The 55,538-nt window shown below is 72.9% G+C and carries 54 protein-coding genes (2 of these 54 cut by a window edge); 16 read left to right on the top strand and 38 right to left on the bottom strand.

What is annotated here, in order from left to right:
• Positions 1-3,067, top strand: partial view of a pullulanase-type alpha-1,6-glucosidase gene (pulA, locus tag OIE75_RS10430; RefSeq protein ID WP_329470454.1) — the 3' portion only. 2,351 nt of this gene lie to the left of the window's left edge; 3,067 of the gene's 5,418 nt are visible here — the last part of the coding sequence; its start codon lies off the left edge, out of view; the stop codon is at positions 3,065-3,067.
• A gap of 49 nt (positions 3,068-3,116) precedes the next feature.
• Complete coding sequence (locus tag OIE75_RS10425) at positions 3,117-3,470, top strand: 5-carboxymethyl-2-hydroxymuconate Delta-isomerase (RefSeq protein ID WP_307011568.1); 354 nt, start codon at positions 3,117-3,119, stop codon at positions 3,468-3,470.
• Between the two features lie 10 nt (positions 3,471-3,480).
• Here the strand turns inward: OIE75_RS10425 and OIE75_RS10420 are convergent, their stop codons facing one another.
• From OIE75_RS10420 to OIE75_RS10400, 5 genes are all read right to left on the bottom strand, one after another.
• The gene (locus tag OIE75_RS10420) at positions 3,481-4,146 is read right to left on the bottom strand and encodes a TetR/AcrR family transcriptional regulator (protein WP_307017862.1); all 666 of its coding nucleotides are present in this window, start codon (positions 4,144-4,146) and stop codon (positions 3,481-3,483) included.
• Positions 4,147-4,227: 81 nt separating this feature from the next.
• Complete coding sequence (locus tag OIE75_RS10415) at positions 4,228-5,325, bottom strand: PDR/VanB family oxidoreductase (protein ID WP_329470452.1); 1,098 nt, start codon at positions 5,323-5,325, stop codon at positions 4,228-4,230.
• Complete coding sequence (locus OIE75_RS10410; RefSeq protein WP_329470450.1) at positions 5,322-6,203, bottom strand: metal-dependent hydrolase; 882 nt, start codon at positions 6,201-6,203, stop codon at positions 5,322-5,324. Before OIE75_RS10410 ends, OIE75_RS10415 begins: the two co-directional genes overlap by 4 nt.
• 100 nt (positions 6,204-6,303) lie before the next feature.
• Positions 6,304-8,235: a hypothetical protein gene (locus tag OIE75_RS10405; protein WP_329470449.1), complete on the bottom strand. Its 1,932-nt coding sequence runs from the start codon at positions 8,233-8,235 to the stop codon at positions 6,304-6,306.
• 63 nt (positions 8,236-8,298) lie between these two features.
• On the bottom strand, positions 8,299-8,850 hold the full coding sequence (locus OIE75_RS10400; protein ID WP_329470447.1) for a tetratricopeptide repeat protein: 552 nt from the start codon (positions 8,848-8,850) through the stop codon (positions 8,299-8,301).
• Positions 8,851-8,944: 94 nt separating this feature from the next.
• Between OIE75_RS10400 and OIE75_RS10395 the strand changes: the two genes are divergently transcribed.
• Entirely contained in the window at positions 8,945-9,385 is a 441-nt protein-coding gene (locus OIE75_RS10395; protein ID WP_329470445.1) for a hypothetical protein, read from the top strand.
• Positions 9,386-9,464: 79 nt separating this feature from the next.
• Here OIE75_RS10395 and OIE75_RS10390 read toward each other — a convergent pair whose 3' ends face one another.
• From OIE75_RS10390 to OIE75_RS10355, 8 genes are all read right to left on the bottom strand, one after another.
• Positions 9,465-11,027 carry a DUF1996 domain-containing protein gene (locus OIE75_RS10390; protein ID WP_329470444.1) on the bottom strand — a complete coding sequence of 521 codons (1,563 nt, stop codon included), beginning with the start codon at positions 11,025-11,027 and terminating at the stop codon, positions 9,465-9,467.
• Between the two features lie 144 nt (positions 11,028-11,171).
• On the bottom strand, positions 11,172-11,825 hold the full coding sequence (locus tag OIE75_RS10385; protein WP_307011556.1) for a LuxR C-terminal-related transcriptional regulator: 654 nt from the start codon (positions 11,823-11,825) through the stop codon (positions 11,172-11,174).
• A complete protein-coding gene (locus OIE75_RS10380) occupies positions 11,816-13,075 on the bottom strand; it encodes a sensor histidine kinase (RefSeq protein ID WP_329470442.1) in 1,260 nt (419 codons plus the stop codon). The genes OIE75_RS10385 and OIE75_RS10380 overlap by 10 nt, the downstream gene beginning before the upstream one ends.
• Before the next feature lie 52 nt (positions 13,076-13,127).
• Entirely contained in the window at positions 13,128-14,159 is a 1,032-nt protein-coding gene (locus OIE75_RS10375) for an SDR family oxidoreductase (protein ID WP_329470440.1), read from the bottom strand.
• A gap of 59 nt (positions 14,160-14,218) precedes the next feature.
• Positions 14,219-14,818, bottom strand: coding sequence for a winged helix-turn-helix domain-containing protein (locus tag OIE75_RS10370; RefSeq protein WP_307011550.1), 600 nt, complete (start codon positions 14,816-14,818; stop codon positions 14,219-14,221).
• A 332-nt stretch (positions 14,819-15,150) separates the two neighbouring features.
• Positions 15,151-15,300, bottom strand: a complete 150-nt coding sequence (locus OIE75_RS10365) for a hypothetical protein (RefSeq protein ID WP_307011548.1) — start codon at positions 15,298-15,300, stop codon at positions 15,151-15,153.
• A gap of 63 nt (positions 15,301-15,363) precedes the next feature.
• Entirely contained in the window at positions 15,364-16,395 is a 1,032-nt protein-coding gene (glnII, locus tag OIE75_RS10360) for a glutamine synthetase (protein WP_329470438.1), read from the bottom strand.
• Positions 16,396-16,557: 162 nt separating this feature from the next.
• The gene (locus OIE75_RS10355) at positions 16,558-17,016 is read right to left on the bottom strand and encodes a MarR family transcriptional regulator (protein WP_329470436.1); all 459 of its coding nucleotides are present in this window, start codon (positions 17,014-17,016) and stop codon (positions 16,558-16,560) included.
• A 138-nt stretch (positions 17,017-17,154) separates the two neighbouring features.
• On the opposite strand from OIE75_RS10355, the gene OIE75_RS10350 reads away from it, so the two are divergent.
• Positions 17,155-18,027, top strand: coding sequence for an alpha/beta fold hydrolase (locus OIE75_RS10350; RefSeq protein WP_329470435.1), 873 nt, complete (start codon positions 17,155-17,157; stop codon positions 18,025-18,027).
• Positions 18,028-18,030: 3 nt separating this feature from the next.
• On the opposite strand, the gene OIE75_RS10345 is transcribed toward OIE75_RS10350, so the two are convergent.
• Positions 18,031-18,741, bottom strand: a complete 711-nt coding sequence (locus tag OIE75_RS10345) for a hypothetical protein (RefSeq protein ID WP_329470434.1) — start codon at positions 18,739-18,741, stop codon at positions 18,031-18,033.
• A gap of 98 nt (positions 18,742-18,839) precedes the next feature.
• Positions 18,840-19,214, bottom strand: coding sequence for an arsenate reductase family protein (locus OIE75_RS10340; RefSeq protein WP_329470433.1), 375 nt, complete (start codon positions 19,212-19,214; stop codon positions 18,840-18,842).
• A 174-nt stretch (positions 19,215-19,388) separates the two neighbouring features.
• Between OIE75_RS10340 and OIE75_RS10335 the strand changes: the two genes are divergently transcribed.
• Positions 19,389-19,703 carry a hypothetical protein gene (locus OIE75_RS10335; RefSeq protein WP_125492994.1) on the top strand — a complete coding sequence of 105 codons (315 nt, stop codon included), beginning with the start codon at positions 19,389-19,391 and terminating at the stop codon, positions 19,701-19,703.
• Between the two features lie 136 nt (positions 19,704-19,839).
• Here the strand turns inward: OIE75_RS10335 and OIE75_RS10330 are convergent, their stop codons facing one another.
• The 3 genes from OIE75_RS10330 to glnA form a co-directional block, all read right to left on the bottom strand.
• A complete protein-coding gene (locus OIE75_RS10330; RefSeq protein WP_307011537.1) occupies positions 19,840-21,027 on the bottom strand; it encodes a winged helix DNA-binding domain-containing protein in 1,188 nt (395 codons plus the stop codon).
• Between the two features lie 89 nt (positions 21,028-21,116).
• Positions 21,117-21,374, bottom strand: a complete 258-nt coding sequence (locus tag OIE75_RS10325) for an SCO2583/SCO2584 N-terminal domain-containing protein (protein ID WP_307011536.1) — start codon at positions 21,372-21,374, stop codon at positions 21,117-21,119.
• Positions 21,375-21,546: 172 nt separating this feature from the next.
• Positions 21,547-22,956 (bottom strand): type I glutamate--ammonia ligase, encoded by a 1,410-nt coding sequence (gene glnA / locus OIE75_RS10320; protein WP_122620485.1) that lies wholly within the window; start codon positions 22,954-22,956, stop codon positions 21,547-21,549.
• A gap of 220 nt (positions 22,957-23,176) precedes the next feature.
• Here glnA and OIE75_RS10315 point away from each other — a divergent pair, with 220 nt between their 5' ends.
• Complete coding sequence (locus OIE75_RS10315; protein ID WP_122620486.1) at positions 23,177-23,644, top strand: RDD family protein; 468 nt, start codon at positions 23,177-23,179, stop codon at positions 23,642-23,644.
• A 106-nt stretch (positions 23,645-23,750) separates the two neighbouring features.
• Here the strand turns inward: OIE75_RS10315 and OIE75_RS10310 are convergent, their stop codons facing one another.
• The 4 genes from OIE75_RS10310 to lipB all read right to left on the bottom strand — a co-directional run bounded on the left by OIE75_RS10310 (position 23,751) and on the right by lipB (position 26,911).
• Complete coding sequence (locus OIE75_RS10310; protein ID WP_307011533.1) at positions 23,751-24,455, bottom strand: DUF4191 domain-containing protein; 705 nt, start codon at positions 24,453-24,455, stop codon at positions 23,751-23,753.
• Between the two features lie 80 nt (positions 24,456-24,535).
• The gene (locus tag OIE75_RS10305) at positions 24,536-24,751 is read right to left on the bottom strand and encodes an SCO2195 family GlnR-regulated protein (protein ID WP_122620488.1); all 216 of its coding nucleotides are present in this window, start codon (positions 24,749-24,751) and stop codon (positions 24,536-24,538) included.
• A 230-nt stretch (positions 24,752-24,981) separates the two neighbouring features.
• Entirely contained in the window at positions 24,982-25,935 is a 954-nt protein-coding gene (gene lipA / locus OIE75_RS10300) for a lipoyl synthase (RefSeq protein WP_122620489.1), read from the bottom strand.
• A 175-nt stretch (positions 25,936-26,110) separates the two neighbouring features.
• Complete coding sequence (lipB, locus tag OIE75_RS10295) at positions 26,111-26,911, bottom strand: lipoyl(octanoyl) transferase LipB (RefSeq protein WP_329470431.1); 801 nt, start codon at positions 26,909-26,911, stop codon at positions 26,111-26,113.
• Positions 26,912-27,143: 232 nt separating this feature from the next.
• Here lipB and OIE75_RS10290 point away from each other — a divergent pair, with 232 nt between their 5' ends.
• Positions 27,144-28,610 (top strand): regulator, encoded by a 1,467-nt coding sequence (locus tag OIE75_RS10290; RefSeq protein WP_307011528.1) that lies wholly within the window; start codon positions 27,144-27,146, stop codon positions 28,608-28,610.
• Between the two features lie 37 nt (positions 28,611-28,647).
• Here the strand turns inward: OIE75_RS10290 and OIE75_RS10285 are convergent, their stop codons facing one another.
• Together OIE75_RS10285 and OIE75_RS10280 are read right to left on the bottom strand one after the other, a co-directional pair.
• Positions 28,648-30,051, bottom strand: coding sequence for an NAD(P)/FAD-dependent oxidoreductase (locus tag OIE75_RS10285; protein ID WP_307011526.1), 1,404 nt, complete (start codon positions 30,049-30,051; stop codon positions 28,648-28,650).
• Between the two features lie 173 nt (positions 30,052-30,224).
• Positions 30,225-31,127, bottom strand: coding sequence for a TIGR01777 family oxidoreductase (locus tag OIE75_RS10280; RefSeq protein ID WP_307011524.1), 903 nt, complete (start codon positions 31,125-31,127; stop codon positions 30,225-30,227).
• 72 nt (positions 31,128-31,199) lie between these two features.
• Here OIE75_RS10280 and OIE75_RS10275 point away from each other — a divergent pair, with 72 nt between their 5' ends.
• Positions 31,200-31,715, top strand: coding sequence for a GNAT family N-acetyltransferase (locus tag OIE75_RS10275; RefSeq protein ID WP_307011523.1), 516 nt, complete (start codon positions 31,200-31,202; stop codon positions 31,713-31,715).
• On the opposite strand, the gene OIE75_RS10270 is transcribed toward OIE75_RS10275, so the two are convergent.
• Positions 31,705-32,889, bottom strand: a complete 1,185-nt coding sequence (locus tag OIE75_RS10270; protein ID WP_329470429.1) for a MarP family serine protease — start codon at positions 32,887-32,889, stop codon at positions 31,705-31,707. The two genes, OIE75_RS10275 and OIE75_RS10270, sit on opposite strands and share 11 nt — an antisense overlap.
• Before the next feature lie 209 nt (positions 32,890-33,098).
• Between OIE75_RS10270 and OIE75_RS10265 the strand changes: the two genes are divergently transcribed.
• Positions 33,099-33,935 carry a peptidoglycan recognition protein family protein gene (locus OIE75_RS10265; protein ID WP_443078324.1) on the top strand — a complete coding sequence of 279 codons (837 nt, stop codon included), beginning with the start codon at positions 33,099-33,101 and terminating at the stop codon, positions 33,933-33,935.
• A gap of 35 nt (positions 33,936-33,970) precedes the next feature.
• Here OIE75_RS10265 and OIE75_RS10260 read toward each other — a convergent pair whose 3' ends face one another.
• The 7 genes from OIE75_RS10260 to OIE75_RS10230 all read right to left on the bottom strand — a co-directional run bounded on the left by OIE75_RS10260 (position 33,971) and on the right by OIE75_RS10230 (position 44,718).
• A complete protein-coding gene (locus OIE75_RS10260) occupies positions 33,971-34,492 on the bottom strand; it encodes a DUF4240 domain-containing protein (protein ID WP_307017859.1) in 522 nt (173 codons plus the stop codon).
• An 80-nt stretch (positions 34,493-34,572) separates the two neighbouring features.
• Positions 34,573-35,574 (bottom strand): helix-turn-helix transcriptional regulator, encoded by a 1,002-nt coding sequence (locus OIE75_RS10255; protein WP_307011518.1) that lies wholly within the window; start codon positions 35,572-35,574, stop codon positions 34,573-34,575.
• Between the two features lie 59 nt (positions 35,575-35,633).
• On the bottom strand, positions 35,634-38,336 hold the full coding sequence (aceE, locus tag OIE75_RS10250) for a pyruvate dehydrogenase (acetyl-transferring), homodimeric type (RefSeq protein WP_329470426.1): 2,703 nt from the start codon (positions 38,334-38,336) through the stop codon (positions 35,634-35,636).
• Between the two features lie 415 nt (positions 38,337-38,751).
• Positions 38,752-39,375 carry a GntR family transcriptional regulator gene (locus OIE75_RS10245; RefSeq protein WP_307011515.1) on the bottom strand — a complete coding sequence of 208 codons (624 nt, stop codon included), beginning with the start codon at positions 39,373-39,375 and terminating at the stop codon, positions 38,752-38,754.
• A 207-nt stretch (positions 39,376-39,582) separates the two neighbouring features.
• Positions 39,583-41,358 (bottom strand): 2-oxoglutarate dehydrogenase, E2 component, dihydrolipoamide succinyltransferase, encoded by a 1,776-nt coding sequence (sucB, locus tag OIE75_RS10240; RefSeq protein WP_307011514.1) that lies wholly within the window; start codon positions 41,356-41,358, stop codon positions 39,583-39,585.
• Positions 41,359-41,421: 63 nt separating this feature from the next.
• Complete coding sequence (lpdA, locus tag OIE75_RS10235; RefSeq protein ID WP_185832718.1) at positions 41,422-42,810, bottom strand: dihydrolipoyl dehydrogenase; 1,389 nt, start codon at positions 42,808-42,810, stop codon at positions 41,422-41,424.
• A gap of 372 nt (positions 42,811-43,182) precedes the next feature.
• Positions 43,183-44,718: a leucyl aminopeptidase gene (locus OIE75_RS10230; RefSeq protein ID WP_329470425.1), complete on the bottom strand. Its 1,536-nt coding sequence runs from the start codon at positions 44,716-44,718 to the stop codon at positions 43,183-43,185.
• Positions 44,719-44,969: 251 nt separating this feature from the next.
• On the opposite strand from OIE75_RS10230, the gene OIE75_RS10225 reads away from it, so the two are divergent.
• Complete coding sequence (locus OIE75_RS10225; RefSeq protein WP_307011510.1) at positions 44,970-45,770, top strand: endo alpha-1,4 polygalactosaminidase; 801 nt, start codon at positions 44,970-44,972, stop codon at positions 45,768-45,770.
• 31 nt (positions 45,771-45,801) lie between these two features.
• Here OIE75_RS10225 and OIE75_RS10220 read toward each other — a convergent pair whose 3' ends face one another.
• Positions 45,802-46,584 carry an adenosylcobinamide-GDP ribazoletransferase gene (locus OIE75_RS10220; RefSeq protein ID WP_329470423.1) on the bottom strand — a complete coding sequence of 261 codons (783 nt, stop codon included), beginning with the start codon at positions 46,582-46,584 and terminating at the stop codon, positions 45,802-45,804.
• 63 nt (positions 46,585-46,647) lie between these two features.
• Between OIE75_RS10220 and OIE75_RS10215 the strand changes: the two genes are divergently transcribed.
• A complete protein-coding gene (locus tag OIE75_RS10215) occupies positions 46,648-47,391 on the top strand; it encodes a hypothetical protein (protein ID WP_329470421.1) in 744 nt (247 codons plus the stop codon).
• An 87-nt stretch (positions 47,392-47,478) separates the two neighbouring features.
• Here the strand turns inward: OIE75_RS10215 and cobT are convergent, their stop codons facing one another.
• Positions 47,479-48,555 (bottom strand): nicotinate-nucleotide--dimethylbenzimidazole phosphoribosyltransferase, encoded by a 1,077-nt coding sequence (gene cobT, locus OIE75_RS10210; protein ID WP_307011504.1) that lies wholly within the window; start codon positions 48,553-48,555, stop codon positions 47,479-47,481.
• A 143-nt stretch (positions 48,556-48,698) separates the two neighbouring features.
• On the opposite strand from cobT, the gene OIE75_RS10205 reads away from it, so the two are divergent.
• A complete protein-coding gene (locus tag OIE75_RS10205; RefSeq protein ID WP_307011502.1) occupies positions 48,699-49,418 on the top strand; it encodes a class I SAM-dependent methyltransferase in 720 nt (239 codons plus the stop codon).
• Here the strand turns inward: OIE75_RS10205 and OIE75_RS10200 are convergent.
• On the bottom strand, positions 49,407-50,606 hold the full coding sequence (locus OIE75_RS10200; RefSeq protein ID WP_307011500.1) for a bifunctional adenosylcobinamide kinase/adenosylcobinamide-phosphate guanylyltransferase: 1,200 nt from the start codon (positions 50,604-50,606) through the stop codon (positions 49,407-49,409). The two genes, OIE75_RS10205 and OIE75_RS10200, sit on opposite strands and share 12 nt — an antisense overlap.
• A 162-nt stretch (positions 50,607-50,768) precedes the next feature.
• Between OIE75_RS10200 and OIE75_RS10195 the strand changes: the two genes are divergently transcribed.
• Positions 50,769-51,014, top strand: coding sequence for a hypothetical protein (locus tag OIE75_RS10195; RefSeq protein ID WP_234953855.1), 246 nt, complete (start codon positions 50,769-50,771; stop codon positions 51,012-51,014).
• A 34-nt stretch (positions 51,015-51,048) separates the two neighbouring features.
• On the opposite strand, the gene OIE75_RS10190 is transcribed toward OIE75_RS10195, so the two are convergent.
• From OIE75_RS10190 to OIE75_RS10180, 3 genes are all read right to left on the bottom strand, one after another.
• Complete coding sequence (locus tag OIE75_RS10190; RefSeq protein WP_307011496.1) at positions 51,049-52,125, bottom strand: S1C family serine protease; 1,077 nt, start codon at positions 52,123-52,125, stop codon at positions 51,049-51,051.
• Between the two features lie 296 nt (positions 52,126-52,421).
• Positions 52,422-53,123 carry a class I SAM-dependent methyltransferase gene (locus OIE75_RS10185; protein WP_307017857.1) on the bottom strand — a complete coding sequence of 234 codons (702 nt, stop codon included), beginning with the start codon at positions 53,121-53,123 and terminating at the stop codon, positions 52,422-52,424.
• Between the two features lie 83 nt (positions 53,124-53,206).
• Positions 53,207-53,878, bottom strand: a complete 672-nt coding sequence (locus OIE75_RS10180) for a DUF3043 domain-containing protein (protein WP_307017854.1) — start codon at positions 53,876-53,878, stop codon at positions 53,207-53,209.
• Between the two features lie 234 nt (positions 53,879-54,112).
• Here OIE75_RS10180 and OIE75_RS10175 point away from each other — a divergent pair, with 234 nt between their 5' ends.
• From OIE75_RS10175 to OIE75_RS10165, 3 genes are all read left to right on the top strand, one after another.
• Positions 54,113-54,904, top strand: coding sequence for a PspA/IM30 family protein (locus OIE75_RS10175; protein WP_307011495.1), 792 nt, complete (start codon positions 54,113-54,115; stop codon positions 54,902-54,904).
• Between the two features lie 23 nt (positions 54,905-54,927).
• A complete protein-coding gene (pspAA, locus tag OIE75_RS10170; RefSeq protein ID WP_122620510.1) occupies positions 54,928-55,209 on the top strand; it encodes a PspA-associated protein PspAA in 282 nt (93 codons plus the stop codon).
• Between the two features lie 185 nt (positions 55,210-55,394).
• Positions 55,395-55,538, top strand: partial view of a sensor histidine kinase gene (locus OIE75_RS10165; protein ID WP_329470419.1) — the start only. Its footprint extends 1,086 nt past the window's final position; 144 of the gene's 1,230 nt are visible here — the first part of the coding sequence; the start codon lies at positions 55,395-55,397; its stop codon lies off the right edge, out of view.

Genomic DNA, 55,538 nt, shown 5'->3' with positions numbered 1-55,538 from the left:
CAAGCTCAAGCCCGGCGCCGGCGAGGTCGACTTCCTCGTCGTCGACAAGGACGGCAACAAGGACGTCGCCGCCGACCGCACCATCGACGTCACCCGGACGGGCGAGGTCTGGATCGAGCAGGGCAAGGAGCAGGTCGTCACCGAACGGCCCGACCTCCCGGCCCAGGACAAGACCAAGGCCGTCCTCAACTACCACCGCGCCGACGGGGACTACGACGGCTGGGGCCTGCACGTCTGGAGCGGCGCCGCCAACCCCACCGACTGGGCGAAACCGCTCCGGCCGGTGAGGACCGACTCCTACGGCGCGGTCTTCGAGGTACCGCTCACCGAGGGCGCCACCAGCCTCAGCTACATCATCCACAAGGGCGACGAGAAGGACCTGCCCACCGACCAGGCCCTGGACCTCACCGCCCACGGCCACGAGGTGTGGCTGCTGAGCGGCCAGGAGAAGTACCTGCTGCCACAGCCCGCGGGTTCGGCGGCGGCCGTCGACCTCGCCACCTCCAAGGCGGTCTGGATCGACCGGAACACCATCGCCTGGAACGGTGCCGAGGGCGCCGCCTCCTCGCAGCTGCTCGCCTCCCGCACCGGCTCGGTCAAGGCCGCGAACGGCAGACTGACCGGCGACGACGAGGCCACCTGGCTCCGCCTCACGAAGACCGCCCTCACCGACGCCCAGAAGGCGAAGTACCCGCACCTGAAGGAGTACGCCGCCTGGTCGGTCGACCCGCGCGACCGCGACCGGGTCCGCGAGGCCCTGCGCGGCCAGGTCGTCGCCGCCCAGCGCGCCGCCACCGGCGCCGTCCTCGCGGCGACCGGCGTGCAGATCGCCGGCGCGCTGGACGACCTGTACGCGCACGACGCGACCGGGGCCGACCTCGGCGCCACCTTCCGGCACGGCCGCCCCACGCTCTCCCTGTGGGCGCCGACCGCGCAGAGCGTGCGGCTGGAGATCGGCGACCGCACGGTCCGGATGCGGCGCGACGACGACTCCGGCGTCTGGTCCGTCACCGGCCCCCGCTCCTGGAAGGGCGAGGCCTACCGGTACGCCGTGACGGTGTGGGCGCCCGAGGCGGGCGAGGTCGTCACCAACAAGGTCACCGACCCCTACTCGCTCGCCCTGACCACCGACTCCGAGCGCAGCCTCGTCGTCGACCTGGCCGACCGCGACCTCGCCCCGCGCGGCTGGACCGGCTACGACAAGCCCGAGGCCGTGCCGCTCAGGGACGCCCAGATCCAGGAACTGCACGTCCGTGACTTCTCCGTCGCGGACCGGACGGCGGACGCCGACCACCGGGGCACCTACCTCGCCTTCACCGACAAGCGGAGCGACGGCTCGAAGCACCTGCGCGAACTGGCCGAGGCCGGCACCTCGTACGTCCACCTGCTGCCGGCCTTCGACATCGCCACGATCCCCGAGAAGAAGGCCGACCAGGCCACCGTCGACTGCGACCTGGCCGCGCTGCCGGCCGACTCCGACAAGCAGCAGGAGTGCGTGGCCCGGGCCGCCGCCGAGGACGCCTACAACTGGGGCTACGACCCGTACCACTACACGGTGCCCGAGGGCTCCTACGCCACCGACCCGGACGGCACCGCCCGCACGGTCGAGTTCCGCAAGATGGTCAAGGCCCTCAACGACGACGGGCTGCGGGTCGTCATGGACGTCGTCTACAACCACACCGCGGCGAGCGGTCAGGCCAGGACGAGCGTCCTCGACCGGATCGTGCCCGGCTACTACCAGCGGCTCCTCGCCGACGGATCGGTCGCGAACAGCACCTGCTGCGCCAACACCGCCACCGAGAACGCCATGATGGGCAAGCTGGTCGTCGACTCGATCGTCACCTGGGCCAAGGAGTACAAGGTCGACGGCTTCCGCTTCGACCTCATGGGCCACCACCCGAAGGCCAACATCCTCGCCGTCCGCGAGGCCCTCGACGCGCTGACCCTCAAGAAGGACGGCGTCGACGGCAAGAAGATCATCCTGTACGGCGAGGGCTGGAACTTCGGCGAGGTCGCCGACGACGCACGCTTCACCCAGGCCACCCAGAAGAACATGGCCGGCACCGGCGTCGCCACCTTCTCCGACCGCGCCCGCGACGCCGTGCGCGGCGGCGGCCCCTTCGACGAGGACCCCGGCGTCCAGGGCTTCGCCTCGGGTCTGTTCACCGACCCCAACTCCGCGGAGGCCAACGGCACCGAGGCCGAGCAGAAGGCCCGCCTGCTGCACTACCAGGACCTGATCAAGGTCGGCCTCTCCGGGAACCTCGCGGGATACCGCTTCACCGACACCGGCGGCAAGGAGGTCAAGGGCTCCGAGGTCGACTACAACGGCGCCCCCGCCGGATACGCGGCGGCACCCGGCGACGCCCTCGCCTACGCCGACGCGCACGACAACGAGTCCCTGTTCGACGCGCTCGCCTTCAAGCTGCCGAAGGACACGTCCGCCGCCGACCGGGCCCGCATGCAGGTCCTCGCCATGGCGACCGCGGCGCTCTCGCAGGGCCCGGCGCTCTCCCAGGCGGGCACCGACCTGCTGCGCTCCAAGTCGCTGGACCGCAACTCCTACGACAGCGGGGACTGGTTCAACGCCGTCCACTGGAACTGCGCCGACGGCAACGGATTCGGACGCGGGCTGCCGCCGGCCGCCGACAACCAGGACAAGTGGCCGTACGCCAAGCCGCTCCTCGGCTCGGTCGGGGTCGGCTGCCCGCAGATCACGGGCGCCTCGGCCGCGTACCGGGACCTGCTGAAGATCCGCACGGGCGAGCAGGACTTCTCGCTCGCCACGGCGGGCCAGGTGCAGTCCCGGCTCTCCTTCCCGCTCTCCGGGAAGGACGAGACACCCGGCGTGATCACGATGCGCCTCGGTGACCTGGTGGTCGTCTTCAACGCCACCCCGCAGGAGCAGCGGCAGCGGCTGAGCGGCTCGGCCGGGACCGGCTACCGGCTGCACCCGGCCCAGGCGTCCGGAGCGGACCCGGTCGTCCGGGACGCCGCCTACGCGAAGGCGTCGGGGACCTTCACGGTCCCGGCGCGCACGGTGGCGGTCTTCACCCGCGCGGGCTAGCGGAGGGCTGCGGTTAGGGTGCTCCTGTCCGCCGTAGACAGGAGCGCCCATGCCGCAGATCACCATCGACCGTTCCCCGTTTCTCGACGACGTCGACTGGGAGGAGTTCGCGGTCGCCCTGCACCCGGTGATCGTGGAGACGGTGGCCGCGCGGCTGGAGGCGTGCAAGACGCGGGTCCTGCGCAGCGAGGACGAGGTCGTCGGCGGCGAGAGGGAGCGGCACGCCATCGTGGACGTCTCGATCGCGCTGCTCGCCGGACGCTCCGACGAGGCCAAGGCGAAGCTCACCGAGGCCGTGGTGGAGCTGCTCCGCGAGCACGTCCCGCCCAGGGACGGCGTCACCCTGCACCTGTCGGCCGAGGTGCGCGATCTCGACCCGTCCTACCGCAAGGCCGAGGTCTGAGACAGGGGCCTCAGGACGCCGGCGCGATCAGCCGGCCGACCAGGTCCCCGAACGGGCCGTCGGCCGGTTCGGCCTCGATGACGCGGCGCAGCAGGGCGCCCATCTCCTCGTCGTGGGCGGCGCTCACCGCCGTCAGCGCGGCGAAGTCGTGCACGAGCTGCGTCTCCAGTTCGGCGCGCGGGATGCGGCGCCCGTCCAGCCAGATCAGGGCCGTCGACTCGGCGAGCGAGATCCAGGAGCGGACCACCAGTTCCAGCCGCGCGGGCGGATCCGTGACGTCCAGGTGCGAAAGGATCTGGACATACGCGGCCTGCCGTACGGAGTCCACGAGGGCGTTGGTCGTCGAGGAGCCAACCGCCGGACCGCCGCGCATCAAGGCCGAGAAACCGGGCCCGTGCTCCTCGACGAAGTCGAAGTAGCGCCCCATCACCCGCAGCAGCCGGGCCCCCAGCGGACCCTCCGCCGGCTCCACGAACCGGGCCGCCAGATCGTCCGAGGCACGTTGCAACGCGGCCTCGTACAGGCTGAGTTTGCCGGGGAAGTAGTGGTACACCAGCGGGCGTGAGATGCCCGCGGCCGACGCTATCTCGTCGATGGACACCTCGTCCGGCGAGCGGCGGCTGAACAGTTCGAGCGCGACGCCGATCAACTGCTGCCGCCGCTCCTCGACGCCCATTCTGCGGCGTACCCCGGTAGTCATACGAACACCTTACCGATCGAATCCAGCCCCCGAACGGGCCGGACCGGGCATCGGCGTTCACATGTCGAGCACGAGCCGGGTGCCGCGGGCACGGGACACGCAGATGAGCATCGAATCGCCGCGCTCGGAGTCGGTCAGCAGCTCGTCCCGGTGATCGATCTCGCCCTCCAGCACTCTCTGTTGGCAGGTCCCACACCAGCCCTGCTCGCAGGAGTACGGGGTGCCCGGCAGCTCGGCGCGCACGGCGGCCAGCACCGACGAGTCGCCGGGCACGGTCAGCGTGCGCCCGCTGCGGTGCAGTTCGACCTCGAACTCCGCGTCGCCGCCCGCCGCGGTGCGCGGCGCGAACCGCTCCAGGTGCAGGGCGGTGCCCGCCGGGAGGCGTTCCTCGACGGCCGCGATCAGCCCCTCCGGACCGCAGCAGTACACGGCCGTGCCCTCGGGCAGCTCCGCCAGGAAGGCGTCGAGCCCGGGCCGCCCGTCCTCGTCCTCGGCGACGACGGTGACCCTCCCCCGGCCTTCGGCCGGGGGGATCCCCATCCCGCTGCGCTCGCCGTCCCGGTCCAGCTTCTCGATCTCCTCCAGGAACGGCATCGAGGCCCGCGTCCGGCCGCCGTACAGCAACCGCCACTCGGTGCCCTCCGGCAGCGCCCGCAGCATCGGCAGCACCGGCGTGATGCCGATGCCGCCGGCCACGAAGACGTACGCCGGCGCCTCGACCAGCGGGAAGCGGTTGCGCGGCCCCCGCACCTCCAGCTCCGTGCCCTCCTGCACCTGCTCGTGCACCTCACGCGAACCGCCCCGCCCGTCCTCGGCCAGCCGCGTGGCGACGGTGTACGACGAGGTGTCCTCGGGGTCGCCGCACAGCGAGTACTGCCGCACCAGACCGGAGGGCAGCACCAGGTCCAGGTGCGCCCCCGGCTCCCAGCGCGGCAGGTCGTGCCCCTCCAGGCGGATCCGGACCACCCCGTCGGCCACCAGCTCCCGCGAGGTGACCAGCAGCGTCAGCGCGCGCGAGCGCGGCCGCCCCGAGACCGGCGGGTCCAGGGCGGGCATCGGCCACAGCGGAGAGCCCTGGACCCGGCGCCGCAGCGCGCGCCGGGCGACGAGCGCGGCACCGGCCGCGAGCAGCAGAGCCGTCGGTTTGGGCCTCATGCGGACGCCTCCTGGGACCTCTCGGCGGCCACGGCGGCGGGGGAGGCCGCGAGGTAGGCCACGGCCTGCTCGGTGGAGCCGAACCGGGACGGGTGGTAGTCCCGGCTCAGATAGCCGGGTATGGAGCGCAGTACGGCGCCGGTGGCGGGGAGCAGGCCGCTGCGCCCGCGCCGGTGGAAGTCGCCGAAGGTGGCGCGGCCGTCGGTCAGCGTCGGATCGTTCTCCATGAAGAACCGGGCACCGCGCTGCCACAGGAACACCAGGGCCGCGAACGCCGTCGCCCAGGTGCGGGCCCGCCGCGCGTACCCCCCGTCCAGGTGCTCGAAGAGGTCGAAGGCCACCGACCGGTGCTCGACCTCCTCGGCGCCGTGCCAGCGCAGCAGATCCAGCATGGTCGGGTCGGCCCCGTGCCGGTCGAGCGCCTCGGCGTTGAGCACCCAGTCGCCGAGGAACGCCGTGTAGTGCTCGATGGCCGCGATCAGCGCCACCCGCTCCATCAGCCACCAGCGGCGCGGCCGGCCCGGCGGCAGCGTGCGGTCGCCGAGCAGCTTCTCGAAGAGCCAGTCGACCTGCGCGGTGTACGGCGTCGGGTCGAGCCCCTGGTCCCGCAGGTGCGGCAGCACCTCGTCGTGGGCCTGGGAGTGCATCGCCTCCTGCCCGATGAACCCGATGACGTCCTCGCGCAGCCGCTCGTCCCGGATGAGCGGCAGCACCTGCTTGTAGACGTGCACGAACCAGCGTTCCCCGGCGGGCAGCAGCAGGTGCAGCACGTTGATGGTGTGCGTCGTGAACGGGTCCCCCGGCACCCAGTGCAGCGGGGTGGCCTCCCAGGCGAAGGACACCTTGCGGGCCTTGAGCGGGACATGCGTGTTAGACATGGCGTCAATGTACTGACGGGTAAGGGCTCAGGGAACCCTCGTGCGCCCACTTGTTGACGCGAGTGTCAGCAGGCGTGGTGGGTGCGGTGACCGGGGGCCGCTAGCGCAGCCCGCCGATGGTCCGGCCGCCCTCCAGCCTGCCCTTCAGCTCCGCGCGGGCACCCTGCTCGGCCTTCGCCGTCAGCAGGTTTCCGTCCGCCGAGTCGCTGATGCCGCCCGTCGCCCGGATCGACTCGGTGTCGCGGCTTCCGGCGGCGAGCAGGTACCAGTGCCCGCCCGCCGACTTCCACAGCACCCCGGCCAGGACATGCGGGTCGCGCGCGCCGCAGGCCGGCACGGACTGCGCCTTCGCCGCCACCGCCCCCTGCGTGCCGCCCGGCGTGCGGAACTGGGCCAGCACCCGGGCCCCGTCGCCGCGCCAGGTCTCGGCCCGGGTGCACACCCAGGCGCCCGACCCGGTCGAGTCGGGCAGCGGCTGCTTCGCGAACTCCCAGGCGTTCACCGACCGCACCCCCTGCCCGCGCACCGCGCCCAGCGAGCAGGCGTACGGCGCCCAGGACCGCAGCGGTTCCGTGCCCGAGGCGTCCCGCACCGAGCCGGGACGGCCGGTGGTCAGACGGGCCGGGACCAGCTCGCCGAGGTCGGTCACCACGCGGGTGTCCGCGCCGTCGGTCAGCTCCAGCACGTTCCAGGACGTGCACGCGCCCGACCGCTGCTGCACCGGGCTGGCCAGCGGCGCGGTCACACCGTCGGTGAGCACCAGCTCCCGCGCCCCGGCGTCCGGCTTGCCGAGGTCCCGCCCGGCCGCCTTCGTCACCCAGGGCGCCGTCAGATAGCGGACGTTGCCGTCGGCCCGGCCCAGGACCACCGCGGTCGCCCCGGCCCGGTCGGCCCCGTCGGTCCGCGCCAGGTCCAGGGCGGCACCGGCCGTGCCGTCCTTCGGCTCGGCGTACCGGACGACGCGCAGACCGTCGTGCAGGATCACCACGCGCGCGTTGTCGACGTCACCGGCGTACAGCAACTGCGGCGGCCCGGCCGGACCGCCGGTCGCGGTGCCCGGCGTCGCGGAGACCCCCACGCTCTCGCCGGGCCGCGCCCAGACTGCCAGGGCGCGGCGCAGCAGCTCCTCGTCGCCGGTGCGGTCGCCGCGGGCCGGCCACACCGAGAAGTCCGTGCGCGCGGACGTCTCCCACGCGGTGGGGGCCACCTTCGTGAGCCTGCCGGGATCGAGGGCCGCCCGGGCCGCCGCGTTCTGCGCGTACGCCGGGGCGGCGGCACCGTCCGGACCCCAGCCGTCGCCGGGCAGGCCCAGCAGCGCCCCGCACACCACCAGGGCCGCACCGGCGACGAGCGCGGCCTTCGTGTGCCGGCGCCGGCGCATCAGATCGGTCGGCCGGGCCTGGAGGGAGCAGGGGTCGAACTCGGGGGAGCCGAGCAGCGCGTACGCGTCCGGCATCGCGCCGGCCTCCCGCAGGGCGCCGTCCACGTCCTCGGCCCCGGCGGCCCGGAGCACCTGGCGGACACCGTCCTCGGAGAGCCCCTCCAGACCCCGCAGCGCGTACGCCGCCCGGGCCGGCCCGGAGAGCGCGGACAGCCGCTGGTCCAGGGCGAGTTCGTCGGCGCCGCCGGAACGCGGGAACAGCTTGAGACCGCGGACGTGCGGCAGCAGGGGCGGCAGCTGGGCCCGCGTGGGCCAGGCGCGCCGACGCAGCGGACGGCCCGCCTCCAGTGCCGTACGGACGACCCGCAGGCGGACCAGGGCGTAGCCGGGGTCGACCTCCTGACCGGTCGACTGGGCCGGGATCACCGGGGTCGTCGTCCGGCCTCGGGGCAGCGCGCGCTGGGTGAGGGCGTGCGCGGTCAGGACGCGACGGCCGCGGCCGAGACCCGGCGGCAGCACCAGATAGGCCAGCCGGGCCAGGCGCGGATAGTGCTCGACGAGCGCCGCCTCGGCCTGGTCGACGTCGACGACCGGGTCGGCCGAGGAGTTTGAGGGCGGTGCGGGGCGCGGGGCGACATCCTGTGGCTGCACGTTCAGCAGAACGAGCGAACGGGGGGATGGTCACCGTGGGCCGTCACCGGGGCGGGGGGAGGGCTACTCCTCCGGCTCCACCAGCAGCCGGGCGTAGGTGGCCATCGACCGCTGGTAGCGCGGGAGATGGGGCGCCAGGGCGCCGAGCACCAGCGACAGGCCCTCCCGGTCGCGGCCCATGCTCGACAGGCACAGCGCCAGCGTGGCCCGGACCGCGTCGTCCAACTCGTCCGAGGGCGCCACCAGTTCCGGCGAGAGCAGCTTCACGCCCTCCTCCGGATGCCCGGTGTTGCGCAGGGAACTGGAGAGCTGGATCTTCGCCCGGCGCCCCTTGTAGGCGCTCGCCTCGGCGAGCCCGCGCTCCAGGGCCTCCCGGTACAGGGGCACGGCGCGGTCGGAGTGGCCGGTGGAGTCCCAGGCGCAGGCCCTCTCGAACAGGGCGAGCGGACTGTCCGCCGGCAGTTCGTCGGCGAGGGCGTCGATCACCGCCCGGAACTCGGCGGCGTCGTCTCCGGCGTAGGCGTCGAACGCCGTCCATGCGGCATTCACGCGGTCTTCCCAGTCCTGGTCCACGGCGCCACTTTCGCACGGGTACCACCAGAAGGTCACCCGCATCCGTGAATACTTCGGGTCCCGCGCCCGTACCGATGACCAGAGCCCCTTGCCGGGGCTCCGTGCGGCATGTCGCCGGAACGGACCGGAGGAACACATGAGGCTGACCCGACCCATGCTCGCGACGGCCGCCCTGGCGGCGGTACTGGCGCTGACGGGCTGCGGATCCGGCGGTGACGGCGAGGACGCCGTGCCCGAGACGGCGACCGGCAGCCTGGAACACCTGGCCGCCGAGGCGAAGTGCGCCCCGAACATGCAGACCGACGCCGACACCATCCGTCAGGCCATCTGCGAGAAGGGCGACGAGCGGTACGTCCTCGCCACCTTCTCCACCGACCGCGGCCAGCGTGAGTGGATCAACACCGCCAAGGACTACGGCGGGTTCTACCTCGTCGGCCGCAAGTGGGTCGCCGTCGGCCACGAGGACGTCGTCGCCGGCCTGCGCGGCAGGCTCGGCGGCACCCTGGAGCAGGGAACGGTGCACGGCGGCGGTGGCCACTCGGCCGACGGCGGTGAACACTCCGGGCACGGCGGCTGACCCCCTGGGGCACGACGAAGGGGCCGGTGGCGGAATCCGCCACCGGCCCCTTCGCCTGCTCACCCCGTTCCGGTGAGGACTACTGGCAGTCCTCGCCGCTGTTGATGCAGTCGACCACCTCGTTCATCAGGTTCTCGTCCATCACGTTGATGAAGTCGTTGTGATCGGTGATCGGCTTGTGCAGCTGCTCCGGGAAACCGTCGACGGCGTACGGGTTCTGCACCTGACCGTTCTCGACGGTCGGGGCGGGCACGTCGTACACCAGGCGGACCTGGAGCTGGGGGATCGCCTGGAAGCCGTTCGGGCAGCTGCCGTCCTGCTGGACGAAGGCCACGTGGTCGCGGTGGTTGGCGCTGTCGATGTTCTGGCCGTCCCAGCAGCTCTGGAAGTTGGACGTCCGCACGACCTGGCTGCCCTCCGGGCAGAGCACGTACTTGTCCGTCACCTGCCTGTCCTCGAAGCCGGTGCAGCTGAAGGAGCTGTTGGCGTTGGCGACCCCGTTGGTGAAGGCCTTGGCGTCACCGGTGATGATGCGCAGGAACTTCGGCATCGCGACGACGTCGCTCTGCTGGTTGCCCACGAACTTGATCTCCGCCTCGGAGGCCTTGAGGATCTTGCCGACGTTGCCCTCGGCGCCACCGCCCAGGTCGCCCGCGTCGAACTCCTGGGTACCGTCCTGCAGTCGCAGTACCGGCCAGTAGTACGTGGACTTGTCGCCCTGGTTCTGGCACGAGGTCTCGGCGTTCGCGAGGTCCTCGTCGCTGGAGAAGGCGTCGTTGTCCTGGTTGCCGACGTAGTCGTGCGTGTGGTGCGCGCCGTTGTCGACACCGGGGGCGACGATCAGGTTGTCGCTGTTGAACACGTTGTTCTCGTTCACGCCGCAGACCGCGGTGAAGGAGCCCTGGGACCCACCGTCCCCGTTGGCGGCGAAGCCGTTCTCCAGGTCCCTGGAGCCGGGCTGGACGTCGTTGATGTCCACGAAGTCCTCGGCGAAGGGACCCGCGGCCCCGTTGCCGTTGTCGCCCTGGTTCTGGCCGCCGTCCTGACCGCCGTCCTGGCCGCCGTCCTGGCCGCCGTCCTGACCTTGGCCGTTGTCCTGGCCCTGGCCGCCGTTGTTCTGGTCGTCCTGGCCGTTCCCTTCGTCACCGTTCCCGTTGCCGTCGTTCGGCTGGTCGACGCCCATGCCCCGGCACTCGGCGAAGCCGTCGAGGCCCTGCGGGGCGTTGCCGCCCACCCGCCGGATGTTGGTCCCGATCCGGTCCAGGGCGGCGGTCCGCTTGGACTTGAGGGGGCCGAGGATGGCGTTCTGGACGTAGCTCGCGTCACCGGACTGTGCCTGGCGCGTCGACGCGAGCCGTGCGTAGGCCTCGGTGATCTGCTTGTCGAGCTGCGCCAGTTCCTTGTCGACCCCGGCCCGTGCCCCCTTCGGCACCTTCCGCAGCTTCTGGCCGACGTCCGGGCACTGGATCGTGGCGACCTGCGCCCCCGCGGACCTGGTGCGGTTGTGCGACGACTCCGACTCGTGCGCCGAGGCGTAGAAGTTGGCCCAGACCAGCCCACCCCCGCCGACCGCCAGGGCCGCCGCCCCGGCTACGACCTTGGTGGCCAGCGGCGAACGGCGTTTTCTTGTGTTGCGTCCCATGGAACTCCTCTGACTTCCTTGCGGGGCATCGAGGGCGCCCGACAGGAGTGAAGCGGCTCCCATGGATACGGAAGCCGCCGCAGTGGTGTTCACCCGTCACAAAGATTGCTGGGGCCCGTGGGACGCGTGAGAGGGGCGAAAGGGTCAGCGTCCGCGGTCCAGATAGGCGAGAACCGCCAGGACACGGCGGTTGTCGTCGTCCGAAACCTCGAGGCTCAACTTGGCGAAGATGTTCGCCGTGTGTTTCGCGATCGCCCGCTCCGTCACGACCAGCCGCCCGGCGATCGCCGCGTTGGTCCGGCCCTGCGCCATCAGCTCCAGCACCTCCAGCTCCCGGGGCGTCAGCCGCTCCAGCGGCCGGTCCTCCGCCGCACGCCGGCTCAGCAGCTGCTGGATGACCTGCGGGTCCATCGCCGTACCGCCGGCCGCCACCCGCCGTACGGCGTCCACGAACTGCTCGGCGTCGAACACCCGGTCCTTGAGCAGGTATCCCACCCCGCCGTCGCCGTCGGCCAGCAGCTCGCGCGCGTACAACTGCTCCACGTGCTGGGAGAGCACCAGGACCGGCAGCCCCGGGCGGTCGCGGCGGGCCTGGAGGGCGCACTGGAGCCCCTCGTCGGTGAGCGTGGGCGGCAGCCGTACGTCGACCACCGCGACGTCCGGTTCCAGTTCGGCCAGGGCCCGGGACAGCTCGGGGCCGGTCTCGACGGCCGCGGCGATCTCGAAGTCGTGGGCCTCGAGGAGCCGGACCAGACCGTCGCGCAGCAGGAACAGGTCTTCGGCCAGGACTACGCGCAAGGGATCTCCATGGTGACCATGGTGGGGCCGCCCGCGGGCGAGCTGACGGCCAGGACGCCGTCGAATGTACCGAGCCGCCGCTCCACCCCGGCCAGCCCCGACCCCGCTCCGATCACCGCGCCGCCCTTGCCGTTGTCGGTGACGGTGACGCGGAGCCGTCCTTCGGCCCGGTGCACGTCGATCCAGAGCCGGTCGGCGCCGGAGTGCTTGACGGCGTTGGTGAGGACCTCGCTGACCGCGAAGTAGGCGGCGGCCTCCACCGGCGCGTCGGCGCGGCCGGGCAGATCCACGTTCACCTCGGACGCGACGGGCAGCCGCAGCGCCAGGGCCCGCACGGCGTCGCCCAGACCCCGCTCGGCGAGCACCGGCGGGTGGATGCCCCGCACGAGTTCGCGCAGCTCGGTCAGGGCCTCGGCGGAGGAGGCACGGGTCTGCGCGAGCAGTTCCCGGGCCTTGGCCGGGTCCTTCTCCAGCAGCGCCTCGACGGTGCCGAGGTCCATGCCCATGGCGACCAGGCGGGCCTGTGCCCCGTCGTGCAGGTCCCGCTCGATGCGGCGCAGTTCGGCGGCGGAGGTGTCGACGGCGTCGCGACGGGTCTCGGTCAGCACCCGCACCCGCTCGGCCAGTTCCCCCTGGCCGGAGCCGAGGACCGCGCCGGTGAGCCGGAAGTGGGCGCGCAGCAGGAGCGGGGTGAGCCGGCAGGCGGCGGCGAGCAGCACCGCCCCGAGGCCCGCGGCGTAGAGGGCGGACGTCTGGTCGGTGACCCGGACGAACCCGTACCAGTACCCCTCGGGCAGCACCCGCCACAGCCCGGCGGCGATCGCGAAGCCCTCCAGCGGGTAGAGCGCCAGCGCGAAGGCCAGCAGCGCGGTGACGAAGCCCGCCGTCATGTCGACGGGGAGCCACAGCAGGTCCCGCCAGGTCGCCGGGTCACGGAGCATCCCGAAGGTGCGCGCCCACGGGTTGGCGTCCGCGGGCAGCGGCCGGTACGCCCGCGGGATCCGCACCCCGCCCCACCGGGCGGCGAGCAGCCGCCGCCAGTCCGCGAACGCCCGTACCCCGGTCAGCACCCACGGCGTGGTGACGATGCCGACGCCGATCGGGACGAGGGCGATCGACACCAGCGCCAGGCAGAAGCACAGCACCGCCCCGGGCAGGGCGATCAGTGCCACCGCGAGTCCCCGCACGGCCGACAGCACCACACCCCGGGTGCGTTGCGTACGGTTCCCGCTCTTCGTCTCGATGCTCATGCCGTCAGTCTTCCGGAGGCGGCGGCGCCGGTCACGGGGCCGGGCACCCCGCTCAGGGGGTGGTGCCAGGTACACCTCCGCCGGGCCCGTCCGCCGCGGCGAGGATCTTCGCCTCCGTCTCCGGGGCCAGGCCGACCGGCGGGCGGTCGGGGCGGTGGGGTGCCGTGCCGCCGATGTCGCGCAGCCAGGTCCAGGTGTCGGCGACGGTGTCCTCGGCGGGCCGGCAGCGCAGGCCCGCCGCCAGTGCCCGGGAGACGTCCGCGCTCTGCACGGCGTCGTGCAGTTCGCTGCCCGGCGGCGTCCACACCGGCAGCTGGCTCCAGGGCTCGACACCGGCGGCGAGCAGGGTGCCGGGGTCGGTCCAGCGCAGCTCCGCGGCGCCGCCCGTCGTCCGCACGCAGGCTTCGAGCAGGGCGCCCATGGTGGTGTGCCCCGGCGGGGAGACCAGGTTGCAGGGGCCGCTCAGCTCCCGCTCGACCGCGCCGAGCACCCAGTCGGCGAGGTCACGGACGTCGATGTACTGGAGGGGCAGGTCGTGCGGGCCGGGCGCGAGGACCGGGCCGCCGCGCGCGACGCGGTTCAGCCACCAGGGGAGGCGGCCGATGTTCTCGTAGGGGCCGAGGATCAGCCCGGCCCTGACGAGCACCGAGCGGTCCGCGCCGAAGGCGGCCGACACGGCGAGTTCGGCGCCGCGCTTGTCCCGGGCGTAGTCGAGCTGCCCGGCGTCCGCCGAGGCGCCCTCGACCAGTGGCGCCTCCTCGGTGTACCCGGCGGGCGGGGCCCAGGCGTAGACCGAGCAGCTCGACACGTACACGTACCGGCCGACGCGCTCGCGCAGCAGCCGCGCCGTGTCCCGCACCGCGTGGGGCGCCGCCGACCAGGTGTCGACGACGGCGTCCCAGGATCCGTCGGCCAGGGCGGAGAGCCCGTCGGGCGCGGTGCGGTCACCGTGCAGCGCCCGCGCCCCGGGCGGGGGCGCGTGCCGCCCGCGGTGGAAGACGGTCACCTCCCAGCCGCGCCCGAGCGCCTCCTCCACCACGGCCCGCCCCACGAACTCCGTACCGCCCAGCACCAGTAGCCTCATGCGGTCACTGTGCCCGGCCCGCCGCCCGCACGGAACGGTGCTCTGCCGACAGCAGACGCTCAGCGCCCCGTGGGCGGCGTGTACTTGTAGCCGACGCGCCGCACGGTCTGGATCGTCTGCCGGTGCGCCGCGCCGAGCTTGCGCCGCAGCCGGGCCACGTGCACGTCGACGGTCCGGCCGTCGCCCACGTGTCCGTAGCCCCACACCGTGGTGACCAGCTGGTCGCGGGTGTGCACCCGGTGCGGATGCGCCACGAGGTGGGCGAGCAGCTCGAACTCCAGGTACGTCAGGTCGAGTTCCTGCCCGTCCACGGCAGCGGTGCGCCGCGCGGCGTCGATCCGGACGAGCGCGTCGCCGTCCTCCGCGTCCGGCCGGGACGGCACGGCCGTCGGTCCGGCCTCGCGCGGGAACGGCGGCTGCTGGTCGGCCGGGACGAGCACCAGGTAGCCGACCATCGGCGGGCGCCCCGGCAGCGACGGCAGGGCGTGCGGGGGTGCGGGCAGCCAGGTGGCGCCCGGCGGCAGCAGGTCCGCGACGTCCACCACGTCGTCGCGGTCGACGGCGCGCAGCCGGTGCCGGGGGCCGCCGGAGCCGGGCAGGCCGGCGGCGGGGGTGGGGGAGTCGACGGGGACGGTGGACAGGGAACGGGTGGTCGCCATGAGACGTCAGCTCTTTCGCGCGAGAAGTTCGTCGGGAGGGGCGACGGGCGCGAGTTCATGGTCGGGCGCGTCGCGGGACGTACGTCGTGCGCGCCGGCCGAAGGCCTGGGGTGTACGGCTTTCTAGCGGGCCGGCGCGATCGTCGCGCGGCAACACACCCGGTCGAAGTCGTCGTGCTGACGGGAAGGCCAGAAGGGCTCGAGGTCATGGCGACCCGTCGCTGCGTACTTCCGGAAGCTGGCCATGGGCCCATTGAAGCAGAAGGCGGCGCCGGGCAGGAGACTCCTCTCACTGCGTGGACGCGGACTGGCGTGAAGTATTCCCCGGCCGGATCATCCCTCCAGCCGTCTGCGCCGGTTCAGCGGGGTGAGGGTGATCGCGCGGCCCGGATCACCGTCCACCTCCGTGGACAGCCCGGACCCGGCGAACGCGCAGCCGCGGCAGCAGGTGAAGCCCTCCCGGACCGTGAGCCGCCATGGCACGCGACAACGCCGAGGGGCGCCCACCGTCGCGGTGGACGCCCCTCGGAAGCGGGCGGGGCCTGATCAGACCTGGCCGGCCTTCTCCAGCGCCGAGCAGCAGGTGTCGACGAGCAGGCGGGTCACCACGTACGGGTCGACGTTGGCGTTGGGGCGGCGGTCCTCGATGTAGCCCTTGCCGTCCTTCTCGACCTGCCACGGAATGCGCACCGAGGCACCGCGGTCGGAGACGCCGTAGGAGTACTCGTTCCACGGGGCGGTCTCGTGCAGGCCGGTCAGGCGGTCGTCGATGCCGGCGCCGTAGTTCTTGACGTGGTCGAGCGGCTTGGAGCCCTCGCCGAGCGACTCGGCGGCGGTGATGATCGCGTCGTAGCCCTCGCGCATGGCCCTGGTGGAGAAGTTGGTGTGCGCGCCCGCGCCGTTCCAGTCGCCCTTGACCGGCTTGGGGTCGAGGGTGGCGGAGACCTCGAAGTCCTCGGCGGTGCGGTAGAGCAGCCAGCGGGCCACCCACAGCTGGTCGGAGACCTCCAGCGGCGCCAGCGGGCCGACCTGGAACTCCCACTGGCCGGGCATGACCTCGGCGTTGATGCCGGAGATGCCGAGACCGGCCTTCAGGCAGTTCTCCAGGTGCGCCTCGACGACGTCACGGCCGAAGATCTCGTCCGAGCCGACACCGCAGTAGTAGCCGCCCTGCGCGGCCGGGAAGCCGCCCTCGGGGAAGCCGAGCGGGCGGGCGCCCTTGAAGAAGGTGTACTCCTGCTCGATGCCGAAGATCGGCTCCTGGGCCGCGAACCGCTCGGACAGCTCGGCCAGCGCGGCGCGCGTGTTGGACGGGTGCGGCGTCATGTCCGTGTCCAGGACCTCGCACAGCACCAGGACGTCGTCGCCGCCGCGGATCGGGTCGGGGCAGGAGAAGACCGGCTTGAGCACGCAGTCCGAGGAGCTGCCCTCGGCCTGGTTGGTGGAGGAGCCGTCGAAGCCCCAGACCGGCAGGGCGTCGAGACCGGCGGGAGCACCCGTGATGATCTTCGTCTTGGAACGGAGCTTGGCCGTCGGCTCGGTGCCGTCGATCCAGATGTACTCAGCCTTGAAGGTCACGGGGCCACATCCTTCGGGGTGGGTCTGGGCGCACTTGCGGGTGCTGCGGCGCTGCGGCACCGGGGCGCCGCGTCTACTGCGCAGCAGCGTGTCAACAGGCGATTTCCCGACCGTTGCCCATGTGTGAACCCCGTGTTACCCGGGGTGGGCGTGGCCCGTCTCTCACGGTGCGCGCCCGTCCTCGGCCGCCGCCTCGCGCACGCCGGCCAGGAAGGACCGGATCGCCGCGGTCTCCCGTCCGTCGTACCCGCGCAGCAGGTCCACCGCGCGCCCGATCAGCGGGCCGAAGTGGGCCCGGCCGAGGGTGACGGCCCGTTCGTCGACCTCGACGGTGACCCGGCGCCGGTCGCGTCCGTCGCGCACCCGCCGCACGTGGCCGGCCTTCTCCAGCCGGTCCACCAGCGCCGTCGTCCCCGCCGAGTTCAGCCCGAGCGCGGCGCCGAGGCGTCCGGCGGTCATCTCCTCGCCCGCCCGCGAGGCGTCCATCAGCGCGATCAGGGCGCGGACGTCGGTGGGGTGCATGTCGTTGCGTTGCGCGAACCGCGTGCTGTGCGCGCCCAGTTCGACCGCGACCGCGCGCAGCAGATGGACGATCTCCATCTCCGGTCCCTCGTCGGGCATCGGTCTTCCTCTCCCGCTCCCCGGCTCTCCGGGTTATTGTCTCGCCCGGCATGTATCTCGCTCCACGAGATAATATCGGAAACCTCGGAGAGTCTCGGAAGAGGCGGAGAGTCTCGAAAGAGTCAGGGGGCACCGCTCATGAGCGCGCGCGGTTCGTACGACGCCGGCCGTTTCCACGACGCCTACGACAAGGTCATGGCCAAGTGGCCGCCCGGGCGCGAGTCGGTGACCGTACCCACGCCCTTCGGCGAGACGTACGTCCATGTGACCGGCCCGGCCGGCGGCCCGCCGCTCGTCCTCCTGCCGGGCGGCGGCGAGGCGACCTCCGCCTCCTGGTACGCCCAGGCCGCCGAGCTGTCCCGCACCCACCGGGTCCACGCCGTCGACCTGATCGGCGCCCCCGGCCGCAGCACGCCGGCCGGCGACCGTCACCCCCGCACGGTCGCCGACCTGACCGGCTGGCTGGACGCGCTCCTCGACGGCCTCGGCATCCGGGCGGCCGCCCTGGGCGGGCACTCCTACGGCGCCTGGATCGCCCTGTCGTACGCCCTGCACGCACCCGACCGGGTACGCCGCCTGTTCCTCCTGGACCCGACCCAGTGCTTCGCCGGGTTCAAGGTGGCCTACCTGCTGCGCGCGGCGCCGGTGCTGCTGCGGCCGACTCCGCGCCGGACGCGTGCCTTCCTGGAATGGGAGACCGGTGCGACCCGACTCGACCCGGACTGGCTCGCCCTCCAGGAGGCTGCCGTCGGCTTCCCCGCCCGCCGTCCGGTGACCGGACCGCGTCCGGCGCCCGACGCGCTGCGCGGACTGGACGTGCCGGTCCTGCTGCTCCTGGCCGGGAACAGCAGGACCCATGACCCCGCCGGGGTGGCGGCCCGGGCGCGGGAGCTGCTGCCGCGCGTGGAGGTGGCCGTCCTGCCGGACGTGTCCCATCACGCGCTGCCGCAGGCCGCGCCGCCCGGGCTGGGCCGCCGCCTCAGCGAGTTCCTCGCCGGGCCGGGTGACTGAGCCTCACCCGACCTTCTCGATCAGCGCCCGCCGGATCAGGAACTTGCCCTCCTCCCGGACCTGTTCGAACGCGGCGTTGTTCAGCAGCGCGCAGCTGCCCGAGGCCGAGTTCACCTCCACCGTGGTGGACTTGCCGTTGTCGAGGTTGGTCACCTTGAGCTGGGTGCCCACGGGGAACTGGTTGCTGGAGGCGGCGGGTTCGCCGCCCTCGCCGGAGAGGGTGACGGTGGAGCCGTTGCACACCTGCTCACCCGCCTGCGCGCCACCGCCCGCCTGCTCCCCGGCCTGTTCCTCCCCGGCCTGCTGGCCGGCGTCCTGCCCGGCTCCCTCGCCCGCCTCCTGGCCCGCGTCCTGCCCGGCCGGCGGGGGCTGCGTCGCCTGGGAGTCCTGAGCCGACTCCCCGGCGGTGCATCCCGAGGCCTCCTGCTTGCGCTCGATCTCCGCGACGACGGCCTCGCGGTTGGCGATCCGGGCCTCGGACTGCGCGTCGGGATTGGCCCGCTGGCCCTCGATGAACCGCTGGTTGTTGCCGAGCGCCGTGGCCAGCCCCTGGCAGACGGTCGAGTCCTGCGCGGACTTGGTCTGCGCGTTCTGGTCGGTCGGCGCGGCGTTCGAGGCGTTCGCCATCATGAAGGCCCCGCCACCCGCCACCGCCGCGGCACTGACCAGCAGCGCGATCTTCTTCTTCGTGCCGAGAGTTCTCCTGCGCGACATGCGCGCCTCCTGAAGAGATAGGGGAGCGTACGCCGCTATGTACGAGATACCGAACGCGGTTACTCAGCAGTCACGCCGATTCGCGCACGTAACCTGCGTCACAGGCCGCCCTGTTCGTGCGCCAGCGCGTCACGCACCGCCTCGTCGGTGCGGCCCACCACGGCCGTTCCGTCGGTCGCCGTGATGATCGGGCGCTGGATCAGCTTGGGGTGCCCGGCGAGCGCGGTGATCCAGCGGTCGCGTGACGCCTCATCACGGGGCCAGTCCTTCAGGCCCAGTTCCCTGGCCGCGGCCTCCTGGGTGCGGGTGATGTCCCAGGGCTCGAGGCCGAGACGGACGAGCACCTGACGGATCTCGTCCTCGGTCGGTACGTCCTCCAGGTAGCGGCGGACGGTGTAGTCGGTGCCCTCGGCGTCGAGCAGGCTGAGCGCGCTGCGGCACTTCGAGCAGGCCGGATTGATCCAGATCTCCATGCCGGACACGGTAGCCGAGGGCTTCCGAAACCCGTTCTCCCCGTCCGTCACAGCAACCCCGAAAGCCCTTGTGGCCAGGGGCTTTTGTCAGTGGGGGGCGGTAAAATAGAAGCAGTGTTCGAGGGTGTCGCCGGGTGGTCCGGACGGCGCCCTGACCGCGACAGGAGGATGCCCGTGCCCGCTGCCGCACTGAAGTCGAAGCCGTTGCCCACCCAGTCCACCGCCAAGCGGCCCGTCCAGCTCGACCTCCCGTACGCACCCGTGGAGAAGCGTCCGCTGCCGGCCGGCCGCCCCCGCGAGTGGTACGTCACGCACAACCGCCGGCTCAAGGCGATGCGGCTCGCCATCGCCCTGCTCGACTCCGGCGTCTACCTGCCGAACCAGGCGCGCAACGAGAGGATACGGAGCGCTGCGCTGACGATCGGGGTTCATCCGCCGTCGGACACCACGTGCCACATGGTGCGGGCGTTGATGCGGTACTCGCGGTGAGCCTGGCGCCGGGTGCCGTCCGTTGTGCGGTGCCCGGCGTCGTCGTTGCCGTCCCTGGGGGCTGCCGCCCCCAGACCCCCGCCTCGGCCTGAACGGCCTCGTCGTCGAACGCCGGACGGGCTGAGGTTGCCCGGAACTACGCCGACAGCTCCCGCTCCAGCGGTGTCCTGAAGCGCGGTGTGATCCGGGTCGTGCCCACCCACGAACCCAGCCGCTCCGCCTCCGCCCGGATCGCGGACTCCGCCTCGCGGCCGACCCCCGCGCCGTCGAGCACCCGCCAGACGATCTCGCCGTCGGGCCGCTGGGCCCAGCCGCCGATCACGCGGCCGTTCCACCACACCGTCGGCCCCACGTTCCCGCTTCTGTCGAACAGCGCCGGCCGCAGCTCGGGAGCGAGGTACCAGTCCCGCTCCCGCCAGCCCATCGCCGTCGGGTCGAGGCCGGGCAGCAGCGCCGCCCACGGCTCGGCCGGGCCGGACACCGGACCGGCGTCACCGGCGGCGACGTACCCCGTGCCCTCGTCCAGCGCCACCGCCTCAGCCCCGATCGCGGCCAGCGCCCGGCGCACCTCCGTCACCCGCCACCCCGTCCACCACTTGAGGTCGTCCTCGGTCGCGGGCCCGCACGCCGCCAGCCACCGGCGCAACAGCTCCGCCTGCGCCTCGCCCGGATCCAGCTCGGGATGCTCGGGCGCCGGCGCCCAGCGGAACTGGCTGGACGTCCACGACCCCAGCGGACGGCCCCGGACGACCTTGCCCTCCACGCCCAGCACCCTCAGCAGGCGGGTGGAGACGGTGTGCACGCCCTCGTAGCTCTTCCCGGCCGCGTACACGAACCGCTCCTTCAGGCGCGGCTCGTCCCGGGCCAGCTCGGCAGCCGTGGCCTGGCCGCGCCGGGCCAGCGCGGACAGGGCCGACTCCTCGACCTCCGCCAGCCAGGCCGCGTCCGGCGCCCCGGCCCCGGCCATGTCCTTGAGCAGCGCGGCCCGCTCCCGGGCGGCGACGGTGCGGCCGGTCGAGGCGTGCACGACCGCGGTCAGCTCCGCCGGGAACACGAACACGGTGTGCCGCATGCCGTGCATCCGGACCAGCGTCCCGTCCTCGTACAACGCCCGTTCCGTCGCGCCCACGGTCTTCGCCGCGTCCGTCAGCCGTGCGCCCACGGCCAGGTGCACGGTGGCGGGGTCCGTGCCGTGCAGCGCGACCAGAGCGGCGGCGACCTCCTCCGGGCTCGCCGCGCGCGCCGACGCGGTCAGCCGCTGCCGCAGGGCCAGCCGGCCCCGCCGCTCCGCCGCCCCGATGTGCCGCCGCCCGCCGTCACCCATGCCTGGCCCTCCGCCCGTCCGTGCAGCGTCCGCGTACGCCCATCCTGCCCGGACCCACTGACAACGGCCCGCGCCCGAACGCGCAGCCCCTAGGGCACCCGGAAGTTGATGTACCCCAGCAGGACGATCACCGCGGCCACGCAGCCGAGCACGATGACGGTGGACACCCAGGACGACCGGCGCGGCGAGCCCACGTGGTCGGGGTCGCCGCGGAACGGGACCGGTCCGGGAGGGTTCTCCTTCCAGCGCGCGGCGAGCATCCGGGCGCGCGCGGAGGGCTCCTTGTGCTCGGCGCCGTCCGCCCACCGGAGGTCGAACTCGCGCTCCTCGTCGTCCCGCTCAGCCATCTCCGGCACTCTCCCCGTCCCCCTGATCCGAACCCGACTCGAACAATCGTGTCACTGGACATGATTCCGGCCCCGGTCCGCGCTGTGAAGGGTTTTCGGCCACGGACGAAGGCGCCCCCGCCCCCCGGAGAACGGGGGACGGGGGCGCCGGACGGCTCGGCCGTCGAGTCGATCACACGTCGAAGTACAGCTCGAACTCGTGCGGGTGCGGACGCAGCTGCAGCGGGGCGATCTCGTTCGCCCGCTTGTAGTCGATCCACGTCTCGATCAGGTCCGGCGTGAAGACGTCGCCCTGGAGGAGGAACTCGTGGTCGCCCTCCAGGCGGTCGAGGACGGCGCCGAGGGAGGTCGGGACCTGGGCCACGTTGGCGTGCTCCTCGGGAGCCAGCTCGTAGAGGTCCTTGTCGATCGGCTCGGCCGGCTCGATCTTGTTCTTGATGCCGTCCAGGCCCGCGAGCAGCAGGGCCGAGAAGGCCAGGTACGGGTTGCCGGAGGAGTCCGGGGCGCGGAACTCGACGCGCTTGGCCTTCGGGTTCGAGCCGGTGATCGGGATACGCATCGCGGCGGAGCGGTTGCGCTGCGAGTACACCAGGTTGATCGGCGCCTCGAAGCCCGGGACCAGGCGGTGGTAGGAGTTCACCGTCGGGTTGGTGAAGGCCAGCAGCGACGGGGCGTGCCGCAGGATGCCGCCGATGTAGTAGCGGGCGGTGTCGGACAGGCCGGCGTAGCCCTGCTCGTCGTAGAAGAGCGGCTCGCCGCCCGACCACAGCGACTGGTGGACGTGCATGCCCGAGCCGTTGTCACCGAAGATCGGCTTCGGCATGAAGGTCGCCGTCTTGCCGTTCTTCCAGGCCACGTTCTTCACGATGTACTTGAAGAGCTGGAGGTCGTCGGCCGCGGCGAGCAGCGTGTTGAACTTGTAGTTGATCTCCGCCTGGCCGGCGGTGCCCACCTCGTGGTGCTGGCGCTCGACCTTCAGGCCGGACCGCTCCAGCTCCAGGGAGATCTCGGCGCGCAGGTCGGCGAAGTGGTCGACCGGCGGGACCGGGAAGTAGCCGCCCTTGTAGCGGACCTTGTACCCGCGGTTGTCCTCCAGGGCGCCGGTGTTCCAGGCGCCGGCCTCGGAGTCGATGTGGTAGAAGGACTCGTTCGCGCTGGTGGCGAAGCGGACGGAGTCGAAGACGTAGAACTCCGCCTCCGGGCCGAAGAACGCCGTGTCGGCGATGCCGGTGGAGGCGAGGTAGGCCTCGGCCTTCTTCGCCACGTTCCGCGGGTCGCGGGAGTACTGCTCGCCTGTGATCGGGTCGTGGATGAAGAAGTTGATGTTGAGCGTCTTGTCCCGGCGGAACGGGTCGATGCGCGCGGTGGACAGGTCCGGGCGCAGGGACATGTCCGACTCGTGGATGGCCTGGAAGCCGCGGATCGAGGATCCGTCGAAGGCCTGCTCGTCGTCGGGGTCGAACGCCTCGGCGGGCAACGTGAAGTGCTGCATGACGCCCGGCAGGTCGCAGAACCGGACGTCGACGAACTTGACGTCCTCGTCCGCGATGTACTTCTTGGCGTCGTCGGCGTTCTGGAACATCCAGCTCCTCCTACTCCCGACCGTCCCGCCGGGGTGGTAGATCGTTCGTGCGGCCAGTGCGGGTGGCACACGCTTCCTCGACCCTAGGGACGGGTGATTTCTCTAACGTGACCCGTTTGTTTCGCAGAAGTTAACCGGCTCCGCATCCAGCCTAGGTCCGATCGGGGCCCGCCACACCCCGCCGTCCCCGGTACGTATACGGGCGCAGTACCGTGTTCGGGTGGACAACAGGCAAGCAATCGGATCGTGGCTTTCCGGGCCGCGCGCGGCCATCGAAGAGTCCGGCGCCGACCTCGGATACCGGGGGGAGCAGCTCGGTCTGCCCGAGGAGGGACCGGGCTCGATCGCCCGCCCGGGCAGGCGCATCGGCGCCCTGGCCGTCGACTGGGCCCTGTGCCTCCTGATCGCATACGGCCTGATCACGGACGGCTACGACCAGGCGACCGGCAACTGGGCCCTGCTGATCTTCTTCGTGCTCAGCGTGCTGACCGTCGGCACGGTCGGCTTCACCCCGGGCAAGCGCCTCCTCGGCCTGCGCGTGGTCGACCTGGCCACCGGCCGCCCCAGCCCGGTGCGCGCCCTGCTCCGCTCGGTCCTGCTGTGCCTCGCCCTTCCGGCGCTGATCTGGGACCGCGACGGCCGCGGCCTGCACGACAGGCTGGCGCGCACCGTGGAGATCCGCATCTGACCCACGCGACGACGCCGGTACGGCGACGGGGCGCCCGAATCGAATCGGGCGCCCCGTCGCCGTACCGGCGTCTCAAAGTCAAAGTCCTGCGGGAGGTCCTACGGGATCAGCGCTGCCTCGGGTTGCCGCCGCGGGGCATGCGCATGCCCTTGGGCATCGGGCCCTTGGGCAGCGGCATGTTGCTCATCAGGTCGCCCAGCGCGCGCAGCCGGTCGTTGGTCACGGTGACCTGCGGGCCGGACAGGACGCGGGGGAGCTTGAGCATGGTCGTGCGCAGCTTCTTCAGCTCGACCTGGCCCTCGCCGGTGCCCACCAGCAGGTCGTGCACGGGCACGTCGGCGACGATGCGGTTCATCTTGCGCTTCTCGGCCGCGAGCAGGGACTTCACCCGGTTCGGGTTGCCCTCGGCGACCAGCACGATGCCGGCCTTGCCGACCGCGCGGTGCACGACGTCCTGGTTGCGGTTCATCGCCACTGCGGGGGTGGTGCTCCAGCCCCGGCCGATGTTGTCCAGCACGGCCGCCGCGGCACCCGGCTGTCCCTCCATCTGGCCGAAGGCCGCCCGCTCGGCCCGGCGCCCGAAGACGATCGCCGTCGCGAGGAAGGCGAGCAGCACGCCCAGGATGCCGAGATAGATGGGGTGACCGACCAGGAAACCGATCGCCAGGAAGACACCGAAGACGACGATGCCGACACCCGCGAGCACAAGACCGATCTTCTTGTCGGCCTTGCGGGTCATCTTGTAGGTCAGAGCGATCTGCTTCAGTCGCCCTGGATTCGCAGCGTCCGCTGCCGGTTCCTTCCTCGCCATGGCACGAAGTCTACGTGGCCCCGAAAGCGCCGACGACGGCAGTGTCCGGCGGGGGGCGGGGAGGAGAGGCCGGGCGAGGTTCAGGGGCGGCCGACGACGGACTGACCGAGCACCCGCTCCGTCTCGATGCGCTCCTTGGCGCGGCGGCGGTCCTCCAGCACGGAGGTCCAGGCGTTGCGCCGGGCGGTGCGCTGGCCGCTGCTCATCAGCAGCGACTCGACGGCCCGCAGCGCGGTGGTGAACGACGGGATGGCGGTGGCGCGGACGGCGGTGGGGCGAACGGGTGCGGCCTGCATGGTGGAGGTCCCCCCTCGGTACGGCTCCGGGTACGGAGACGGGTGTACGTGGTGTGATTCCAGGGTCACTGACTGGTGTTACCAGGGCGTGACCCGCCGGTCAAACGGACGTGAAGCCGTGATGCCGGGCCCCGGAACGGGCGCGGCCCCGACCGGTGTCCTCATCTGCGAGGACGGTCGGGGCCGCGGAATCTCGGCCATTACTGGCGAGTAGGGCCTTGTGCGTGAATTCACACGGTGGCGGAGTGACGCTGCTCCATGGCCATGCCGTAGAGCCGCCCCGCCCGGTAGGAGGACCGGACCAGCGGGCCGGACATCACACCGGAGAAGCCGATCTGCTCGGCCTCCTCCTTCAGCTCCACGAACTCGTGCGGCTTGACCCAGCGCTCCACGGGGTGGTGGCGCACCGAGGGGCGCAGGTACTGCGTGATGGTGATCAGCTCGCAGCCGGCCCCGTGCAGCTGCTTCAGTGCCTCGCTGACCTCCTCGCGGGTCTCGCCCATGCCGAGGATCAGGTTGGACTTGGTGACCAGGCCGTAGTCACGGGCGTCGGTGAGCACCTTCAGCGAACGCTCGTAGCGGAAGCCCGGGCGGATGCGCTTGAAGATCCGCGGGACGGTCTCGACGTTGTGCGCGAAGACCTCGGGGCGGGAGTCGAAGACCTCGCGCAGCAGTTCCGGCACCGCGTTGAAGTCGGGGGCGAGCAGCTCGACCTTGGTGCGGCCGGCCTCGCGCTCCGCCGTCTGCTGGTGGATCTGGCGCACGGTCTCGGCGTACAGCCAGGCGCCGCCGTCGGGCAGGTCGTCACGGGCGACGCCGGTGATGGTGGCGTAGTTCAGGTCCATGGTGACCACGGACTCGCCGACGCGGCGGGGCTCGTCGCGGTCGAGCGCCTCGGGCTTGCCGGTGTCGATCTGGCAGAAGTCGCAGCGCCTAGTGCACTGGTCGCCGCCGATGAGGAAGGTCGCCTCGCGGTCCTCCCAGCACTCGTAGATGTTGGGACAGCCGGCTTCCTGGCAGACCGTGTGCAGGCCCTCGCCCTTCACGAGGTTCTGCATCTTCGTGTACTCGGGGCCCATTTTCGCCCGGGTCTTGATCCACTCGGGCTTGCGCTCGATGGGGGTCTGGCTGTTGCGGACCTCCAGGCGCAGCATCTTGCGTCCGTCGGGTGCGACTGCGGACACGACCGGCTCCCTAGCGTTTGATTCTTCGGCGCCTTTAAGCGTACGCCCGTTGATTTGAATGCCCGGCGAGGGTGCTGGCCTGCCGAGGGCTGCCGCCCCCAGGCCCCCGCTTCCGGCCTGAACCGCCTCGTCCCCCAACGCCGGACGGGCTGGATTTATGCCCCCGGCACCGGATTCATGCCGCCGGCGCCTTCTCGATCACCCGGGGCTTGAGGTCGGCGTTCTCCAGGACGTCCCGCAGGTGGCGCTCCGTCACCGGGAGGACCTCCTCGATGGTCACGTCGCGGCCGAGTTCGCCCGCCAGGGAGGCGACGCCCGCGTCGCGGATGCCGCACGGGATGATCCGGTCGAACCACTTGTTGTCGGGGTTCACGTTCAGCGCGAAACCGTGCATGGTGACGCCCTTGGCGACCCGGATGCCGATCGCGGCGATCTTGCGGTCCTCGCGGCGCTGGCCGGCGTTGGACGGGGCGTACTCGGGCCCGTTCATGCGGGGGTCGAACTCGTCGTCCGTCAGACGGGGGTCGAAGTCCAGGGAGAGGCCGCCGAGCGCCGGGCGGTGCTCGACCGCGTCGCCGAGCACCCACACCCCGCTGCGGCCCTCGATCCGGGTGGTCTTCAGGCCGAACTCCGCGCAGGTGCGGATCAGGGCCTCCTCGAGGCGCCGTACGTGCGCCACCACGTCCACCGGGCGCGGGAGCTTCTGGATCGGGTAGCCGACCAGCTGGCCCGGCCCGTGCCAGGTGATCTTGCCGCCGCGGTCCACGTCGATCACGGGCGTCCCGTCCAGCGGGCGCTCGCTCTCCTCGGTGCGCCGGCCGGCGGTGTAGACCGGCGGGTGTTCGAGGAGCAGCACGGTGTCGGGGACCTCGTCGGCGAACCGCGCGGCGTGCACCCGGCGCTGCTCGTCCCACGCCTCCTGGTACTCGACGCGTTCGGCATCGAACCCCATTCGGACGAACCGCAGCTCACTCACGGCAAGTGCCTCCCTGGAAGGTCGTCAGGCACGAACCGTGCCCAAGCCACTGTACGACCGCCCGCTCGCCGTCAGCCGGGCGGGCAATCCTCACACGATCGGATGAATGCCACGCGAAGCCTGCGATCGGGTGCTTACTCTCCGCTACATTCACGCCGTTCACGAGGCCATAATGGCTGCTCACAGGCGCTCCGGGCATATCGGCCCGGAAGGCAGGAGACCGCACCGCACCATGACGGAACGACCCGCGCAGCGCACTCCCAACCGCCAGCTCGCCGCGCTCATCGCCGAAGCGGGGTTTTCGAACGCGGGTCTCGCGCGTCGCGTCGACCAGCTCGGACTCGAACACGGCCTGGACCTGAGATACGACAAGACGTCCGTCACCCGGTGGCTGCGCGGCCAGCAGCCCCGCGGCACCACCCCGGCGCTGATCGCCGAGGTCTTCACCCGCCGCCTGGGCCGCCGCCTCACCGCCCAGGACCTCGGCCTGGACGCCTGCGCGCCGGTCTACGCCGGGCTGGAGTTCGCCGGGAGCCCCGACGAGGCCGTCGACATCGTCGGCGGCCTGTGGCGCAAGGACTCCGGCAGCCACGCGGAACTGCGGAAGATCGCCTTCACCCCGGCCGGGCTCGTCGTGCCCAGCCGGGACTGGCTGATCGGCCGCGCCGACGAGAGGGTGGCCCGTGCCGAGGTGCCCCTCCGTATCCCGGCGCAGGGCCGCCCGGCGACGCCCCGGCTCCCGGCCATTCCCCTCGAACCGTCCCGGCGCAGGGCCCCGGCCGACCGCGGCCCCGGCCAGAAGGTCACCGGCGGCGACCTCGCCGCACTGCGCTCGGTCGGCGAGCTGTTCCGCAGCCTGGACGACCGGTACGGCGGCGGGCACGCCAGGCAGGCGCTGGTGCGGTACCTGGAGCACGAGCTGGAGCCGATGCTGCGCGGCACCTACGGCGAGCAGACCGGCCGGCGCCTGTTCGCCGCCGCCGCGGACCTCACCCGGCTCGCGGGCTGGACGTCGTACGACATCGCCGCCCACGGCCTCGCCCAGCGCTACTTCGTGCAGGCGCTGCGGCTGTCGCAGGCGGCGGGCGACCGGGCGTACGGCTCGTACGTGCTGGTCACGATGAGCCGCCAGGCCGTCTACCTGGGCCACGGGCGCGAGGCCGTGCAGCTCGCGCGGGTGGCTCAGCAGGGCGTCGGGACCTCCGCGCCGCCGGTGGTGCAGACGCTGCTGCACGCCGCCGAGGCGCGGGCGCACGGTCTGCTCGGCGAGGTGCGGGCGTGCACCGCCGCCCTGGTGCGGGCCGAGCGGGCGCTGGAGACCGCGCGGCCGGGCGACGAGGTGCCGCACTGGGCGCGCTTCTTCGACGAGGCACAGCTCGCCGACGAGTTCGGCCACTGCCACCGCGACCTCCAGCAGTTCCGCGCCGCCGCCCAGCACGCGGAACGCTCACTGCAACTGCGCGCCCCCGTCTACGCCCGCAGCCGGCTGTTCTGCCGGGTGGTCCTGGCCACCGCCCGCCTCGGCCTCGGTGAACTCGACCAGGCCTGCCAGCTGGCCGCCGAGGCGGCCGGGCAGGCGGCCGAGATGCGCTCGGTCCGGGCCGCGGAGTACGTCCGCGACTTCGAACGCCGCCTGGAGCCGTACCGGGACGCGGCCCCGGCACGCGGGTATCGCGACAAGGTCGCCGCGCTGAGCTGACCACCCGGCCATAGGGGCCTGTCCGACCGGACAGGCCCTACGCCGCGCGCGCCGACCCCACGGACTCCGCCGAGTGCATCGGCCGGCCCGCGCCCAGGTCCGTCAGGATGGCCGCCGAGGCGCGGTGGCCCGAGTGCAGGGCGCCCTGGACGGTGCTGGTGTCGCGGTGGTCGCCGCAGACGTAGAGGCCGGCCAGGAGCCTGACGGGGCGGCGTGGGTCGTGCGGGGGGCGCATCGCGGGGACCGCCTCGGGCGTGTGGTGCACGGCGAGGGTCTCCCAGCGGGTGGTGGAGGTGCCGTAGAGGCGGGACAGGTGGATGCGGACGGCGGTGTCCACGTCGGACGGGGCCGGGCCGAGGACCGTCGAGGAGACCAGGGCGCGACCGGCCGGTGCCCTGGTCGGGTCCACGTGGCTGACCACCGCCGTGTGGGCGACCGGACCGCCCCGGTCGGCGTCGAGCAGCAGGGACGTACCGGTCGTCGGGGGTTCGTCGGTGGTGTGGTGCACCACCGTCACGGGATGGAAGTCCGGCACCCGCAGTCCCGGCAGCAGCGCGGCCGCCGCGCGGGCGTCCGTCGCCACCAGGACGGCACGGCAGCGGATGACCCCGTGCTCCGCGGTGGTCACGGCGTTGGTGGCGACCGAGGTGACCCGGACGCCGGTGTGCACGGTGCCCGGCGGCAGCGAGCGGGCCAGGTGCTCGGGCAGAGCCTCGGCGCCGCCCTCGGGCAGAGCCAGCCGCCCGGCGGCGAAGGCGCGCAGCGCGAGGTCCGCGCACCGGCTGGAGGTCGTGAGGTCCGGGTCGCACAGCAGGGCGGCGAGCAGCGGACGCAGGAAGCCGTCCACCGTCCGTGCGGGCACTCCGCGCGCGGCCAGTGCCCGGGCGGCGGGCAGCTCCGGGCGGGCCAGCAGCCGTTCCACCGGGGTGCTCGCGAGCCGCGACAGCGCGGCGCCGAGCCGGGCCTGGTCGACGGCGGTACCGAGCGGCGCGCCGGCCCGGACGCGGGGCGTGGGCGCGGGCCTGCCGTACGCCCTAGGAGAGCCGACCGTGCGCCGGGGCGCGGGGATCGACCGAGGGGCGCTCGCGAGGGCGCGCACCGCATGGAGTGCGCCCCTTGCGCCCCGTACACCCGCCGGGGCGCCCGCGCGGTGGTGCCGGCCCTCGCTGTGCAGCAGGACCCCGGGGGCGAAGGGCAGCAGCGCGAGGCCGTCGAGCCCGGGGGCGCGGCGCAGTTCGGGACAGGCCGTGGACAGCAGCTGTCCGATTCTGTCGAGCCGGAATCCGTCGACCTTCTCGGTCGCCTGCCTGCCGCCCACCGCATGGGCGGCCTCCAGGACCGTGGTCGTCACTCCTGCGCTGGTCAGCCGATGCGCCGCGGCGAGTCCGGCGATGCCGGCCCCCACGACGACGACGTCCGCCTGGTACGCGGGCTCAAGCACGTGCCCCTCCTCGAGGTTGCGCGGCCGCTGGAGACGTCATGCCCCCAACCGCCTTGAGGGATACCCGAGTTCGAGACGAGGTTAGGTCCAGAAATCGTCAAGAGGAGTCGCGCAGGGACAGGGCACGGTCGCACGGCGGTCGCATAGCGGCGCGGAGTGGTCACATCCGCACCTCACAGCGCCGCCCGGATCGCCCCGTCGATCTCCGGGAACGCGAACCGGAACCCCGATTCCTGGAGGCGGGCCGGCAGGACCCGGGCGCTGCCCAGGACGTCGCCGGCCATCTCGCCGAGCGCGGCGCGCAGTACCGGCGCGGGCACCGGGAAGGGCGTCGGGCGGTGCAGCACCCGGCCCATGGCCACGGTGATCTCACGGTTCGTCAGCGGCTGCGGGGCCGTCAGGTTGAACGGTCCCGACAGGTTTTCGTGGTCCAGCAGGTGCCGGATCGCCGCCACCTCGTCGTGCAGCGCCACGAAGGACCAGTACTGGGACCCGTCGCCCAGCCGTCCGCCGAGCCCGGCCTTGAACAGCGGGAAGAGCCGCCCCCAGGCCCCGCCGCCGCCGGAGACGACCAGCCCCGTCCGGGTGAAGACGGTCCGTACGCCCGCCTCCTGGGCGGGCGCCGCCGCGGCCTCCCACTCCACGCACAGGGCCGGCAGGAAACCCTCACCGGCGGGCGCGCTCTCGTCCACCGCCCGGTCGCCGGTCTCGCCGTAGTAGCCGATCGCGCTGCCGTTCACGAAGACCCGCGGCGGCCGTTCCATCGCCGCGACGGCCTCGGCGAGCGCCGTCGTGCCGTGTACGCGGCTGCTGCGGATGCGTGTCTTGTACGCGTCGGTCCAGCGGCGGTCGCCCACCCCGGCGCCGGCCAGGTTGACCACGGCGTCGCAGCCCGCGAGCCCGGCCGCGTCCACCCGCCCGTTCTCCGGGTCCCAGCGGACCTCGTCCGCGCCGCGGGGCGTACGGCGTACCAGCCGCACCACCTCGTGTCCGTCCGCGGTCAGGGACCGCACCAGGGCGCTGCCGATGAGACCGGACGCGCCGGCCACCACGATGCGGGAACGTTCCAAGTCCATGCGCCCATCCTGCCGGGTGGACCGGAAAAATGGGCGGACCGGTGCCCGCGTCCGCGTCGTACAGTGACCGTCATGCCAGCTCCGCACATACGTCCCGCCAGGTCCGACGACGAGGAGCCGCTGCGCCGGCTCGACCGCGACACCTGGTCGCTCCTGCACGCCGTCTCACCCCCGCCGGGACCGGACGACCCCTTCTTCCGCCCGCACGCGGGCCCCGGCGACCACCTCGTCGCCGAAGTCGACGGCGCCGTCGTCGGCTACGTCCGCCTCGGCTTCCCCACGGGACTGGAAGCCAACTCCCACGTACGCCAGATCCGCGGCCTCGCCGTCGCCGACACGGCCCGCGGGAGCGGCGTCGGCCGCGCGCTGGTCCGCGCCGCCGTCGAGGAGGCCCGCCGCCTCGGCGCCCGCCGCATCACCCTGCGCGTCCTCGGCCACAACACGGCCGCCCGGAAGCTCTACGAGTCCGAGGGCTTCGTCGTCGAGGGGGTGCAGCCCGAGGAGTTCTACCTCGGCGGCGCCTACGTCGACGACGTGACGATGGGCCGCTTCCTGACCGAGCGGGAGCCGTCGCCGGTCACGACGTGACCGGTTCGCCCGTGTCCACCGCCTCCGTCGCGTCCGCGGCACGCTCCGCGTCGGCGGCCACCTCGGCCGCCGTCAGCACGTAGCCGGTCCCCGCGTCGGAGGTGGAGCGGGCGAACACCACGCCGTACACGCGGCCGTCGGTGGTCAGCAGCGGTCCGCCCGAGTTGCCGGGGCGGACCGTGGAGCGGATCGAGTAGATCTCCCGGGTGACGTTCGCGTCGCTGTAGATGTTCTGCCCGGTCGCCCGCATCCGGTTCGCCACCGTCGCCGCCCGCAGGTCCAGGTCGCCGTCCTGCGGATAGCCCGCCACCACCGCGGGGTCCCCGCGCTCCGCGTCGTCGTCGAACCGCAGGACGGGCGCGGACAGGTCCCGGACGTACAGCACGGCCACGTCCTTGCCCGGGTCGAACAGCACCACGCGGGCCTCGTACGACGGGCCCACCCCGCCGATCCGCACCGTCGGGTCGTCGATGCCGGCCACCACGTGGGCGTTGGTCATCACCCGCTCCGGCGCGAAGACGAAGCCGCTGCCCTCCCGGCCCTGGGTGCCCGTGACGCCCTCCACCTTCACCGTGCTGCGCTGGGCCGCCCGGGTCGCGGCCGGCGTCACGCTGTCCCCGGAGGGCTCGGCGACCCGCGCCGTCGCCTCGTTCTCGAACGGGTTGAAGACCTGCGGGAACCCGGCCTCGGTCAGCGCGGACGTCGCCCCCGAGAACCACGCGGGCGTGGTGTCCGGCATCGCCCGCTGTACGGCGCCCAGCAGCGTCGAGTCCCGGATCGCCGAGGTGAGCAGCGAGGACGAGGACGCCGCGAGCACGCTGGCCGCCACCCATGCCACGATCAGCGCCGCCACCGCGTTCGCCGCCGCTCCGCCGACCCCGTCGGCCACCCTGAGCGGGCCGGCGTCCAGCTCCCGGCGCAGCCGCAGCGCCAGCCGCCCCGCGAGCTCGTGGACCACGATCGCCGGCAGCAGCACGGTGACCACCGCGAGCACCGTCGTCGACGTCGAGCCCGGCGTCACGAGATCCGTGACCCAGGGCAGGATCCACACGCCGAGCGCCGCACCGCCCACGAAACCGGCCAGCGAGACACAGCCGGCCACCAGGCCGCGCCGGTACCCGGACGCGGCGTAGGCCAACACCACCAGCACCAGCAGAACGTCGAGCAGGTCCACGCGAGCCGCCTTTCCACCACCGGACCCCGGGAACCCTCAGTACGTGCCGTACGGCCCCGATGATCAGACTCTGCCGCGCGACCGACCGGAAACGGTCACCCGAGCGAGCATGTGCGATCAACCGGAAAACGTCGTGGACCGGGACGATGGTTCCACCAGGTGGCACAGCACACATCGCGGGCGGACCCGATCCGCCGGACAGTGGGACCATGCGTCCCCTCCGACCGCGCGGGGCCCGGGATCGGCGTGCCGTTCCCGCACCGGGTGCCGCCCGCGCCTCCACCCCCGGTGCGGCCGGGATGCCGCGTGCGCTGCGGGCGGTGCTCGGCGCGCTGCCCGGCCTGGCCGCCGTCGCCGCGCTGTTCCTCTGCGCCAACGGGGTCGAACAGGCGGCGACCACGCAGACCAGTCCCGTCGCCGCCGACCGGCACTCCGCGCCCCGGCCGGCCATCGTGCCCAGGTCGGCCTGGCTGGGCGGGGCCGCCCGCGACCAGCCCGCCCCGCGCTACGACGACAAGATCCTCGCCGTCTTCGTCCACCACACGGACACGCCGAACGGCTACGACTGCGCCGACGTACCGGCCATCCTGCGAGGCGTGTACATGGGCCAGACCGGCGCCCGGGACTGGGACGACATCGGCTACAACTTCATCGTCGACCGCTGTGGCACCGTCTACGAGGGCCGCGCCGGCGGTGCCGACCGCCCCGTCACCGGCGCCCACACCCAGGGCTTCAACCACCGCACCACCGGCATCGCCGCCCTCGGCACCTTCACCGCGGGCGTGCCCGTGCCGGACGCGCTGACCGACGCGATCGCCGCCGTGGCCGCCTGGAAGCTCGGTGAGACCGACACCGACCCGCGCGCGAAGGTCGCCCTGGTCTCCAGCAACGGGCTCAGCCGCTACGCCGCGGGCGCCACGGCGACCCTGCCCGCCGTCGCGGGCCACGACGACGGCTACCAGACCAGCTGCCCGGGCGCCGCCCTCTCGGACCGCCTCCCGGAAATCCGCCGGACGGCGGCCCGTCTCCAGGGCCGCACGGCCTGACTCGCGGCCTCACGGGCTCAGCGGACGCCGCGGGGTCACTCCGGGCCGAACCGCTCCCACAGGCGGGGCAGGCGTGCGGCGAGGGCCTGGTTGCTCTCCAGGTCGATCGCGGTGCCCAGGGGCTCCGCGGGGGCGGGGGCGATGCCGAGGTCGGGGGCGACGGTGCCGGTGAGCTGCTCGTAGGCCTCGTCGGCCGCGTAGCCCAGCTCCTCCCCGTCGCCGTCCAGCTCCTCGTCGAAGTCGTCCAGCAGCTCGGCGAGCGAGTCGGGTTCGTGCACCGCGCCCTCGTACACCTCCCGGCCCTGGCCGATCAGCCAGCAGCGGAAGAAGTCGAACGCGTCGTCGCTGGCACCGCCCAGCAGCACCCACGCCGCGCCCCACAGGTCCCAGGTGCAGGCGCGGTTGTAGCGGGCCTCGAAGTGGCGGGCGAAGTCGAGCACCAGGTCCGGGTCCATCGTGAGGAGCCGGTCCACCAGCAGGTCGGCCTGGTCCTCGGGATCGCCGTCGGCGCCCTGCCGGGCGGCGTCGATCAGCTCCCAGAACTCCGTCTCGTCCATCACGGGTCCAGCATCGTCCCTGCGGGGGTGCCACGCACGTGGAGTGCGGCGGATCGTTATGCGGGAATCGGCGGGAACCGTCAGGCGCCGTCCTGCCCCGCACCGGCGTACAGGCCGGCGAGCCGCCGGGCGTCCCGGGCGAACCGGTCCCGCAGCCCCTCCGGCGCCAGCACCTCCACCTCCGCACCCAGCCCCGTCAGCTGGGTGTGCGCGACCTCCTCCGACTCCACCGGCAGCGTCACCGTCACCCACCCGTCCGCGTCCGGCCCCTCGGCCGCCGCCAGCGCCTCCCGGGCCGACAGGGCGTCCACCGCGTACGGGAGTCCGCGCACGCCCCGCTCCGACAGCCGCACCACGACCCGCGCCCGCAGGATGGACCGCGCGAACTGCTCGGCCCGCTCCGCCCAGAACGCGGGCAGGTCGAAGTCGTCGTCCCGCGCGAAACGCTCCTCGCCCGGCTCCACCGCCGTGAACCGGTCGATCCGGTACACCCGGTACGGCCCGCCGTCCGCCTCCCGCGCGACCCGTGCGCACAGGTACCAGACGCCCGCCTTCAGCACGAGCCCGTACGGCTCCAGCTCCCGGACCACCTCGTCCTGCGCACGCCGGTAGCGCGCCGTGATCCGCCGGTCGTCCCAGACCGCGTCCGCGACCGCCGGCAGCAGCTCGGGCGTGCGGGGCTCCCGGAACCAGTTCGGCGCGTCCAGATGGAAGCGCTGCGCCGCGGTACGGGAGGCGTCCCGCAGCGACGGGAGCAGTGCCGCCGACACCTTCAGCCGGGCCGCCGAGGCCGCGTCCTCCAGGCCCATCTCGCGCAGCGCGCCCGGCACCCCGGACAGGAACAGCGCCTCGGCCTCGCCCCGGGCCAGCCCGGTCAGCCGCGTCCGGTAGCCGCCGATCAGCCGGTAGCCCCCGGCCCGCCCGCGTTCGGCGTACACCGGGACCCCGGCCTCCGACAGCGCCTGCGCGTCCCGCGTCACGGTCCGCTCGGAGACCTCCAGCTCCCGGGCCAGCTCGGCGGCGGTCATGGCCGGGCGGGACTGGAGGAGCAGCACCATCTTGATGAGGCGGGCAGCGCGCATCCCCACATCATGCAGGAGGCCCCCGCCGCGGCGGGGGCCTCCTCGGGTCATGCCCGGCCTTACAGGCCGTAGCGCTCGCGCGCCTCCTTCACGGCCGTCGCCTTGACCTCGCCGCGCCGGGCGAGCTGGGCCAGGGCCGCGACCACGATGGACTCGGCGTCGACACCGAAGTGCCGGCGGGCGGCGTCACGGGTGTCCGAGAGGCCGAAGCCGTCGGCACCGAGCGACGAGTAGTCCTGCTCGACCCACTGCGCGATCTGGTCCGGGACCTGGCGCATGTAGTCGGAGACCGCGAGGACCGGGCCCTCGGCGCCCTGGAGCGCCCGGCGGACGTACGGCACCCGCTCCTCGCCGCGCAGCAGCGCCGCGTCGGCGTCCATCGCGTCCCGGCGCAGCTCCGTCCAGGAGGTCGCGGACCACACGTCGGCGGCCACGCCCCACTCCTCGGCGAGCAGCCGCTGCGCCTTGAGCGCCCAGTGGATCGCCGTACCGGAGGACAGAAGCTGGAGCCGCGGGGCGTTCGCCGCCGGGGTCAGGCCCGCCGACTCCGCCGTGTTGAAGCGGTACAGGCCCTTGACGATGCCCTCGTCCACACCGGCGCCGGACGGCTTGGCCGGCTGCGGCATCGGCTCGTTGTAGACGGTCAGGTAGTAGAAGACGTTCGGGTCCTCGCCCGGGGCCGCCTCGCCGTACATCCGGCGCAGACCGTCCTTGACGATCGCCGCGACCTCGTACGCGAAGGCCGGGTCGTACGTCATCGCGGCCGGGTTGGTCGCCGCGATCGCCGGCGAGTGGCCGTCCGCGTGCTGGAGGCCCTCACCGGTCAGCGTGGTCCGGCCGGCCGTGGCGCCGACCAGGAAGCCGCGGCCGAGCTGGTCGCCGAGCTGCCACATCTGGTCGGCCGTGCGCTGCCAGCCGAACATCGAGTAGAAGATGTAGAACGGGATCATCGTCTCGCCGTGCGTCGCGTACGACGTCGACGCGGCGATGAAGTCGGCCATCGAACCGGCCTCGGTGATCCCCTCGTTGAGGATCTGGCCGTTCTTGGCCTCCTTGTAGTACATCAGCTGGTCGCGGTCGACCGGCTCGTACGTCTGGCCCTTGGGGGAGTAGATCCCGAGGGACGGGAAGAGGCTCTCCATGCCGAAGGTGCGCGCCTCGTCGGGGACGATCGGCACCCAGCGCTTGCCGGTCTCCTTGTCGCGGACCAGGTCCTTGACCAGGCGGACGAAGGCCATGGTGGTGGCCACGCTCTGCGAGCCGGAACCCTTGTCGAAGGAGGCGAACGCCTTCTCGGCGGGCGCGGGCAGCGGCGCGACCGGGTGCACGCGGCGGGCCGGGGCCGGACCGCCGAGGGCGGCGCGGCGCTCCTGGAGGTAGCGGACCTCGGGGGAGTCGGCGCCGGGGTGGCCGTAGGGGACCACGCCGTCGACGAAGTCGCTGTCCTTGATCGGCAGGCCGAGCAGGTCGCGCATGTCCTTGAACTCGTCCACCGAGAGCTTCTTCATCTGGTGGTTGGCGTTCTTGGAGGCGAAGCCGGTGCCGAGGGTGTGGCCCTTGACCGTCTGGGCCAGGATCACGGTCGGCGCGCCCTTGTGGGCGAGCGCGGCCCGGTAGGCGGCGTAGACCTTGCGGGACTCGTGGCCACCGCGCGAGTAGTGGAAACACTCGAGGATCTTGTCGTCGGACAGCAGCTTCGCCATCGCGGCGAGCTCCGGGTCCTTGCCGAAGAAGTCCTCGCGGATGTAGGCGGCGTCGCGCGTCTGGTACGTCTGCACCTGCGCGTCGGGTACCTCGCGCAGGCGGCGTACGAGCGCGCCGTTCGTGTCGAGCTGGAACAGCTCGTCCCACGCCGTGCCCCACAGGCTCTTGACGACGTTCCAGCCGGCGCCGCGGAACTGGGCCTCCAGCTCCTGCACGATCTTGAAGTTGGCGCGGACCGGACCGTCGAGGCGCTGCAGGTTGCAGTTGATGACGAAGGTCAGGTTGTCCAGGCCCTCGCGGGAGGCGAGGGTGAGCGCGGTGGTGGACTCCGGCTCGTCCATCTCGCCGTCGCCGAGGAACGCCCACACGTGGGAGTTGGTCAGGTCCTTGATGCCGCGGCTGGTCAGGTAGCGGTTGAACCGCGCCTGGTAGATCGCGGAGATCGGGCCGAGGCCCATGGAGACGGTGGGGAACTCCCACAGCCAGGGCAGGCGGCGCGGGTGCGGGTACGAAGGCAGTCCGTTGCCGCCGGCCTCGCGCCGGAAGTTGTCGAGGTGGTCCTCGGTCAGCCGGCCGTCGAGGAAGGCACGGGCGTAGATGCCGGGGGAGGCGTGGCCCTGGACGTAGAGCTGGTCGCCGGAGCCGTCACCCTCCTTGCCCTTGAAGAAGTGGTTGAAGCCGGTCTCGTACAGCCAGGCCGCGGAGGCGAAGGTGGCGATGTGGCCGCCGACGCCGTGCTTGCTGCCGCGGGTCACCATGGCGGCCGCGTTCCAGCGGTTCCAGGCGGTGATCCGCTGCTCCAGGTCCTCGTCGCCGTCCACAGCGGGCTCGTCGGCGGTCGGGATGGAGTTGACGTAGTCCGTCTCCAGCAGCTTCGGCAGCGCCAGGCCGGCGCCCTCGGCGCGCTCCAGCGTGCGGCGCATCAGGTACGCGGCACGGTGCGGCCCGGCCGCCTTGGTGACGGCGTCCAGGGAGGCCTGCCACTCGGCGGTCTCCTCGGGGTCGCGGTCCGGGAGCTGGTCGAGCTCGCTCGGCTGGATGGCTTTGGGGTCGGTCATGTCGCCGCCTTCCTCAGTCGAAGGGGGTTCCCTCATCGGCAAGGGTTCGGGGTGCCCTAGGTCTTTGGCAGGACAGGGCGTGGGGCTCGGGTGGAAGCCCGTCCGTGACTGTAACTCCCTGATCGATGATCGATCAAAGGGTTGAGGGGCAAAACCTCTTGATTACGAGAAAGTCGGCACGGGGTGCCTTCGGCGATGGCACGGAGTGACGGTGCCGTCGGGGGATTCGTGCAGGTGAGAGCGGGTGGGCGCGGATGAGCTCGGGGGGTGCGGCCGAGTGGCGGGTGCGGGGGCCGTCGTGGCTGATCGCGCAGTTCCCCGCGCCCCTTCAGGGGCGCGGGGAACTGCGCGAAACGGGGGGTCTGGGGGCGCAGCCCTCAGGGACGGGAAGGGTAGGGGCGGCGGGGGCGAGAGACTACGCCCGGGGAGCGCAGCCCAGGACGTGGGACTTGACGATCTCCGGGATGCGGGGGTCCCGGCGGCGGAAGGCCGCCACCAGCTCGTCGTGCTCCTCCGCGTACGACTGCTGCACCGTCCCCAGCCACCGTATCGACAGCGCCGTGAAGACCTCGATGCCCAGGCCCTCCCACGTGTGCAGCAGTACCGAGTTGCCCGCGGCGCGGACCAGCTCCCGGTGGAAGCCCACCGTGTGCCGCACCTGCGCGGTGCCGTCGGCGCCCCGGTCGGCCTCGTACAGTGCCGCCACGTGCGGCTCCAGGGCCGAACAGTCCACGGCCAGCCGCTCCGCCGCCAGCTCCGCCGCGATCGCCTCCAGGCCGGCCCGGACCGGGTAGCTCTCCTCCAGGTCGGCGGCGGTCAGGTTCCGCACCCGCACGCCCTTGTTCGGCGCCGACTCGATCAGCCGCAGCGACTCCAGCTCCCGCAGCGCCTCCCGCACCGGCGTCTGGCTGACCTCCAGCTCGGTGGCGATCCGGCGCTCCACGATCCGCTCGCCCGGCTGCCAGCGCCCGCTGATGATCCCTTCCAGGATGTGCTCGCGGATCTGTTCGCGCAGCGAGTGGACGACGGGCGCGGTCATGGGAGCTCCTTCGGGAGGGGCCCCTTCGGCCCCTGGGGCGTTTGACGTTTAGACAATACGGCCGTCGCGGCGGGCGGGAAGGGTGCACGGGGGCGCTTCGGCGCAGGTGAGACGAGACTTACACAGCGTTCCCAGCCCGGAACACGGCGATGCCCCCGCCCGGAGGGATTCCGGGCGGGGGCACCGTACAGGCCCACTGGCGAGGGATTACAGGCCGAGCTCGACCTCGAACTCGCCGGCCTCCAGGATCGCCTTGACCGCCGTCAGGTAGCGGGCGGCGTCGGCGCCGTCCACCAGGCGGTGGTCGTAGGACAGGGTCAGGTACGTCATGTCGCGGACGCCGATGACCGGGCCGTCCTCCGTCTCGATGACGGCCGGACGCTTGACCGTGGCACCGATGCCGAGGATGGCGACCTGGCCCGGCGGCACGATGATCGTGTCGAACAGCGCGCCGCGCGAACCGGTGTTGCTGATGGTGAAGGTCGCACCGGCCAGCTCGTCCGGGCTGATCTTGCTGGCCCGCACCTTGCCCGCCAGGTCGGCGGTCGCCTTGGCGATGCCGGCCAGGTTGAGGTCACCGGCGTTCTTGATGACCGGGGTCATCAGGCCCTTCTCGGAGTCCACCGCGATACCGATGTTCTCGGTGTCGAAGTAGGTGATGGTCCCCTCGGCCTCGTTGATCTTGGCGTTGATCGGTGCGTGCGCCTTCAGCGCCTGGGCGGCGGCCCGGACGAAGAACGGCATCGGCGAGAGCTTGACGCCCTCACGGGCCGCGAACGCGTCCTTGGCCCGGCCGCGCAGCTTCATCAGGCGGGTGACGTCGACCTCGACGACCGACGACAGCTGGGCCTGCTCGTGCAGAGCCTTGACCATGTTGTCGCCGATGACCTTGCGGATGCGGGGCATCTTGACGGTCTGGCCGCGCAGCGGGGAGGCCTCCAGGGTGGGGGCCTTCTTCGCGGCGGTGGCAGGACCTCCGGTCGCGGCGGCGGGCGCCGGAGCGGCGGCCTTCGCGGCCTCGGCGGCGGCGATGACGTCCTGCTTGCGGATGCGGCCGCCGACGCCGGTGCCCTTGACGGTGGACAGGTCGACGCCGTTCTCGGCGGCGAGCTTGCGCACCAGCGGGGTGACGTAGGCGCCGTCGTCCGCCGGCTGGGCGGCGGCCGGGGCGGCCTGCGCGGGAGCCGGAGCCGGGGCGGCCGGCTGCGGGGCGGGAGCCGGGGGCGCCTGCGGGGCCGGAGCGGCCGGAGCCGGGGCGGCCTGCGCGGGAGCCGGAGCCGGAGCCGGAGCCGGGGTGGGCTCGGGCTGGGCCGGGGCCTCCTGGGCCGGGGCCTCCTGGGCGGGGGCGGCGGCCGGAGCGGCACCCGCCTCGCCGATGACGGCGAGCTTGGCGCCGACCTCGGCGGTCTCGTCCTCGCCGACCACGATCTCCAGCAGGGTGCCGGACGCGGGGGCGGGGATCTCGGTGTCGACCTTGTCGGTGGACACCTCGAGCAGCGGCTCGTCGGCCTCGACGCTGTCACCGACCGACTTCAGCCAGCGGGTGACGGTGCCCTCGGTGACGGACTCGCCGAGCGCGGGCAGGACGACGTCCGTGCCCTCGGCGGAGCCGCCGCCGGACTGCTCGGCGCTCGGCGCGGGCGCCGGGGCGGCCTGCTCGGTGGACGGGGCGGCAGCGGCGGGCTCGGGGGCGGGCTCGGCGGCCTGCTCGGCCTGCGGGGCCTGCTCGGCGGCCGGGGCACCGGTGCCGTCGTCGATCAGCGCCAGCTCGGCGCCGACCTCGACGGTCTCGTCCTCGGCGACCTTGATGGAGGACAGCACGCCCGACGCGGGCGCCGGGATCTCGGTGTCGACCTTGTCGGTCGAGACCTCGAGCAACGGCTCGTCGGCCTCGACGCGCTCACCCTCGGCCTTCAGCCAACGGGTGACGGTGCCCTCGGTGACGCTCTCGCCGAGCGCCGGAAGGGTTACGGAAACCGCCATGGTTTCGGTTGCTCCTTACGAATTGCGGAAGTCTGTGTCGTCGCGCCCAATGACCGAGGGAGGTCAGTCGTGGGAGTGCAGCGGCTTGCCGGCCAGCGCCAGGTGCGCCTCGCCCATCGCCTCGTTCTGCGTCGGGTGGGCGTGGATGAGCTGGGCCACCTCGGCCGGCAGCGCCTCCCAGTTGTAGATCAGCTGGGCTTCGCCGACCTGCTCGCCCATGCGGTCGCCGACCATGTGGACGCCGACCACGGCACCGTCCTTGACCTGCACGAGCTTGATCTCGCCGGCGGTCTTGAGGATCTTGCTCTTGCCGTTGCCGGCCAGGTTGTACTTCAGGGCGACGACCTTGTCCGCGCCGTAGATCTCCTTGGCCTTGGCCTCGGTGATGCCCACGGAGGCGACCTCCGGGTGGCAGTACGTCACCCGCGGCACGCCGTCGTAGTCGACCGGGACGGTCTTCAGGCCGGCGAGCCGCTCCGCCACCAGGATGCCCTCGGCGAAGCCGACGTGCGCGAGCTGGAGGGTGGGGGCGAGGTCACCGACGGCGGAGACCGTCGGGACGTTGGTCCGCATGTACTCGTCGACGAGGACGAAACCGCGGTCCATGGCGACCCCGGCCTCCTCGTAGCCCAGGCCCTGGGAGACCGGGCCGCGGCCGATGGCGACGAGCAGAACCTCGGCCTCGAACTCCTTGCCGTCGGCGAGGGTGACCTTGACGCCGTCCTGGGTGTACTCGGCCTTCTCGAAGAAGGTGCCCAGGTTGAACTTGATGCCGCGCTTGCGGAAGGCGCGCTCCAGCAGCTTGGAGCTGTTCTCGTCCTCGACCGGGACGAGGTGCTTGAGGCCCTCGATGATCGTGACGTCGGCGCCGAAGGACTTCCACGCGGAGGCGAACTCGACGCCGATGACGCCGCCGCCGAGCACGATTGCGGACTTCGGCACGCGGTCGAGCTTGAGGGCGTGGTCGGACGAGATGATCCGCTCGCCGTCGATGTCCAGGCCGGGCAGCGACTTCGGCACGGAGCCGGTCGCCAGCAGCACGTGCCGGCCCTGGACCCGCTGACCGTTCACATCCACGGAGGTCGGCGAGGACAGCCGGCCCTCGCCCTCGATGTAGGTCACCTTGCGCGAGGCGATCAGACCCTGCAGGCCCTTGTAGAGGCCCGAGATCACGTCGTCCTTGTACTTGTGGACGGCCGCCATGTCGATGCCCTCGAAGGTGGCCTTCACACCGAACTGCTCGCTCTCGCGGGCCTGGTCGGCGATCTCGCCCGCGTGCAGCAGGGCCTTCGTAGGAATGCAGCCGTTGTGCAGGCAGGTACCGCCGACCTTGCCCTTCTCGATCAGGGCGACGTCCAGGCCCAGCTGCGCCCCGCGCAGGGCCGCGGCGTAACCACCGCTGCCACCGCCGAGGATCACTAGGTCGAAAACGGTGCTGGCGTCGTTCGCCACGTCACGTCCTCCATGCATGTGCGCCACGCCGGTCTCCAGTGACCGGTCGGCGGCTGGTGTCCGGCCGCTCATTGTTCTCGGCCCTTGGGTGGGCCCTGTCCTGCCGGGCTCCATCTTCGCACTTGTGAGAGGCGAACGAGACGTGGGGCCGGGGTGTGAGACGCCCCACGTTCCCTGTGGCCGCGGGAGGAGCGACGCCGCCAGGGGCGCGGGGCTGGGTCTGACAGCGGCTCCGCCGCGCGGGCGCGACGAGCCACGTTCACTTGCCGCCGACGGCACGACAGTGCCGCCAGGGGCGCGGGGAACTGCGCGACCAGCCACGACGGACCCGCGGTCGCAAGATCACCCGCACCCCCGAGCTCTCGAGCGCCCCTAGCCCAGGTCACCCGCAGCCGTCAGCTCGGCCACGCGGACCAGCGTCCGCACCGCCGTACCCGTGCCACCCTTCGGCGTGTACCCGAAGGGACCGCTCTCGTTGAACGCCGGGCCCGCGATGTCCAGGTGCGCCCAGGCGATGCCCTCGCCCACGAACTCGCGCAGGAAGAGGCCGGCCACCAGACCGCCGCCCATCCGCTCACCCATGTTCGCGATGTCAGCGGTCGCCGAGTCCATCCCCTTGCGCAGGTGCTCCGGCAGCGGCATCGGCCAGGCCGGCTCGCCGACCTCCTCCGCCGCCTCGTGCACCGCGGCGCGGAACGCGTCGTCGTTCGCCATGACCCCGTACGTCCGGCTGCCCAGCGCCAGCATCATCGCGCCGGTCAGCGTCGCCACGTCGATGATCGCGTCCGGCTTCTCCTGCGAGGCCGCCCACAGCGCGTCCGCGAGCACCAGCCGCCCCTCGGCGTCGGTGTTGAGCACCTCCACCGTCTTGCCGCTGTACATCCGCAGCACGTCACCCGGGCGCGTCGCCGAGCCCGAGGGCATGTTCTCGGCCAGCGCCAGCCAGCCGGTCACGTTGACCTCCAGGCCCAGACGCGCGGCGGCGACGACGGCGGCGAACACGGCGGCGGCACCGGCCATGTCGCACTTCATCGTCTCGTTGTGCCCGGCCGGCTTCAGCGAGATGCCGCCCGAGTCGTAGGTGATGCCCTTGCCGACGAACGCCAGGGACTTCGTCGCCTTGGACGACGTGTACGACAGCTTCACCAGCCGCGGACCCGCCGCGGACCCGGCACCGACGCCCAGGATGCCGCCGTAGCCGCCCTTGGCCAGCGCCTTCTCGTCGAGCACCTGCACCTTGATGCCGTGCTCCTTGGCCGCGGCCTGCGCGATCGCCGCGAACGCCTCCGGGTTCAGGTCGTTCGGCGGGGTGTTGACCAGGTCGCGGGCGCGGTTCAGCTCCTCGGCCACGGCCGCGGCACGCTCGATCGCGGCCTTGTACGCCTTGTCGCGGGGCTTGCCGCCGAGCAGCGTGGCCTCCGCCAGCGGGGCCTTGCCGTTCCTGGCCTTGGCGGCGCCCTTCTCCTTGTAGGCGTCGAAGGAGTACGCGCCGAGCAGCACTCCCTCACCGACGGCGCCGGCGTCGGCGGCCTCGGTGAGCGGGAGGGCGAAGGCGGCCTTCTTGGCGCCGGCCAGGGTGCGGGCGGCGACACCGGCCGCCTTGCGCAGCGCCTCGGCGTCGAAGGCGGCGTCCTTCTCGGGCCGGGCGCCGAGACCCACCGCCACCACGAGGGGTGCCTTGAAGCCGGACGGAGCGGGCAGCTTCGTCACCTCGCCCTCGGCGCCGGAGGCACCGAGGGTCTCCAGGACGCCGGCGAGCCGGCCGTCGTACGCCTTGTCCACGGCCTCGGCGCCGGGTGCGACGACCAGGCCCTGGGACTTGGCCGCCGTGTCCTTGGCGACACCGATCACGATCGCGTCGGCCCGGAGGCCGGGCGCCGCTGCGGTGCTGAGAGTGAGAGCAGTCACGGTGGTGAATTCTCGCTTCCGTATGAAGTCTGGTGTGGCCGAATGCGGGTGGGTCGACCGGGCCCGACATCCGACCCTGGATCCCTCCTGCGACGCGGTCCTCGCCCGGGCGGGCGAACACCCGGGACGAGCCTACGCTCGCGCCCGCGCGCGTCCGCTCCCGCGGGTCCGCGGTTTCCCGCCGGGTACCCGGGATGAGAGATCATTCCTGGGGTACGCCACCGCGCCACCCCACACCCTGGAGCACCCCCGTGAGACGCCCGGTCCTGTCGATAGCCCTCCTCCTGCTGCTCGCGGGCTGCACCTCGTCTCCCGTTGACGGCGGGGGCGGCGGGGACGGTGGGGACGCCGCGGACCACTGGCGGCCGCGGCCCGGCACCGCCTGGCAGTGGCAGCTCAGCGGGAAGCTCGACACCTCCGTGGACGTGCCGGTCTACGACATCGACGGCTTCGACCACACGAAGGCCACGGTCGCCGGTCTGCACGACGACGGCCGCAAGGTCATCTGCTACCTCTCCACCGGCGCCTGGGAGGACTTCCGGCCCGACGCGGCGAAGTTCCCCGAGTCCGTGCTGGGCAAGGGCAACGGGTGGGAGGGCGAGCGGTGGCTGGACATCCGCGCGACGGACGTCCTGGAGCCCCTGATGGCCGAACGCCTCGACATGTGCCGGGAGAAGGGCTTCGACGCCGTCGAGCCGGACAACATGGACGGCTACCGGAACGAGACCGGCTTCCCCCTCACCGCGGACGACCAGCTCCGCTACAACCGGCTGATCGCCGAACTCGCCCACGAACGCGGGATGGCCGTCGGGCTCAAGAACGACCTCGACCAGATCCCCGAACTGGTCGACGACTTCGACTTCGCGGTCAACGAGCAGTGCGCGCAGTACGGCGAGTGCGGTGACAACCAGCCGTTCATCGAGGCGGACAAGGCGGTCTTCCACGTCGAGTACGAGCTGCCCACCGAGCGGTTCTGCGCCGAGTCCCGGAAGATGCGGCTCAGTTCGATGCTGAAGAAGTACGAGCTGGGAGTGGAGCGCGAGGCCTGCTGAGGCCGGTGCCCGCTCGGCTCCTGCTCCCGGATCAGCCGAGGACCGAGACCACCAGTGCCGTGGTGGCCGCCGTCTCCGCGACGCCGCCGAAGACGTCGCCCGTGACGCCGCCGAAACGGCGGACGCAGTGCCGCAGGAGCAGTTCGGCCGCGGCCGCGGCGCACAGTACGGCGAGGGCCGTGCGTACGACGTCGTTCGGCCCCAGGAGCGCGCCCGCGCCCGCGGCCGCCAGGGTGACGGCGGCGGCCGCACCCAGCGCCGCGGCGGTCGGGACCACCCCCGCGACCGCGGCGCCCAGTCCCTCCGGGCGGGCGGCGGGCACGCCCGCGCGGGCGGCCAGCGTGAGCGCCAGCCGGGCGGCGGTCGCCGAGACCACGGCGGCGAGCGCGCCCCGGGCCCAGGAGCCGTCGTAGGCCTGCGCCAGCGCGGCGACCTGGGCGAGGAGCGTGAACAGCAGGGCGAGTACGCCGAACGGCCCGATGTCCGACTGCTTCATGATCCGCAGGGCGTCCTCGGCGGGCTTGCCGCTGCCCAGTCCGTCCGCGGTGTCGGCCAGGCCGTCCAGGTGCAGTCCCCGCGTGAGGACGGCGGGAACGGCGGCGGTGGCCACGGCGGCGAGGAGGCTGCCGGCGCCCAGGAACAGCAGCAGGAGCCCGGTCCCGGCGGCCGCGGCACCGACGGCCAGCCCGGCCAGTGGCGCGCACAGCATGCCGGCGCGTGCCGCCTCCCTGTCCCAGCGGGTCACCTTGACCGGGAACACGGTGAGGGTGCCGAAGGCGAAGCGGAGGCCGTCGGGGGAGGGGGTCCTGGACACCGGCGCAGAGTACCCGGAGGCGGTTGGCAGGGCGTTGACGAGGGGCGGGGATAAAGTGCGCATATGGGAGATTGGTGGCAGCGGAACATCGTGGAGCCCGGAAAGCTGCCACTGCTGCTCGCCCTGGGGTCCTTCGTGCTGACGTTCGTGATCACCCGGGTCGTCACGCGTCTGATCCGGGCGGGGAAGGGGCCGTTCGGGAATGTCCAGGCCGGCGGGGTGCACATCCACCACGTGGTGCCCGGGGTCCTGCTGACCGTCCTCGGGGGGTTCGGGGCGGTGGCGGGGGGACGGCACGGGTTCGGGTCCGCCGTCGCGGCCGTGGTCTTCGGCCTCGGGGCGGGGCTGGTCCTGGACGAGTTCGCGCTGATCCTGCACCTCGACGACGTGTACTGGACCGAGGCGGGGCGCCAGAGCGTGGAGGTCGTGGTGGTCACGGCGGCTCTGGTGGGGCTGGTCCTCGCCGGGTTCACGCCGTTCGGGGTCGACGGGGTGGACCAGGACGAGTTGCAGGACCGGGCGAGCGTCATCACGACCGTCGCGGGGAACTTCCTGTTCTCGCTGCTCGCCCTGGCCAAGGGGAAGGCGCGGCTCGCGATCTTCGGTGTGATCGTGCCTTTGATCGCGCTGATCGGCGCGGTCCGGCTGGCCCGGCCCGGCTCGCTCTGGGCCCGCCGCTTCTACGCCGGCCGCCCCCGCGCCCGCGCTCGCGCCCGCTTGCGGGCCTACCACCACGACCGCCGCTGGTCCGGCCCACGCCGCGCCCTCCAGGACTGGATCGGGGGCCGCCCGGACCCTGAGCGCTGACGCCCGCGGCGCCTGTGCGGACCGACCCGGCAGCGTCCACCCCCGGCCCGCACCCACCCCAGGCCCCGCACCCGCGCCCGGTGCGGACTACTCGGCGGCGGTGACGGCCTTGTCGGCGGACGACTTCTCCGGCAGCTCCGCGGCCAGTGCCGCCGCGGCCTGGACCAGGGGCAGGGCCAGCAGACCCCCCGTGCCCTCACCCACCGTCACACCCTGGGACAGCAGCGGCTCCAGGGCCATCCGGTCCAGCGCCTTCGCCTGGCCCGGCTCGCCGCTGTCGTGCGACGCCAGCCACCAGTCCGGCGCCCGGAAGGCGACCCGCTGTCCGACCAGCGCGCAGGCGGCCGACACGACGCCGTCCAGGATCACCGGCATCTTCCGCACCGCGGCCTGGAGCAGGAAGCCCGTCATGGCGGTGAGGTCCGCGCCGCCCACGGTGGCGAGAAGCTGCAACTGGTCGCCGAGTACCGGCCGGGCGCGGCGCAACGCGTCCCGGATCGCCGCGCACTTCCGCATCCAGGCCAGGTCGTCGATGGGCAGCCCGCCCCGCCCGGTGACGACCGACGCGTCGGTCCCGCACAGCGCCGCGACCAGCACGCCCGCCGCCGTCGTCCCGCCCACGCTCACATCGCCGAGCACCACCAGGTCCGTGCCCGAGTCGGCCTCCTCGTCGGCCACCGCCATCCCGGCCCGGAAGGCGGCCTCCGCCTCCTCCGGGGTCAGCGCGTCCTCGATGTCGATGCGCCCCGCGCCGCGCCGCACCCGGTGGCCGGAGACCTCGGCCGGCAGCGTCTCGGGGTCGCAGTCCAGCGACATGTCGACGACGCGGACCGGCACACCGAGGCGCCGGGCGAGCACCGACACCGGCCGGCCGCCCTCCAGCACCTCGCGCACCAACTCGCCCGCACCGCCCGCGGGCCGCGCGGAGACACCCAGTTCGGCGATCCGGTGGTCGCCGGCGAAGAGCACGGCCCGGGGCCGTTCGACGGGCCGCACCGGCACGGCGGACTGCGCCGCGGCCAGCCACTCGCCCAGTTCGTCCAGGCGGCCCAGCGCTCCGGGCGGCACGACCTGACGCTCCCGGCGCGCCTCCGCGTCGCGACGTACGCCGCCGTCCGGGCGCTCGATCAGGTCGGTGAAGTCGTCGAGATTCAGCGAGCTCATTCGCCGAACAGTACCGGCCCCGGTCGAACACCGAGGAGGGCCCGTGGGCAGCGCGCCCGGGCGGCGTCGTTGCACCCCGGAACGCGATCACCTACGTAACGTTTTGCCTGGATTGTCGTTCGTACTCGTCTCGGGAGCCGCCCATGTCCGCACCCCCCGCCCCCTCGGTGCCTCCCGTCCCCCGCTACGGGCCCTACCGCGCGGACTGCCCCTGGTGCGGCTCGCGTCGGCTGCGGGCACGGCCGCGACGCGAGGAGCCGCGGCAGGGCGAACCCGGCCGGTCCGTTCTCGAGAGGTGCGCGGACTGCCGGCTCGGGTTCAGGAACCCGCCGGTCCCGGCGGAGACCGGGCACCCTGCGCTCCGGGCCGGGGTCCGGCTGAGACACGCGCTCGCCGCCCGCGCGATGCTCCGCCACTGCCCCGAGCCCGAGAGCTGGCTGGACGTCGGCACCGGCGACGCCGACTTCCCGCACGCCGCCCGCGCGCACTTCCCGTACACCTCGTTCGACGGCCTGGACGCCACCCACCGCGTGCTGCGGGCCCGTGCGGTGGAGCGGGTCGAGGAGGCGTTCGTGGGGCGGCTGACTGACCCGCACATCGCGTCCCGGCTGCGCGCCCGCTACGACGTCGTGAGTCTCTTCCAGTACCTGGAGAGCGTGCCCGACCCACGGGCCGAACTGCGGGCGGCGGTGCGGGTGCTGCGGCCCGGTGGTCATCTGCTCGTCGGGGTGGCGGACCCGCGCCGGATCCTTCCCGCGCATCCCGTCGGCCTGGCCGCCGAGTTGGTGGCCCAGGGCTGCACCGTGCTCGGCGGCGCCCGGGGGCACCGGGTCGTCGCGCGCCGGGACGGGTCAGCCGCGTAGCACCAGGGCCTGGCCCGCCACCACCAGCAGCACCTGCTCGCACTCGTTCGCGAACGCCGCGTTCAGCCGCCCGAGTTCGTCCCGGTAGCGGCGGCCGGACGCGGTGGCCGGGACGATGCCCGAGCCCACCTCGTTCGACACCGCGACGACCGTACGCCGGGTGGCGCGGACCGCCTCCGTCAGCTCCCGTACCCGGTCCCCGAGGGCCCGTTCACCCCCGCCGGACCACTCCGCGTCGTCCCACGCGCCCACCGCGTCCATCGCGTCCGTCAGCCACAGCGACAGGCAGTCGATCAGGAGGGGCGGGCCGTCGTCCTTCAGCAGCGGCACCAGGTCGCAGGTCTCGGCGGTGCGCCACGAACCCGGGCGCCGTTCCCGGTGGGCGCAGACCCGGGACGCCCACTCGGTGTCGCCGCCCCGGGAGCCGCCGGTGGCCACGTAGAGCACGTCCGGGAAGGACTCCAGGCGGCGTTCGGCCTCCACCGACTTGCCCGACCGGGCGCCGCCCAGCACGAGGGTGCGCCGGGGTACGTCGGGTACGTCCTCGTAGGCGCCCACCGTCAGGGTCGTGCCGTCGGGCACGGCCCTCGCCCCGGCCGCCGCGAGCCGCCGCGCCAGTTCCGGGCCGGGCGGCACGTCGTGGTCCAGGTGGACGGCGACGACGTCCGTCGTCGGGCCCGCCGCGCCGACCGCCCGCAGCTTCGCCAGCGCGTCCGGCCGCCCCACCACGTCCGCGACGATCAGGTCGTACGGCTCCGCCGGCTCCTCCAGACCGGCCGGGGCGCCGCCCGGCGGCACGTAGAGGAGCCGCCGGCCGTCCGGCCCCGTCACGGCGTAACCCGTGCCCGGCGCGTCCAGTGCCACCGCCCGCACCCGGTGCCCGGTCAGCACCGCCAGCTCCCGCCCGTCCGGCACCCGCCCCGGCTGCGGCAGCCCGGCCGGCACCTCCACCGCGGGCCCGTCGTGCGGATGGGAGAGCAGCACCTGCCGTACGCCGGTCAGGGAGCGCCCGGCGCGGGCCGCGGCGAACGCGGCGCCCGGCGTCAGGTCGAGCAGCAGCGCACCGTCGACCAGCAACGCGGTCGCCGCGCGCGCCTGCTCGCCCTGCGCCGCGGCACAGGCCGCGCAGGGACAGTCGGGGCGGGGGAGTCCCGCGGGGGCACCGGTGCCGAGCAGAGTCACGTCCACGCACCCGATTTTCGCCGGTCGCCCGGCGACGTGCGCGCCCGAGGCCCCCAAGGAGCACGCACCGCCTTGTACGGCGCACCCCGCTCAGCGCATAGGCTGCGGTCGGAGGCCGGACCAAGATCCGGCATCCGCTCTGCATGTGCTCACATCTTGGAGGCGTACATGGCGGCATGGACGTGGCGGTTCGAGACGGCCGGCGGGACGGAGGTCCAGCCCGCGGTGGAGCCCGAGGAGTTCACCACGCAAGGGGACGCCGAGTCCTGGATCGGGGAGTACTGGCAGCAGCTCAAGGAGGGCGGCGCGGACCAGGTGCGGCTCTTCGAGGACGCCACCGAGATCTACGGCCCGATGAGCCTGCACGCCGAGGGTGCCGAGAGCGCCGAGGCGTCCGAGGCCTCGGAGGCGTAGGCACGGGGAGCGGGCGGGGGCGGTCGCGTCCCCGTCACTGCTCGCCCAGCGTCACCTCGGCGGTGCGCTCGTCGCCGTCCCGGGTGTAGGTCACCTTCGTCCGGTCGCCCGGCGCCATCGAGGCCAGGGCCTCGGCCAGGGAGGTGATGGTGGTGATGCCGGTGTCCCCGACCCTGACGATGACGTCGCCGGGACGCATTCCCGCGTCGTCCGCGGCCCCGCCGTCGCTCACTTCGACGACGGCCACGCCCGCGGGACGGTAGTCGTCGTCGACGACCGTACGGGCGGTGATGCCCAGCGCCGCCCGGCCCGAGTCGGTGACCCGGCCGTCCTCGACGATCTGGTCGGCGACCGTCCGCACCATCGACGCCGGGATCGCGAAGCCGATGCCCGGTGCCGCGCTGTCGCCCATGCCCGGGTCGGTCGCCGCCAGCGTCGGGATGCCGATGACCTGGCCGTCCAGGTTCACCAGGGCGCCCCCGCTGTTGCCGGGGTTGATGGCCGCGGACGTCTGCACCATGTTGGCGATGGTCGCGCCCGTGCCGCCCCCGCTGCTGCCCTCCGTGACGGTCCGCCCGGTCGCCGACACGATGCCCTGCGTCACGCTGGAGGACAGGCCGAGCGGCGAACCCATCGCCAGCACGATCTGCCCGACGGCGACCTTCGCGGAGTCACCGAAACGGGCGGTCTTCAGCCCGTCCGGCAGCCGGTCCAGCTTGATGACCGCCAGGTCCTGCTCCGGGTACGAGGAGACGAGCCGCGCGGCCAGGGCGCCCTCGCTGCGGGCCGTCGTCACCCGGAAGGACTCGCGGTCCCCGACGACGTGCGCGTTGGTGACGACGTGCCCCTTGCCGTCGTACACGACCCCCGACCCCAGCGAGTCGCCCGCCTGGATCTGCACGACCGACGGCAGTACGTCCTTGATCACCCGCTCGTAGTCGGCCTGGAGGTCGTTGGCCGCGTGCGGCGCGGCGGCCTGCGCCGTGTCGCCCTCCCGTGCGCCGCCGGAGCCCCGGCCGGATCCGGAACAGCCGGTCACCAGCAGCAGGGCGCAGGCCCACGCGGCGACGGGACCGAGCCGACGTGGCACACGGGTACGGGAAGCGTCCATGCCCCGAGTCTCACCGCGCACCCCGGCGGCGGCTTCCGGTGAACACCCGAACGGGCGCCGGACAGGCCCCAGGCCGTGTCCGCAAAGTCCTTCCCCCAGCCTCCGGCCGGGAGGTGCCCCCAGTCCCGCGACGCCCGGCACGCACTCTCGCCGCACCGGGCGAAGCCCCGAGTACGCCCAGTACGAGGGGCTGCGCCCGGCATTCCCCCAGCCTCCGGCCGGGGGGACCCCCAGAGCACGCACCGGACGCCGCGGGGCCCGCCCTCCGGGCGGACGGCAGGACTTTGCGGACAGGCCTAGCCGCGCACTCCGCACAGATGCAGCAGCGCCGCTGTCCCGCGGTACGGGTCCGTCCGGCCGGCCCGCTCCTCGGCGGCCAGCAGGGGTTCGAGGTCGGCCGGGGGAGCGGTCTCGTCGGTCGCCGTGTCCGTGAAGACCCGGACGCCGTACCAGACGTGCAGCGGGGCGCCGATGCTCGCGAGCTTCGCCGTCAGTGTCGCCAGCCGGTCCGCGCGCACATCGAGGCCGAGGCGGTTCCGGTACTGCGTGGTGTCGAAGGCGGTCAGCGCGCCGGCCCAGTCGCCGTGCAGTCCAGGGCGCATGGCGAGCGCGTCGCCGTTGCGCACCAGGAGCGACAGCAGGCCGCCCGGGGCGAGCATCCGGGCCAGCCCCGCGAGCAGTGGATCGGGTTCCTCGACGTACATGAGTACGCCGTGGCAGAGCACCACGTCGAAGCTGCCGGGCAGGAAGTGCACGCCGGTGTCCCGGCCGTCGCCCTCGACGATCCGCATCCGCTCCCTGATGCCCTCCGGCTGCCCGGCCAGCGCGTCCCGCGCCGCGGCGATCATCGTGGCGTCCCGCTCCACGCCGGTCACCTGGTGCCCGGCCCGTGCCAGCCGCAGCGCCTGGGTGCCCTGGCCCATGCCGACGTCGAGCACCCGCAGGCGCCTGCCCACGGCGAAACGGCCGGCTATCTGCTCGTCCAGCTGTCGCGCCACCATCTCCTGCCGTACGACGTCGCGCAGACCCGGCAGTTTCGCTGTCCAGCTCTGGGCCGCGTCACCGGCGAAAGGCGTCGTGCTCAGGGCCGCTCTCCGCGCTTGACCTGGGGCTTGGGCAGCCGCAGGCGACGCATCTGGAGCGACCGCATCAGGGCGTAGGCGACGGCGCCGCGGCGGCGCTCGTCGGGGAACCGCTCGGCGAGGCGCTTCTTCAGCCGGACGCCGGTGACGATCGAGTCCAGCACGATCAGCACGATCACGACCAGCCACAGCAGCAGCGCGACGTTCTGCAGCGAGGCGACGCGGACCATGCTCAGCACGAGAATGATCACGGCCATCGGCAGGAAGTACTCCGCGATGTTGAACCGCGAGTCGACGAAGTCGCGCGCGAACCTGCGGACCGGGCCCTTGTCGCGGGCCGGCAGGTACCGCTCGTCGCCCTTCGCCAGCGCCTCGCGCTGGCGTGCCATCGCGGTCCGCCGATCCTCGCGCTGCCGCTTGGCGGCGTCCTTGCGCGTCAACGGCGTATTGGCGACGCTGCGGCGCTGGGACTGGGCCACGCTGCGCTTGGGCGTGGGCCTGCCCTTGGGGGCCTGCGGGTCACGGGGCTGAGTGGAGTCGGTCACCGGCGCGCTGGCGCTCTGGGCCTTCTCATCCTTGGCACGGCTACGGAACACAAAACCCAAGGGTACGGGGTGCGGGGGTGTGGACCCCAGTCCGGTGGGGAACGATCCGGCAACGCCGGTCGTCAGTAGGGGGACAGAGGGGACTTTGCGTACGCCCCCGGACACCGGTCATTCCGGACAACCCCGGGGAGCACCTACTCCTTGCGCCGGATCGGGAGCGTACGCAGTCGTCCTTGGGGATGAGCGCATCCGTCCCCGAACAGTGCGGTAATGGATGCAGGGCCCGTACTGTGGGTTCTGTTGCAGTCGCTGGAGCCGGAGTCGGCCAGAAGGGGGCGCGCGAAGCCCATGAGCGGTGTCATGAAGCGTATGGGGATGATCTTCCGCGCGAAGGCCAACAAGGCCCTGGACCGGGCCGAGGACCCGCGCGAGACCCTCGATTACTCGTACCAGAAGCAGCTGGAGCTGCTGCAGAAGGTGCGCCGCGGGGTCGCCGACGTGGCGACCAGCCGCAAGCGCCTGGAGCTGCAGCTCAACCAGCTCCAGTCCCAGTCGGGCAAGCTGGAGGACCAGGGCCGCAAGGCGCTGGCGCTGGGCCGTGAGGACCTCGCCCGCGAGGCGCTCTCCCGCCGGGCCGCCCTCCAGCAGCAGGTCACCGACCTGGAGACGCAGCACGCCACCCTCCAGGGCGAGGAGGAGAAGCTCACTCTGGCGGCCCAGCGGCTCCAGGCCAAGGTGGACGCCTTCCGCACGAAGAAGGAGACCATCAAGGCCACCTACACGGCGGCCCAGGCGCAGACCCGTATCGGCGAGGCGTTCTCCGGCATCTCCGAGGAGATGGGCGACGTCGGCCTGGCCATCCAGCGGGCGGAGGACAAGACCGCCCAGCTCCAGGCCCGGGCCGGCGCCATCGACGAGCTGCTCGCCTCCGGTGCCCTCGACGACCAGTCCGGCATGCACAAGGACGACATCCAGGCCGAGCTGGACCGGCTCTCCGGTGGTACGGATGTAGAGCTGGAGCTCCAGCGCATGAAGGCCGAGCTGGCCGGTGGCAGCACCGCCGACCGGCAGGCCATCGAGGGCGGCGAGGGTCAGGACAGGACGCAGTCCCAGCAGCAGCCGCAGGACACCCCGCGCTTCGACAAGCAGTAGCCCACGCGCCTAGGAGGGCCGACATGATCGTACGGATCATGGGGGAGGGACAGCTGACGCTGGCCGACGACCGGCTCGCGGAGCTGGACAAGCTGGACGACGAACTCCTGGCCGAGATGGAGAACGGCGACGGCCCCGGCTTCCGCGCCACCCTCCAGGCCCTCCTCGCCAAGGTCCGCGACCTCGGCGAGCCCCTCCCCGAGGACTCCCTGGAGCCGTCGGACCTCATCCTCCCCTCCCCGGACGCCACCCTGGAGGAGGTCCAGGAACTGCTGAGCGACGACGGCCTCATTCCGGGCGGTTGAACTGGTGGCTTCGCCTTCCGGCCCGCCCGGATCTTGCGGCCCGTCCGGAGTTTGAGGACGAGGCCGTTCAGGCCGAAGCGGGGGTCTGGGGGCGCAGCCCCCAGCAGACGCCCACTGCACGCGGGCCCAGTCCTGAACGCGGGCCCAGTCAAGAGCCACGCCCACTCCAGCTACCGTAAACAGCCGTGAGCACCCTCGCCCGCGCCCGCTGCACCCTCGGCGCCCACCCCTCCGCACTGGACACCGCCCTCGCCGCGGCGGTCCTGGTGTGCATGGTCGCGGGCTCCTTCGCCGACCCGCACGGACCCGAGGGCGTCACCTGGAGCCTG

Origin of the sequence: Streptomyces sp. NBC_01723, from assembly GCF_036246005.1 — a bacterium.
Classification (GTDB): domain Bacteria; phylum Actinomycetota; class Actinomycetes; order Streptomycetales; family Streptomycetaceae; genus Streptomyces.
This window is presented reverse-complemented; position numbering and strand designations above follow the sequence as displayed.

What these genes read in the sequence shown, in the direction of transcription:
- OIE75_RS10355 (WP_329470436.1), bottom strand. Translation starts at nt 17,016, where the DNA reads ATGCCCGACGAGGGACCGGAGATGGAGATCGTCCATCTGCTGCGCGCG.
- pspAA (WP_122620510.1), top strand. Translation starts at nt 54,928, where the DNA reads ATGATCGTACGGATCATGGGGGAGGGACAGCTGACGCTGGCCGACGAC.
- OIE75_RS10375 (WP_329470440.1), bottom strand. Translation starts at nt 14,159, where the DNA reads ATGAGGCTACTGGTGCTGGGCGGTACGGAGTTCGTGGGGCGGGCCGTG.
- OIE75_RS10265 (WP_443078324.1), top strand. Translation starts at nt 33,099, where the DNA reads ATGCGTCCCCTCCGACCGCGCGGGGCCCGGGATCGGCGTGCCGTTCCC.
- OIE75_RS10370 (WP_307011550.1), bottom strand. Translation starts at nt 14,818, where the DNA reads ATGGCGACCACCCGTTCCCTGTCCACCGTCCCCGTCGACTCCCCCACC.
- OIE75_RS10330 (WP_307011537.1), bottom strand. Translation starts at nt 21,027, where the DNA reads ATGGGTGACGGCGGGCGGCGGCACATCGGGGCGGCGGAGCGGCGGGGC.
- OIE75_RS10290 (WP_307011528.1), top strand. Translation starts at nt 27,144, where the DNA reads ATGACGGAACGACCCGCGCAGCGCACTCCCAACCGCCAGCTCGCCGCG.
- OIE75_RS10340 (WP_329470433.1), bottom strand. Translation starts at nt 19,214, where the DNA reads ATGGAGATCTGGATCAATCCGGCCTGCTCGAAGTGCCGCAGCGCGCTC.
- OIE75_RS10190 (WP_307011496.1), bottom strand. Translation starts at nt 52,125, where the DNA reads ATGGACGCTTCCCGTACCCGTGTGCCACGTCGGCTCGGTCCCGTCGCC.
- OIE75_RS10175 (WP_307011495.1), top strand. Translation starts at nt 54,113, where the DNA reads ATGAAGCGTATGGGGATGATCTTCCGCGCGAAGGCCAACAAGGCCCTG.
- OIE75_RS10305 (WP_122620488.1), bottom strand. Translation starts at nt 24,751, where the DNA reads ATGCAGGCCGCACCCGTTCGCCCCACCGCCGTCCGCGCCACCGCCATC.
- OIE75_RS10345 (WP_329470434.1), bottom strand. Translation starts at nt 18,741, where the DNA reads ATGTCGCGCAGGAGAACTCTCGGCACGAAGAAGAAGATCGCGCTGCTG.
- OIE75_RS10255 (WP_307011518.1), bottom strand. Translation starts at nt 35,574, where the DNA reads ATGCGCGCTGCCCGCCTCATCAAGATGGTGCTGCTCCTCCAGTCCCGC.
- OIE75_RS10415 (WP_329470452.1), bottom strand. Translation starts at nt 5,325, where the DNA reads ATGAGGCCCAAACCGACGGCTCTGCTGCTCGCGGCCGGTGCCGCGCTC.
- aceE (WP_329470426.1), bottom strand. Translation starts at nt 38,336, where the DNA reads ATGACCGACCCCAAAGCCATCCAGCCGAGCGAGCTCGACCAGCTCCCG.
- OIE75_RS10280 (WP_307011524.1), bottom strand. Translation starts at nt 31,127, where the DNA reads ATGGACTTGGAACGTTCCCGCATCGTGGTGGCCGGCGCGTCCGGTCTC.
- sucB (WP_307011514.1), bottom strand. Translation starts at nt 41,358, where the DNA reads ATGGCGGTTTCCGTAACCCTTCCGGCGCTCGGCGAGAGCGTCACCGAG.
- OIE75_RS10425 (WP_307011568.1), top strand. Translation starts at nt 3,117, where the DNA reads ATGCCGCAGATCACCATCGACCGTTCCCCGTTTCTCGACGACGTCGAC.
- OIE75_RS10195 (WP_234953855.1), top strand. Translation starts at nt 50,769, where the DNA reads ATGGCGGCATGGACGTGGCGGTTCGAGACGGCCGGCGGGACGGAGGTC.
- OIE75_RS10310 (WP_307011533.1), bottom strand. Translation starts at nt 24,455, where the DNA reads ATGGCGAGGAAGGAACCGGCAGCGGACGCTGCGAATCCAGGGCGACTG.
- OIE75_RS10380 (WP_329470442.1), bottom strand. Translation starts at nt 13,075, where the DNA reads ATGAGCATCGAGACGAAGAGCGGGAACCGTACGCAACGCACCCGGGGT.
- OIE75_RS10420 (WP_307017862.1), bottom strand. Translation starts at nt 4,146, where the DNA reads ATGGGCGTCGAGGAGCGGCGGCAGCAGTTGATCGGCGTCGCGCTCGAA.
- glnA (WP_122620485.1), bottom strand. Translation starts at nt 22,956, where the DNA reads ATGTTCCAGAACGCCGACGACGCCAAGAAGTACATCGCGGACGAGGAC.
- OIE75_RS10400 (WP_329470447.1), bottom strand. Translation starts at nt 8,850, where the DNA reads ATGCGGGTGACCTTCTGGTGGTACCCGTGCGAAAGTGGCGCCGTGGAC.
- OIE75_RS10245 (WP_307011515.1), bottom strand. Translation starts at nt 39,375, where the DNA reads ATGACCGCGCCCGTCGTCCACTCGCTGCGCGAACAGATCCGCGAGCAC.
- OIE75_RS10325 (WP_307011536.1), bottom strand. Translation starts at nt 21,374, where the DNA reads ATGGCTGAGCGGGACGACGAGGAGCGCGAGTTCGACCTCCGGTGGGCG.
- OIE75_RS10205 (WP_307011502.1), top strand. Translation starts at nt 48,699, where the DNA reads ATGTCCGCACCCCCCGCCCCCTCGGTGCCTCCCGTCCCCCGCTACGGG.
- OIE75_RS10390 (WP_329470444.1), bottom strand. Translation starts at nt 11,027, where the DNA reads ATGGGACGCAACACAAGAAAACGCCGTTCGCCGCTGGCCACCAAGGTC.
- OIE75_RS10410 (WP_329470450.1), bottom strand. Translation starts at nt 6,203, where the DNA reads ATGTCTAACACGCATGTCCCGCTCAAGGCCCGCAAGGTGTCCTTCGCC.
- OIE75_RS10350 (WP_329470435.1), top strand. Translation starts at nt 17,155, where the DNA reads ATGAGCGCGCGCGGTTCGTACGACGCCGGCCGTTTCCACGACGCCTAC.
- OIE75_RS10275 (WP_307011523.1), top strand. Translation starts at nt 31,200, where the DNA reads ATGCCAGCTCCGCACATACGTCCCGCCAGGTCCGACGACGAGGAGCCG.
- OIE75_RS10260 (WP_307017859.1), bottom strand. Translation starts at nt 34,492, where the DNA reads ATGGACGAGACGGAGTTCTGGGAGCTGATCGACGCCGCCCGGCAGGGC.
- OIE75_RS10395 (WP_329470445.1), top strand. Translation starts at nt 8,945, where the DNA reads ATGAGGCTGACCCGACCCATGCTCGCGACGGCCGCCCTGGCGGCGGTA.
- OIE75_RS10215 (WP_329470421.1), top strand. Translation starts at nt 46,648, where the DNA reads ATGGGAGATTGGTGGCAGCGGAACATCGTGGAGCCCGGAAAGCTGCCA.
- cobT (WP_307011504.1), bottom strand. Translation starts at nt 48,555, where the DNA reads ATGAGCTCGCTGAATCTCGACGACTTCACCGACCTGATCGAGCGCCCG.